Source organism: Citrobacter sp. CK202 (assembly GCF_030333225.1).
Lineage (GTDB): Bacteria > Pseudomonadota > Gammaproteobacteria > Enterobacterales > Enterobacteriaceae > Citrobacter_B > Citrobacter_B koseri.
On record NZ_JAOWGI010000025.1, the window covers coordinates 1 to 51,228 of the forward strand.

At 53.4% G+C, this 51,228-nt stretch carries 77 protein-coding genes, 1 tRNA gene and 4 pseudogenes (1 of these 82 only partly in view); 47 read left to right on the plus strand and 35 right to left on the minus strand.

The window, feature by feature from the left end:
- From OGX84_RS09425 to OGX84_RS09535, 24 genes and pseudogenes are all read right to left on the minus strand, one after another.
- A pseudogene (locus OGX84_RS09425) lies at nt 1–83 on the minus strand (lysis protein); the annotation flags it as partial.
- Complete coding sequence (locus OGX84_RS09430; protein ID WP_286457701.1) at nt 80–568, minus strand: lysozyme; 489 nt, start codon at nt 566–568, stop codon at nt 80–82. The gene OGX84_RS09430 and the pseudogene OGX84_RS09425, both read right to left, overlap by 4 nt.
- The gene (locus OGX84_RS09435; RefSeq protein ID WP_048224292.1) at nt 568–840 is read right to left on the minus strand and encodes a phage holin family protein; all 273 of its coding nucleotides are present in this window, start codon (nt 838–840) and stop codon (nt 568–570) included. The genes OGX84_RS09430 and OGX84_RS09435 overlap by 1 nt, the downstream gene beginning before the upstream one ends.
- A gap of 359 nt (nt 841–1,199) precedes the next feature.
- Entirely contained in the window at nt 1,200–1,844 is a 645-nt protein-coding gene (locus OGX84_RS09440) for a DUF1133 family protein (protein WP_286457883.1), read from the minus strand.
- Nucleotides 1,841–1,963, minus strand: a complete 123-nt coding sequence (locus tag OGX84_RS09445; RefSeq protein ID WP_286457886.1) for a PPVAKH motif-containing phage-derived small protein — start codon at nt 1,961–1,963, stop codon at nt 1,841–1,843. The genes OGX84_RS09440 and OGX84_RS09445 overlap by 4 nt, the downstream gene beginning before the upstream one ends.
- A complete protein-coding gene (locus tag OGX84_RS09450) occupies nt 1,960–2,586 on the minus strand; it encodes a recombination protein NinG (protein ID WP_286457888.1) in 627 nt (208 codons plus the stop codon). Before OGX84_RS09450 ends, OGX84_RS09445 begins: the two co-directional genes overlap by 4 nt.
- Complete coding sequence (locus OGX84_RS09455; RefSeq protein ID WP_286452390.1) at nt 2,579–3,016, minus strand: recombination protein NinB; 438 nt, start codon at nt 3,014–3,016, stop codon at nt 2,579–2,581. The genes OGX84_RS09450 and OGX84_RS09455 overlap by 8 nt, the downstream gene beginning before the upstream one ends.
- Nucleotides 3,017–3,200: 184 nt before the next feature.
- Nucleotides 3,201–3,458, minus strand: a complete 258-nt coding sequence (locus OGX84_RS09460) for a DNA polymerase III subunit theta (protein ID WP_286457889.1) — start codon at nt 3,456–3,458, stop codon at nt 3,201–3,203.
- 70 nt (nt 3,459–3,528) lie between these two features.
- Nucleotides 3,529–3,708 (minus strand): hypothetical protein, encoded by a 180-nt coding sequence (locus tag OGX84_RS09465; protein WP_147294125.1) that lies wholly within the window; start codon nt 3,706–3,708, stop codon nt 3,529–3,531.
- 75 nt (nt 3,709–3,783) lie between these two features.
- A complete protein-coding gene (locus OGX84_RS09470) occupies nt 3,784–4,398 on the minus strand; it encodes a DUF551 domain-containing protein (RefSeq protein WP_286457895.1) in 615 nt (204 codons plus the stop codon).
- 14 nt (nt 4,399–4,412) lie between these two features.
- Nucleotides 4,413–4,568 (minus strand): annotated as a pseudogene (locus OGX84_RS22755) (DUF551 domain-containing protein); the annotation flags it as partial.
- A gap of 134 nt (nt 4,569–4,702) precedes the next feature.
- Entirely contained in the window at nt 4,703–4,933 is a 231-nt protein-coding gene (locus OGX84_RS09480; RefSeq protein WP_198447462.1) for a hypothetical protein, read from the minus strand.
- Entirely contained in the window at nt 4,933–5,247 is a 315-nt protein-coding gene (locus tag OGX84_RS09485) for a hypothetical protein (protein ID WP_286457900.1), read from the minus strand. The genes OGX84_RS09480 and OGX84_RS09485 overlap by 1 nt, the downstream gene beginning before the upstream one ends.
- A 3-nt stretch (nt 5,248–5,250) precedes the next feature.
- On the minus strand, nt 5,251–5,418 hold the full coding sequence (locus OGX84_RS09490) for a hypothetical protein (protein WP_181397018.1): 168 nt from the start codon (nt 5,416–5,418) through the stop codon (nt 5,251–5,253).
- A 3-nt stretch (nt 5,419–5,421) separates the two neighbouring features.
- Complete coding sequence (locus OGX84_RS09495; protein WP_286457902.1) at nt 5,422–6,051, minus strand: ead/Ea22-like family protein; 630 nt, start codon at nt 6,049–6,051, stop codon at nt 5,422–5,424.
- On the minus strand, nt 6,048–6,305 hold the full coding sequence (locus OGX84_RS09500) for a DUF4752 family protein (protein ID WP_286457904.1): 258 nt from the start codon (nt 6,303–6,305) through the stop codon (nt 6,048–6,050). Before OGX84_RS09500 ends, OGX84_RS09495 begins: the two co-directional genes overlap by 4 nt.
- Complete coding sequence (locus tag OGX84_RS09505; protein WP_286457905.1) at nt 6,302–6,751, minus strand: hypothetical protein; 450 nt, start codon at nt 6,749–6,751, stop codon at nt 6,302–6,304. Before OGX84_RS09505 ends, OGX84_RS09500 begins: the two co-directional genes overlap by 4 nt.
- Nucleotides 6,748–7,047 carry a protein ren gene (locus OGX84_RS09510; RefSeq protein WP_286457907.1) on the minus strand — a complete coding sequence of 100 codons (300 nt, stop codon included), beginning with the start codon at nt 7,045–7,047 and terminating at the stop codon, nt 6,748–6,750. Before OGX84_RS09510 ends, OGX84_RS09505 begins: the two co-directional genes overlap by 4 nt.
- Nucleotides 7,044–7,916, minus strand: a complete 873-nt coding sequence (locus OGX84_RS09515) for an ATP-binding protein (RefSeq protein ID WP_286457909.1) — start codon at nt 7,914–7,916, stop codon at nt 7,044–7,046. Before OGX84_RS09515 ends, OGX84_RS09510 begins: the two co-directional genes overlap by 4 nt.
- Entirely contained in the window at nt 7,901–8,755 is an 855-nt protein-coding gene (locus OGX84_RS09520; RefSeq protein ID WP_286457911.1) for a replication protein, read from the minus strand. The genes OGX84_RS09515 and OGX84_RS09520 overlap by 16 nt, the downstream gene beginning before the upstream one ends.
- Entirely contained in the window at nt 8,739–8,933 is a 195-nt protein-coding gene (locus OGX84_RS22760; RefSeq protein ID WP_502873617.1) for a ClpX C4-type zinc finger protein, read from the minus strand. The genes OGX84_RS09520 and OGX84_RS22760 overlap by 17 nt, the downstream gene beginning before the upstream one ends.
- Nucleotides 8,934–9,137: 204 nt before the next feature.
- Nucleotides 9,138–9,272, minus strand: coding sequence for a hypothetical protein (locus OGX84_RS09525; protein ID WP_255354501.1), 135 nt, complete (start codon nt 9,270–9,272; stop codon nt 9,138–9,140).
- Nucleotides 9,273–9,277: 5 nt separating this feature from the next.
- On the minus strand, nt 9,278–9,499 hold the full coding sequence (locus tag OGX84_RS09530) for a CII family transcriptional regulator (protein ID WP_286457915.1): 222 nt from the start codon (nt 9,497–9,499) through the stop codon (nt 9,278–9,280).
- Nucleotides 9,500–9,595: 96 nt separating this feature from the next.
- A complete protein-coding gene (locus OGX84_RS09535) occupies nt 9,596–9,826 on the minus strand; it encodes a transcriptional regulator (RefSeq protein ID WP_115609013.1) in 231 nt (76 codons plus the stop codon).
- A 38-nt stretch (nt 9,827–9,864) separates the two neighbouring features.
- On the opposite strand from OGX84_RS09535, the gene OGX84_RS09540 reads away from it, so the two are divergent.
- The 3 genes from OGX84_RS09540 (at nt 9,865) to OGX84_RS09550 (ending at nt 11,442) form a co-directional block, all read left to right on the plus strand.
- Nucleotides 9,865–10,656, plus strand: a complete 792-nt coding sequence (locus tag OGX84_RS09540) for an XRE family transcriptional regulator (protein ID WP_502873618.1) — start codon at nt 9,865–9,867, stop codon at nt 10,654–10,656.
- A 193-nt stretch (nt 10,657–10,849) separates the two neighbouring features.
- Nucleotides 10,850–11,146 carry a DUF1902 domain-containing protein gene (locus tag OGX84_RS09545; protein ID WP_045265468.1) on the plus strand — a complete coding sequence of 99 codons (297 nt, stop codon included), beginning with the start codon at nt 10,850–10,852 and terminating at the stop codon, nt 11,144–11,146.
- Nucleotides 11,147–11,157: 11 nt separating this feature from the next.
- Nucleotides 11,158–11,442 (plus strand): type II toxin-antitoxin system HicA family toxin, encoded by a 285-nt coding sequence (locus tag OGX84_RS09550; protein ID WP_045265467.1) that lies wholly within the window; start codon nt 11,158–11,160, stop codon nt 11,440–11,442.
- A gap of 32 nt (nt 11,443–11,474) precedes the next feature.
- Here the strand turns inward: OGX84_RS09550 and fumD are convergent, their stop codons facing one another.
- On the minus strand, nt 11,475–11,684 hold the full coding sequence (fumD, locus tag OGX84_RS09555; RefSeq protein ID WP_286457921.1) for a fumarate hydratase FumD: 210 nt from the start codon (nt 11,682–11,684) through the stop codon (nt 11,475–11,477).
- A 394-nt stretch (nt 11,685–12,078) separates the two neighbouring features.
- Here fumD and OGX84_RS09560 point away from each other — a divergent pair.
- The 23 genes and pseudogenes from OGX84_RS09560 to OGX84_RS09670 all read left to right on the plus strand — a co-directional run bounded on the left by OGX84_RS09560 (nt 12,079) and on the right by OGX84_RS09670 (nt 22,218).
- Nucleotides 12,079–12,149: transfer RNA gene (locus tag OGX84_RS09560), tRNA-OTHER, on the plus strand.
- Nucleotides 12,150–12,193: 44 nt separating this feature from the next.
- The gene (locus tag OGX84_RS09565) at nt 12,194–12,457 is read left to right on the plus strand and encodes a hypothetical protein (RefSeq protein ID WP_275183641.1); all 264 of its coding nucleotides are present in this window, start codon (nt 12,194–12,196) and stop codon (nt 12,455–12,457) included.
- 58 nt (nt 12,458–12,515) lie between these two features.
- Complete coding sequence (locus OGX84_RS09570) at nt 12,516–12,716, plus strand: hypothetical protein (RefSeq protein WP_286457930.1); 201 nt, start codon at nt 12,516–12,518, stop codon at nt 12,714–12,716.
- Between the two features lie 302 nt (nt 12,717–13,018).
- Entirely contained in the window at nt 13,019–13,267 is a 249-nt protein-coding gene (locus OGX84_RS09575; RefSeq protein WP_286457932.1) for a DUF7446 family protein, read from the plus strand.
- On the plus strand, nt 13,264–13,422 hold the full coding sequence (locus OGX84_RS09580) for a hypothetical protein (RefSeq protein WP_286457938.1): 159 nt from the start codon (nt 13,264–13,266) through the stop codon (nt 13,420–13,422). The genes OGX84_RS09575 and OGX84_RS09580 overlap by 4 nt, the downstream gene beginning before the upstream one ends.
- Nucleotides 13,419–13,595, plus strand: coding sequence for a host cell division inhibitory peptide Kil (locus OGX84_RS09585; RefSeq protein ID WP_286457941.1), 177 nt, complete (start codon nt 13,419–13,421; stop codon nt 13,593–13,595). Before OGX84_RS09580 ends, OGX84_RS09585 begins: the two co-directional genes overlap by 4 nt.
- Nucleotides 13,582–13,902 (plus strand): XkdD/Y8K6 family phage-associated protein, encoded by a 321-nt coding sequence (locus OGX84_RS09590; RefSeq protein ID WP_286457942.1) that lies wholly within the window; start codon nt 13,582–13,584, stop codon nt 13,900–13,902. The genes OGX84_RS09585 and OGX84_RS09590 overlap by 14 nt, the downstream gene beginning before the upstream one ends.
- 71 nt (nt 13,903–13,973) lie before the next feature.
- On the plus strand, nt 13,974–14,258 hold the full coding sequence (gene gamL, locus OGX84_RS09595; protein WP_286457943.1) for a host nuclease inhibitor GamL: 285 nt from the start codon (nt 13,974–13,976) through the stop codon (nt 14,256–14,258).
- Between the two features lie 18 nt (nt 14,259–14,276).
- Nucleotides 14,277–15,122 (plus strand): phage recombination protein Bet, encoded by an 846-nt coding sequence (gene bet / locus OGX84_RS09600; RefSeq protein WP_286457945.1) that lies wholly within the window; start codon nt 14,277–14,279, stop codon nt 15,120–15,122.
- The gene (locus tag OGX84_RS09605; protein WP_270285204.1) at nt 15,119–15,799 is read left to right on the plus strand and encodes a lambda exonuclease family protein; all 681 of its coding nucleotides are present in this window, start codon (nt 15,119–15,121) and stop codon (nt 15,797–15,799) included. The genes bet and OGX84_RS09605 overlap by 4 nt, the downstream gene beginning before the upstream one ends.
- 2 nt (nt 15,800–15,801) lie before the next feature.
- Entirely contained in the window at nt 15,802–16,263 is a 462-nt protein-coding gene (locus OGX84_RS09610; protein WP_286458054.1) for a hypothetical protein, read from the plus strand.
- Nucleotides 16,260–16,919 carry an MT-A70 family methyltransferase gene (locus OGX84_RS09615; RefSeq protein WP_286457951.1) on the plus strand — a complete coding sequence of 220 codons (660 nt, stop codon included), beginning with the start codon at nt 16,260–16,262 and terminating at the stop codon, nt 16,917–16,919. The genes OGX84_RS09610 and OGX84_RS09615 overlap by 4 nt, the downstream gene beginning before the upstream one ends.
- Nucleotides 16,916–17,686, plus strand: a complete 771-nt coding sequence (locus OGX84_RS09620; RefSeq protein WP_286457952.1) for a dcm methylase — start codon at nt 16,916–16,918, stop codon at nt 17,684–17,686. Before OGX84_RS09615 ends, OGX84_RS09620 begins: the two co-directional genes overlap by 4 nt.
- A pseudogene (locus tag OGX84_RS09625) lies at nt 17,683–17,901 on the plus strand (hypothetical protein). Before OGX84_RS09620 ends, OGX84_RS09625 begins: the two are co-directional and overlap by 4 nt.
- On the plus strand, nt 17,898–18,764 hold the full coding sequence (locus OGX84_RS09630) for an MmcB family DNA repair protein (protein WP_174340440.1): 867 nt from the start codon (nt 17,898–17,900) through the stop codon (nt 18,762–18,764). The pseudogene OGX84_RS09625 and the gene OGX84_RS09630 overlap by 4 nt, the downstream one beginning before the upstream one ends.
- On the plus strand, nt 18,761–18,952 hold the full coding sequence (locus OGX84_RS09635; RefSeq protein WP_063840892.1) for a DUF1382 family protein: 192 nt from the start codon (nt 18,761–18,763) through the stop codon (nt 18,950–18,952). The genes OGX84_RS09630 and OGX84_RS09635 overlap by 4 nt, the downstream gene beginning before the upstream one ends.
- A gap of 88 nt (nt 18,953–19,040) precedes the next feature.
- Entirely contained in the window at nt 19,041–19,340 is a 300-nt protein-coding gene (locus tag OGX84_RS09640; protein ID WP_286457954.1) for an XkdD/Y8K6 family phage-associated protein, read from the plus strand.
- Nucleotides 19,341–19,342: 2 nt separating this feature from the next.
- Nucleotides 19,343–19,561, plus strand: a complete 219-nt coding sequence (locus OGX84_RS09645; RefSeq protein WP_286457955.1) for a TraR/DksA family transcriptional regulator — start codon at nt 19,343–19,345, stop codon at nt 19,559–19,561.
- Nucleotides 19,561–19,932 (plus strand): hypothetical protein, encoded by a 372-nt coding sequence (locus OGX84_RS09650; protein ID WP_286457956.1) that lies wholly within the window; start codon nt 19,561–19,563, stop codon nt 19,930–19,932. Before OGX84_RS09645 ends, OGX84_RS09650 begins: the two co-directional genes overlap by 1 nt.
- A 15-nt stretch (nt 19,933–19,947) precedes the next feature.
- On the plus strand, nt 19,948–20,187 hold the full coding sequence (locus OGX84_RS09655) for a DUF4222 domain-containing protein (protein WP_286457957.1): 240 nt from the start codon (nt 19,948–19,950) through the stop codon (nt 20,185–20,187).
- A gap of 57 nt (nt 20,188–20,244) precedes the next feature.
- Nucleotides 20,245–20,517 (plus strand): annotated as a pseudogene (locus OGX84_RS09660) (dATP/dGTP pyrophosphohydrolase domain-containing protein); the annotation flags it as partial.
- Nucleotides 20,518–20,631: 114 nt separating this feature from the next.
- Nucleotides 20,632–20,877 (plus strand): excisionase family protein, encoded by a 246-nt coding sequence (gene xisR, locus OGX84_RS09665; RefSeq protein WP_200100347.1) that lies wholly within the window; start codon nt 20,632–20,634, stop codon nt 20,875–20,877.
- A 45-nt stretch (nt 20,878–20,922) separates the two neighbouring features.
- The gene (locus OGX84_RS09670) at nt 20,923–22,218 is read left to right on the plus strand and encodes a tyrosine-type recombinase/integrase (protein ID WP_286457962.1); all 1,296 of its coding nucleotides are present in this window, start codon (nt 20,923–20,925) and stop codon (nt 22,216–22,218) included.
- Between the two features lie 26 nt (nt 22,219–22,244).
- Here the strand turns inward: OGX84_RS09670 and fliE are convergent, their stop codons facing one another.
- Complete coding sequence (gene fliE / locus OGX84_RS09675) at nt 22,245–22,559, minus strand: flagellar hook-basal body complex protein FliE (protein WP_012131910.1); 315 nt, start codon at nt 22,557–22,559, stop codon at nt 22,245–22,247.
- Nucleotides 22,560–22,775: 216 nt separating this feature from the next.
- Here fliE and fliF point away from each other — a divergent pair, with 216 nt between their 5' ends.
- From fliF to rcsA, 14 genes are all read left to right on the plus strand, one after another.
- Nucleotides 22,776–24,452, plus strand: coding sequence for a flagellar basal-body MS-ring/collar protein FliF (gene fliF, locus OGX84_RS09680; RefSeq protein ID WP_286457963.1), 1,677 nt, complete (start codon nt 22,776–22,778; stop codon nt 24,450–24,452).
- Nucleotides 24,442–25,440, plus strand: a complete 999-nt coding sequence (gene fliG, locus OGX84_RS09685) for a flagellar motor switch protein FliG (RefSeq protein ID WP_012131907.1) — start codon at nt 24,442–24,444, stop codon at nt 25,438–25,440. Before fliF ends, fliG begins: the two co-directional genes overlap by 11 nt.
- Nucleotides 25,433–26,137, plus strand: coding sequence for a flagellar assembly protein FliH (gene fliH, locus OGX84_RS09690; protein WP_047462909.1), 705 nt, complete (start codon nt 25,433–25,435; stop codon nt 26,135–26,137). Before fliG ends, fliH begins: the two co-directional genes overlap by 8 nt.
- Nucleotides 26,137–27,507, plus strand: coding sequence for a flagellar protein export ATPase FliI (gene fliI, locus OGX84_RS09695; RefSeq protein ID WP_012131905.1), 1,371 nt, complete (start codon nt 26,137–26,139; stop codon nt 27,505–27,507). Before fliH ends, fliI begins: the two co-directional genes overlap by 1 nt.
- Nucleotides 27,508–27,528: 21 nt before the next feature.
- The gene (gene fliJ / locus OGX84_RS09700) at nt 27,529–27,972 is read left to right on the plus strand and encodes a flagellar export protein FliJ (RefSeq protein ID WP_012131904.1); all 444 of its coding nucleotides are present in this window, start codon (nt 27,529–27,531) and stop codon (nt 27,970–27,972) included.
- On the plus strand, nt 27,969–29,183 hold the full coding sequence (gene fliK, locus OGX84_RS09705) for a flagellar hook length control protein FliK (RefSeq protein ID WP_286457964.1): 1,215 nt from the start codon (nt 27,969–27,971) through the stop codon (nt 29,181–29,183). The genes fliJ and fliK overlap by 4 nt, the downstream gene beginning before the upstream one ends.
- A gap of 104 nt (nt 29,184–29,287) precedes the next feature.
- A complete protein-coding gene (gene fliL / locus OGX84_RS09710; RefSeq protein WP_012131902.1) occupies nt 29,288–29,755 on the plus strand; it encodes a flagellar basal body-associated protein FliL in 468 nt (155 codons plus the stop codon).
- A gap of 4 nt (nt 29,756–29,759) precedes the next feature.
- Nucleotides 29,760–30,764: a flagellar motor switch protein FliM gene (fliM, locus tag OGX84_RS09715; protein WP_112001982.1), complete on the plus strand. Its 1,005-nt coding sequence runs from the start codon at nt 29,760–29,762 to the stop codon at nt 30,762–30,764.
- Nucleotides 30,761–31,174, plus strand: coding sequence for a flagellar motor switch protein FliN (gene fliN, locus OGX84_RS09720; RefSeq protein ID WP_012131900.1), 414 nt, complete (start codon nt 30,761–30,763; stop codon nt 31,172–31,174). Before fliM ends, fliN begins: the two co-directional genes overlap by 4 nt.
- Nucleotides 31,175–31,176: 2 nt before the next feature.
- On the plus strand, nt 31,177–31,551 hold the full coding sequence (fliO, locus tag OGX84_RS09725) for a flagellar biosynthetic protein FliO (RefSeq protein ID WP_112001981.1): 375 nt from the start codon (nt 31,177–31,179) through the stop codon (nt 31,549–31,551).
- Nucleotides 31,551–32,288: a flagellar type III secretion system pore protein FliP gene (gene fliP / locus OGX84_RS09730; RefSeq protein WP_012131898.1), complete on the plus strand. Its 738-nt coding sequence runs from the start codon at nt 31,551–31,553 to the stop codon at nt 32,286–32,288. The genes fliO and fliP overlap by 1 nt, the downstream gene beginning before the upstream one ends.
- Nucleotides 32,289–32,297: 9 nt before the next feature.
- The gene (gene fliQ / locus OGX84_RS09735) at nt 32,298–32,567 is read left to right on the plus strand and encodes a flagellar biosynthesis protein FliQ (protein ID WP_012131897.1); all 270 of its coding nucleotides are present in this window, start codon (nt 32,298–32,300) and stop codon (nt 32,565–32,567) included.
- 6 nt (nt 32,568–32,573) lie between these two features.
- A complete protein-coding gene (gene fliR / locus OGX84_RS09740; RefSeq protein WP_112001980.1) occupies nt 32,574–33,368 on the plus strand; it encodes a flagellar biosynthetic protein FliR in 795 nt (264 codons plus the stop codon).
- Nucleotides 33,369–33,648: 280 nt separating this feature from the next.
- On the plus strand, nt 33,649–34,272 hold the full coding sequence (gene rcsA / locus OGX84_RS09745) for a transcriptional regulator RcsA (RefSeq protein ID WP_047462896.1): 624 nt from the start codon (nt 33,649–33,651) through the stop codon (nt 34,270–34,272).
- A 54-nt stretch (nt 34,273–34,326) separates the two neighbouring features.
- On the opposite strand, the gene dsrB is transcribed toward rcsA, so the two are convergent.
- Nucleotides 34,327–34,515 carry a protein DsrB gene (gene dsrB / locus OGX84_RS09750; RefSeq protein WP_012131894.1) on the minus strand — a complete coding sequence of 63 codons (189 nt, stop codon included), beginning with the start codon at nt 34,513–34,515 and terminating at the stop codon, nt 34,327–34,329.
- A 130-nt stretch (nt 34,516–34,645) separates the two neighbouring features.
- Between dsrB and yodD the strand changes: the two genes are divergently transcribed.
- Complete coding sequence (gene yodD / locus OGX84_RS09755; RefSeq protein WP_024130232.1) at nt 34,646–34,873, plus strand: YodD family peroxide/acid resistance protein; 228 nt, start codon at nt 34,646–34,648, stop codon at nt 34,871–34,873.
- A gap of 170 nt (nt 34,874–35,043) precedes the next feature.
- On the opposite strand, the gene dgcQ is transcribed toward yodD, so the two are convergent.
- From dgcQ to OGX84_RS09770, 3 genes are all read right to left on the minus strand, one after another.
- The gene (dgcQ, locus tag OGX84_RS09760) at nt 35,044–36,759 is read right to left on the minus strand and encodes a cellulose biosynthesis regulator diguanylate cyclase DgcQ (RefSeq protein WP_110494109.1); all 1,716 of its coding nucleotides are present in this window, start codon (nt 36,757–36,759) and stop codon (nt 35,044–35,046) included.
- Nucleotides 36,760–36,857: 98 nt separating this feature from the next.
- Complete coding sequence (locus tag OGX84_RS09765; RefSeq protein WP_024130230.1) at nt 36,858–37,040, minus strand: YodC family protein; 183 nt, start codon at nt 37,038–37,040, stop codon at nt 36,858–36,860.
- Nucleotides 37,041–37,118: 78 nt separating this feature from the next.
- The gene (locus OGX84_RS09770) at nt 37,119–38,030 is read right to left on the minus strand and encodes a DUF808 domain-containing protein (RefSeq protein ID WP_112002100.1); all 912 of its coding nucleotides are present in this window, start codon (nt 38,028–38,030) and stop codon (nt 37,119–37,121) included.
- 177 nt (nt 38,031–38,207) lie between these two features.
- Between OGX84_RS09770 and yedA the strand changes: the two genes are divergently transcribed.
- On the plus strand, nt 38,208–39,128 hold the full coding sequence (gene yedA / locus OGX84_RS09775; RefSeq protein WP_115614226.1) for a drug/metabolite exporter YedA: 921 nt from the start codon (nt 38,208–38,210) through the stop codon (nt 39,126–39,128).
- Here the strand turns inward: yedA and OGX84_RS09780 are convergent.
- The 3 genes from OGX84_RS09780 to OGX84_RS09790 form a co-directional block, all read right to left on the minus strand.
- Entirely contained in the window at nt 39,117–39,587 is a 471-nt protein-coding gene (locus OGX84_RS09780; RefSeq protein ID WP_012131886.1) for a very short patch repair endonuclease, read from the minus strand. The genes yedA and OGX84_RS09780 overlap by 12 nt on opposite strands.
- Nucleotides 39,568–41,001: a DNA cytosine methyltransferase gene (locus OGX84_RS09785; protein WP_115625668.1), complete on the minus strand. Its 1,434-nt coding sequence runs from the start codon at nt 40,999–41,001 to the stop codon at nt 39,568–39,570. Before OGX84_RS09785 ends, OGX84_RS09780 begins: the two co-directional genes overlap by 20 nt.
- Before the next feature lie 72 nt (nt 41,002–41,073).
- Entirely contained in the window at nt 41,074–41,769 is a 696-nt protein-coding gene (locus tag OGX84_RS09790) for a phosphohydrolase (RefSeq protein WP_049010001.1), read from the minus strand.
- A 408-nt stretch (nt 41,770–42,177) separates the two neighbouring features.
- On the opposite strand from OGX84_RS09790, the gene ompC reads away from it, so the two are divergent.
- The gene (gene ompC, locus OGX84_RS09795; RefSeq protein WP_012131883.1) at nt 42,178–43,359 is read left to right on the plus strand and encodes a porin OmpC; all 1,182 of its coding nucleotides are present in this window, start codon (nt 42,178–42,180) and stop codon (nt 43,357–43,359) included.
- 64 nt (nt 43,360–43,423) lie between these two features.
- Here ompC and OGX84_RS09800 read toward each other — a convergent pair whose 3' ends face one another.
- Nucleotides 43,424–44,320 (minus strand): siderophore-interacting protein, encoded by an 897-nt coding sequence (locus tag OGX84_RS09800; RefSeq protein ID WP_219936893.1) that lies wholly within the window; start codon nt 44,318–44,320, stop codon nt 43,424–43,426.
- Between the two features lie 15 nt (nt 44,321–44,335).
- Complete coding sequence (locus OGX84_RS09805; protein WP_110494104.1) at nt 44,336–45,547, minus strand: MFS transporter; 1,212 nt, start codon at nt 45,545–45,547, stop codon at nt 44,336–44,338.
- A 132-nt stretch (nt 45,548–45,679) separates the two neighbouring features.
- Here OGX84_RS09805 and iucA point away from each other — a divergent pair, with 132 nt between their 5' ends.
- The 4 genes in view from iucA to iucD are tightly spaced (at most 3 nt apart) and all read left to right on the plus strand, a layout consistent with a single transcriptional unit that may run on beyond the window.
- The gene (iucA, locus tag OGX84_RS09810; protein ID WP_058669303.1) at nt 45,680–47,404 is read left to right on the plus strand and encodes an aerobactin synthase IucA; all 1,725 of its coding nucleotides are present in this window, start codon (nt 45,680–45,682) and stop codon (nt 47,402–47,404) included.
- Entirely contained in the window at nt 47,405–48,352 is a 948-nt protein-coding gene (iucB, locus tag OGX84_RS09815; protein ID WP_112001977.1) for a N(6)-hydroxylysine O-acetyltransferase IucB, read from the plus strand.
- Nucleotides 48,352–50,085, plus strand: coding sequence for an NIS family aerobactin synthetase IucC (iucC, locus tag OGX84_RS09820; RefSeq protein ID WP_071258801.1), 1,734 nt, complete (start codon nt 48,352–48,354; stop codon nt 50,083–50,085). The genes iucB and iucC overlap by 1 nt, the downstream gene beginning before the upstream one ends.
- A gap of 3 nt (nt 50,086–50,088) precedes the next feature.
- Nucleotides 50,089–51,228, plus strand: the 5' portion of a protein-coding gene (gene iucD / locus OGX84_RS09825; RefSeq protein WP_012131874.1) for an NADPH-dependent L-lysine N(6)-monooxygenase. The gene runs 195 nt beyond the window's last position; the window shows 1,140 of its 1,335 coding nt (coding positions 1–1,140); it begins with the start codon at nt 50,089–50,091; the stop codon falls past the right edge of the window.

Genomic DNA, 51,228 nt, shown 5'->3' on the forward strand with positions numbered 1-51,228 from the left:
TCGCGGTAGTGGTTAACAGCCCAGCCAAGAGATACGATGATGCAGACGACAAAAGCGATGATGATTGCGGTTAACCTGCTCATTTCTGGCTCCAGGTACAAACCTCATACTCAACATCTCGACGATTCATCAGGCCTTTCCACTTCTTACCACCGGCATACACCCAACGCTTTAATTCTTCGCATGCCGCTGCGTATTCTTTGGCATTGAGTTTTTTCAGCAGTGTTGAGTTGATGGCCGCAGAAGCGCCAACGTTGTACGCGAAAGAGTAAATCGCTGCTCGTTGAGTTTCAGTAGTCGGCACTTTGATATGTGGATCAACCTGCGCGGCAATTCGCGTTAAATCTTTCCGGGTTAGAGCATCGCATTCCTTATCGGTATACCGCTTTCCGGGGATTATGTCGGATCCGGTGCTACCATCGCAGACAGTCAGCACTCCGACAACATCTCGGTAGGCCACATATTCTCGACCTTCAAGACCATCCTTACCTGACAGCATGACTGTTGCGATCGCAATCGCACCGCCACCGATGGAGGCAGCAATTTTATTTCGCAGGGTGCTGTTCATCAGATTTCCTTCGGTGCTTTCTGTCCGAGATCGGCGAGAACTTTGGCTGTAGCAGATGGGTTGCTTGAATCAGTCTTGTTCAGAATGTCCTGCAGTATCTTCGTGCGCTTCATTTGCTCACGCTTATTGAGCCTGTATGTCAGGACGCCGAGGATGATGCTGAAAGCGACGCCAATGATGAAGCCCCAGTCCTGCAATGACAGGCTGGCAAAGAAAGCCGCAAGACCAGCGCTGCCGTATGTCGCGTTGCTGTATCTTTCGTCCATCTTCATAGTCTCTCTCCTCGCGGTAAATGCGGGAGCTGTGTGTTGTAGGGTCAGGCCCTCGGGCTGGATTTAACAACGAGGCATGTCGATGATGATTCCCGGGGCCTGAAATAAAAAACCCGCTCGCGGCGGGAATGTGAGGGTGTGGCAATGTCAGCTCTGCGGCTGAAGATACCCTGGCTGGGTTTTGGTGGGCCGTGAAGGATTCGAACCTGTCTACCCTTCCCTTATGAGGGGATCGCTCATACCAAATGAGCTTCCGGCCCAGATACGAAAAAGCCCAAGGCGTTAACCTCGGGCTTGAATTCTGTTGGTGTTTTTATATCACCTCGCTCTTTAGCCTTCGACGTCCGAGCATATACGAATTATGCATCTTCAAAACTTGTTTTCAAGTCTTTTTTGCAATTTTCTTTATTTTCGATGCCAAGTTCTGCAATTAACGTGAAGAAGACAGCAGAATTGAACAACTCAATGCACCAACGAACGCGATCTATACATTGCTTTTCAGTCAGAAAGGGAGCGTGATGGTACTGCATCCAACGAGCCATATCGTTAATGGTCTTGCGCCAGGTGTAATAATCCTTTCCGATCTCGTAGACGATGCTGTTTTTGGCGAAGGATTTTAGGATTACCCGCTCCATGAACTCAGCCTCTTCCTCATCACTGGCTTTCTCCATTAGGTCAGAAAGTGACTTCTTAGGCCAAATGATAGCTTTTGCCTGAGTGATGAGTTGGTCACCGGAATATCCCATCTTGCGCAGTCCTGCCAGCACCGTAGTGATCCGCTCCTGCTGCTCGCCAGTCCAGCCGGTAAGAATCATCGACCACATTCCAGCACTGTCAGTAAGATGTTCCGTTCCGCTTCCGCCAAACTCTCGTCCCCACATGCCAAGCAGTGAGCGAACCCAGCGGTTTTGCGCAGGAGTGAGACGGCGGTATTTCCCAAGGTACGAACGGCGAGGAACCTTAGCTAATTCTGACCATGCAATATTTTGGTCTGCGCGTTTCATGCGGCTTCTCCTGCGGTATGTTTTGTTTTTTGCTGTTGCTGGCTGTGCTTTGCTACTGGCGGCAACATGGCGCGCTTAACGCTTTCGGCCTGGTATCGGAGGAAGTCGGCGTAGTTCATGCGGCCTCCTGACGACGAACTCGGCGCTTCTCTAGTTGACGTGCTTTACGAGTGAAGATGGATTTGATGCGCTGAAGGTATGGGATATCGAACCGGCGCGGCTCGTTATCTGCTTCCAGTCGCTCGACGCGTTCCAGACCAATACGCTCAATAAGGCGGATTCGGTATTCAACAGCGTTTCCACTCAACTGTCGGTTACAGCGAGTACAGGCCGAGTGGACGTTAAAAACGTTGAATTTGAGATGCGATGCCGCGCCGCGCGAACGGTAGTGACTCGCATCTATGGCGCTCCCGGTCAGGTAGTTACTTTTGCCTGTTAGCGGGCTTCCGCAGCTGACGCAGGGCTTTCCTTCATCACGGATTCGGATGTAACGGTTAAACGCCGCTTGAGCTTCTTTATCCCACTGTGATTTAGACTTGAGAGCATCCTTTCTGACCTTGAGAGAGCGCCGTTCCTGTTGAGTTTCCTGCTTGCGTTTGCGCTCTGCTGCCAGTTTCTTCTTAGCCAACAGCAACTGGCTGTACTCGAAGCCGTGCTCAGGACAGCACCACCAGACGTTATCGTAGGTGGCGGTGAATTTGGTTTTGCAGATTTTACAGGTGCGACGGGTTGGCTTACGCATGGGAACCTCCGAAGCGGGAAGCCCATTCCATAGCCAAGCGGGATTCATCGCCCCATTTGACGTTGCGCTCTGCACCAAACGCATGAATGAGTTCGATAAGGTCGCGCATTTGGCTGACGGTCATCTTGCTTGTTGACTGGCCCAGAACCACGAAGCCATCACCAGCCAGATTAGGCACCACTTCCTGCTTAACCATCGCGGCGGTGAAGATATGTTTCCACGATTCAGATGATAGTTTGCGACCATGCCATTCAACCTGGCGGCTGACGTCGCTCAGGCAACACCAAAGCTTCGCGTTCTGGTCGATGGAGCGCGTCATCTCTTTTATCTCGATGACGACCGGACGCTTTTCGTCGAGCTGCAACTGATGAATCGCATTGATGACATTGGCGCGGATGCTGGGGTTACGGAGGAGATATTGCTGCTTCATACGCCACCTCCGCAGAGGTAAAACGCAGAATGCAGGAAAACGCAGGTGCCGATAAGCATCTGTGACGGGTGAAGAGTTTCAGATTGTGGTCGCATTTAAGTCCCCTTAAATGCGCAGAAGTCCGTCAGGGTTGTTCAGGCCGCTGACGGATTAATTATGGCTGGTTGATAACAGAAAATCAAAACTACTTTTTGGCGTTCTGATCAGCCATTTCGATGTAGCGTGGGTCACTGGCGCGCGGTAGCTGAATGCTTTGCTCACGGTAGTAACGTACTCGCTCCATAAAATACTCGCGCAGGTGTTCCGGCTGCTCTCGCGCTACCTGCTCAGCGATAACCGGCATGTTCAGGCGCTCTTTGTACGCCACGCCGCTGGCCGCTAAATCCACGTTGATTTTGTCCTGCTCGTCTTTCGGTTTTGCTGCGATGTTCCAGTCTGACATAAAAATCCCCCTCGATGCTTTGAGAGGGATTATACATCACAGTAGGGCTGCTTTGCGCTCTGCTGCGGATTTAGCCATTTTCTTCCTCACTTACAAACTTACGAGATTCAACCCATGCAATTGCTGTTGCTACCAGTACAGGATGATTACTTGGGATTTCATCTTCTGGTCCATAACCGAAGTAACGCTCAAACCAATTCAGGAAATTTTTATCGCTATAGGCTTCGACTATCATTTCATCTCTTGACATCACCTCACCCCCATATAACCATTGCGGCCACAGCAAACGCCACACCAACAATCATGAACGCAGTAGGCCAGTCCATCACTTCACCCTGAATCGTTGTTTAGTTAGTCTGCTTCCCATATCCATTTCTTCTCGAAAATCCACTTTCTTTTCCTCAATACGGTTCCGCATCCCCTCTTGCGGTGCTGCTGACAGCGGAGGTAACGGCATCCATAGATACACTTCATCAACGCTTAATGATGTTCCATCATGCAGATCGAGCCAACTATCGCTAACTTGTCCCGCCACGTACTCACCATGCCGTGATACCGCTGAAATGTAAGCGCCTTCCTCCGGCATCCGTTCGCTTACCGGAATCCATTTATCCGGCGTTGTAGTGAGTTCGCTGACTGGTGGCTGTGGAGCTGCCGCAATCATGAGTTCATAAATCTCACCAACACTGCCAGTTTTATTGTCACTCATTGCTGAGCTAATCATTTCCGTTGTCGGCTCAACCGGAACAGCCACCCAACCAGTTGGCAACTTGTAAGGCTGGCTTACAGGTTCATCGTTCTGAGCATCACGCAGAGCGTAAAAGACTTTATTACGCAATTCGTTGAACTCGTCGGAGCGAATATCTTCAGCGCGGTACGGCGGTGCCATTAAGCTATAAACTATCGACAACTCACGTTCAGATAACTGGATAGTTTTCAAGATTTACCTCCGTTGAGCATGGCGGCGCGACAGGCGTTCCACGAGTCAGCCGCAGCATTACGTTCATCTTCATCCCATTGGAAAGATACGGATGAATCAACGCGAGCGCTTGCCAGTATCTCGATATTGTCTGGAGTGGCTTCCTCTGGCACTACCGGCGCTGGCGGTGCGGTGTAGAGCTTATCGCCAATCTTCAGACCAGATTCTTTCGGCTGGCGATAATAAACCAGCGTCCACGCTCCATTGATGAAAGCAACCGGCTCCGCCTTTGAGAGAGGGCCGTGCGCCGGGTGGCTGTTGGTTGTCATAATTTACCCCATGATTTCGGTTTTTTATGCCCAGGTGCAAGCGCATGCATCTTGTTGCGACTTAACTTCCAGCCGTGGCTACGGATTAGCGCAGCACATTCTGCGTAAGACTCTCCGGTTGCGCTGGTCATTTCTTGACGGCACCAACGACCAACTGGATCGATGTTATTTACGCATTGTTCGCAGTCGCAATAGGCGTCAATGGAATATCCTGATGCAATAGCCATCACGCCCCCTCAACCTTTGCATAAACGATAACGCCATCGTCTGGACGCTGGCGCGGCAAATAGATACCAGGACGAGGCCACAACGCAATAAAACGTGACTCGCTGCGCTCAAGCCTATGAAAGGCTGACTCGCTCATAACCCCTACAGGGCGTAGTTTTATTTCATCGTCAAGCGATGCCAGCGCGATACGCGCCAGATCAACCATATGCTCAGGCGTAACGGCAATGAGCTTCCCTTTGTCGAAATCGCATATTTGCGTCATTTCCGCCGCGCTCAGATAACGCTCGATCTCTTCTCTGGTAATAGTGGTCATGGGTTAGTCCTTTGGCGTACATGCGCCACGAAGAGGTATTTCACCGTCGTTTATCTTTTTAACTTCAGCAAAGGCTGCGCGACACGCTGATTCTGAGTTAAATTCCTGAGCGGCGATTGAGGGGCTATTCCAGTTGTAACCGCCAAGCATCCAGATAATTAATACCCACATAACTCACTCCCCCTTACCGATGCCAGCGGCGCGGTCGATTACTGCCTGTGCATCAGAGATTTCACGGTTGTAGCCTTCAGTATCATCAGCAATGCCATATGCCCACCCGGTTTTCAGACCGCTCAGGAAACATTTGTCGCGGGCAATTTCCAGTTCTGCTATGCGCTTACTCCCGTCAGCAATTACACCCTCGTAATACTCACGCTGCTCAGCAATCCGCTTCTCTGCGGCTTCCAGTTGCGATTTATGCAGCAGCGACTGATGTTTCAGTGCGTCCTGCGCCCTCTGAAATTTCATGCCGTAATCGGTGGCTATCTCTTCCAGCTCTGCAACACGTTTCACTAATCCCTCTACGGGCTCGCCGTTTCTTTCAGTCAGCGCCTTCGCCAGGCGCTCGTTTTCTGATTGTAAGGCTTCCACCTCATCCAGCAGCGCCAGTACGGTGGCGGGGTTGGCTGCGGCGATGAAAACTGAATCAACCTTGAGGCAATGTTGCGCTACAGCTTTCACGCCAACCTTCACCTCATAGCCGCGAGCACCTTTGTGTGGCTTGTAAGACTCCCAATATCCCCATGATGCTGCGTTTGCCGCATTGGCTGCTTCACGTAATGCCCGTTTGTCGATGTTGCTCATTGGGCGGTCTCCTGGCGAAACATCATGATTGTCAGATCGCCTTTAGTAGCCAGGCGAACTGTTGTTCCCTGTTCGATACTTGACAGGTCAAACGCATCGTAAAATTCGTTTACTGCTTTTTGACGACGAGATTGCTTTCTGCGTTTATCCCATTGTTTTAACGCAATGGAGATAAACCACTGGCCTGTTTTGAACATGATGAACAACCACCCCATCAAGGCCAAGCCTGTATTTAGAACGTCCAGAATGCTCATTGGGCTGCTCCTTTGCGAAGCTGGGCTGCGAACTCGTTGGCTACCGCTGAATATGGATGCTCATTCCCACCAACAACCTTCAGACTGGCAGCAAACATCTCCACGCCCTGCGCCCGCACTTCAGCCAGGAAAGCGTCGGTTGTCGGAGTTGCGTTGATGGCGTCATACACCTCTTGCAAGGATTGTTCGTCAACAAGGTCGCCATCCGGCAATTGTGTTTTGTTATAAGCTCGGTACACTTCGCTCGCTTCATGAAGTAAACATTCAGAACTACTAATCAGCCCCGCATTCTCCGCAGCCAGCGCATTGCTACGCACCAGTTGCACTTCCAGTTGAGTAGCCAGATCGCTCACCAGCGCGGCAGACTCAGCACAATGCAGTTCTTTCGCCAACTCATGTCCTGACTTCACTAACTCAATGATTTTTATTTCTACCGTTGATTTCATGCTGATGCCCTCCCCCAAACCATCAAAACCCGCTTCATCGCCGCGCTGTTGCGGCACTCCTGAAATATCCCGTTGGTGCAGCTGCGCGCCGTACCATCCTGCTCTTCCGGTGTCGCCAGGCGATAAGTCACCGTTCTCCAGACTTTGCTAAGCCGGATGACTACCCTCTTCTTCTCAAGCTCAAGAGCGTTTTTTGTTATGCAGCTCAGAGATATTCCGTATTCGCTTGCAACATCCTTCGCAGTGAAGGTGCGGTGCGTTTCGAGATAACGCATGATTGCCTGTTTGCCTTTCATGAAGCCCCCTTGGAACGGTATGAATCCCAGGTGAATGACAGAGTGCACCCGCCGCCGTCGCTCATGCGGTCAATAACGCGTTCACTCACGAAAGCCGCCAACTCTTCTTTGGTCTGGTTGCTGATCAGGATGGTCGGCTTCATCCGCTCATAGCGGGTGTTGATGATTTCGAACATGATCAGTTTCTCGGCATCACTTCCGAACTGCACGCCGACCTCGTCGATAATCAACAGGTCAGGCTTGGTGAAGTAGCGAATCACATCGTCTTCCGTGTTTTCAGCCCCCTTCGACCAGGTTGATTTGTAAGCGCGGGCAATTCTCAGCGCCGTAGTAAACACTGCTGAACTTTGGTATTCGGTGATTGCATGCCTGGCAATTGCCAACGCAAGGTGGTTCTTGCCTGTGCCTGGCTTGCCGCACATGACCAACCCGCCCCCCTTCTTCAAACGCTCAGGCCAACGACTGGCGTATGCCTGGCAAACCTTCAGCACACGTTTCGCGTCGTCGTTCACCGGTTCGTAGTTTTGCAGGGTGCATGATTCGAACCGGGAGGGAATATCTAAGCGATCCAGCAAGAGGCTGATATTCCGCTGTCGAGCCGCATCGTCCTGGCGAATTTTCTCTGCCTGAAGTTTTATAAGCTCATCACGGAGACAGTCAGGACAGCGGCTTGGTCGTGGCGGTATTTTTATGGACGTGCCGGTGTAAATTCTGGTTCGGCATTCAAATTCCCCATGTTTTTCGCAGGTTTCTGTACTGATTGAAATTTCAGTATCATCAATCGCAACTGGCGGCTTATTCAGGCTGTCAATGTGCTTCTCAAGTTCAGTGATTTTTTCATCAAGAGTCATGATTAATCCCTCGCCCATGACGGAATTTCAGTCTGGCCATAGTCCTTGCCAGCGAAGTTCTCAGCTACGCGGGACGGAGAGCGTGCAGGCTGTTTGGCCCCCTTCGGTTCAAACAAACCCTGCCAGCCGTTTGCAATGCTCTGGTTGATGATTTCTTCAGGCTGATATCCTCTGCACTTGCAACGCTCGAGCAGGTTGATGGCCTGTGTAACAGTCTGCTGAGACTTGATCGGTTTCTTCAGGTCACGACGATACTCAACCCATGACTTCCAGACTGAAACTGAAAGCCATTCAGGAAGCTCAACACCAGCCGGATCGAAGGAAGCCGTTTTGGGGGATTTAGGGGGTTTATTAATATTGTCTTTATTGTCTTTTGTATGTTTGTCTTTTGTGTTTACCTGATTTGGGTAATCGTCGTTACCTGATTCGGGTAAACTTTTCTTACCTGATTCAGGTAATGTTACCTCTTTCAGGTAAACTTTATTTTTATTACCTGATTTGGGTAATTTCACCCATTCACTTACTGCTTTGTTAATTCCTACAGTTCTCCCGATTTGGGTAAATATCCCACGCTTAACTAACGCGCTTTTCGCTGCGGAGCATTTGTGCGGAAAGATACCGGTAAGAGCAGATAATTGATCGTTACTGACCCAGTCTACCTTTTTGTTAAAACCATATGTTTTGCGCATTACAGCCATGAAGACCAGCAACTGATGCTGAGACAATCCAGCCAGCATGACAGCCTCCAGTAGTTCATTGGCGATGCGCGTATAGCCATCATCAAGATCTGCCACGCGCGGCTCCACGACCTGCAAATCAGGCCTGATTGGTGAGATGTTGTTAATTGCCAGGTTCATCTGCAACCTCCCCGCGTTTCTTGAAAATGATCTCTACACAAAGCAAAACACAGTTATCGCAGATGGCTACACCTGGACCTGCGACTATGGCTTTAACGTCGCTATCAATATTGCTTCTGTCGCAGAAAGAGCATTTATGGGTTGCATGCAGATTTGCCTTTTCGTTTATTGCTGGCATACTTACCTCGTTAGTGTTGTTGACATAACACAGTGTTTTGAGAGCCGTAGCTGCTACCAACAGCGCGGCTTTCGCCTTTATCAGAACAATCCAGCTTGAGGCTGGTTTTTCTTTCCGCGTTTCTTTTCAAACTTGTCAGACGGTAATTGCTGCTTCTCCGCCCAAAGCTTCGCGTGTCGTAACACGTCATCGAAAATCCTCCCCTTACGACTGGCCTGTGACATGCGCTTGTACATATCGACGGCCTGAAATGCCCCCCCCCTGAGCCACCGCTACGGTGAATCCCTGTTTAATCAGTTCATCGCGCACATGCTTCTCGATAAATTCGATGTGGTTCATGGCTGCTACGCCTCCATTTGCCCTTCAGTTGAGTCCCGGTTAGAAATCAGGATCGCCAGCAGTAGAGACATGTTCGGCAGCAGATTTTCCCGCCACCGACTCACTGTTGATTTGTTGACGCCAGCTACCTGGGCAATTGTCGTTGTGCCCATCTCGGCGATCTGGCGATGTAGCCAGCTCTCTATCCTCCGGGCCTCCACGTTGTTGCGTGTGGTTGAATTTTCCATTTGTGATAATTCCATTGTTAAAAAGGTTTATTGGCTGATTTCTCAGCCAGTTAAATTGGGTTCCAGATTGTTAAAGAGCGTGTAGATGCCGCGTGGTTAGGCGGCTGACTGTTCTACGTTAGGGAACAGTTTTGGTAGATCTGGGCGAATCTGGTGAGCTTTAACAGCTTCACCAGTTGCGCTAACAATGCTGTCAACATGCTCTGGCGATACCTTTGCTTTGTTGTGAAGCCACTTGTAAACGGCCTGCTGCGAAACGCCGCATGCATCGCCCAGTTTTTTTTGAGAACCGACGAGATCTATCGCGGTTTTAATTACTGGGTTCATAACAACCTCCGTGGTTAACATAAACAAAGAATAAAACTATGGTTGTATTTAGTCAACAACCATTTTCGTTTGATGTAATAAAACCTTGGTTGTACATTTCGCATATGAAAACGACACTCGCAGAAAGATTAAAAGAAGCTCGATTATCTCGAGGCCTTACTCAAAAGGGTCTCGCGGATCTGGTCGGTATTAGCCAGGCGGCTATTCAGAAAATTGAAGGTGGAAAAGCCCACCAAACTACGAAGATTTTGGAAATAGCTAAGGCATTAGGCGTTAGTCCAGAATGGTTAAACTCAGGAAAAACTCCTGCAAAAATTAACCGTGGCGACCAGTCCATACCGCCAGAATCAGAATGGGGAACTATCGAGGTGTGGGACAGCAATACACCTCTAAGTGATGATGAGGTTGAAGTACCGTTTTTGAAGGATATTGAGTTTGCCTGTGGCGACGGGAGAATCCATAGCGAAGATCACAACGGATTCAAGCTGCGCTTTTCAAAGGCCACACTTCGACGCATTGGTGCCAACAGTGATGGGTCTGGCGTTCTGTGCTTCCCTGCAACCGGAGACAGTATGGAGCCGGTTATTCCTGACGGGACTACGGTTGCGGTAGATACGAATAACAAGCGCGTTGTTGACGGTAAGCTCTATGCCATTGGTCAGGCAGATGGCGGCAATAGCCAGCTAAAACGCATCAAACAGCTTTACAGGAAGCCTGGTGGCAAGCTAATCATCCGTAGCTACAACCACGACGCCTACCCGGATGAAGAAGCTGACATTGACGATGTGGAGATAATAGGCCGCCTTTTCTGGTATTCAGTTTTGCTGTAACAGTGGCCGGAAGAGACGTTTGGTTAAGGATGGCGAATTTTTCATACAAAACAATTACACTGTATAAAAATTCAGATTAATAAACCCCACTCCTTGACATTTACATTTTTATCTATTTTTTGAGTTGCCTAAAATCACCTATAGGGTAAACTTCACTTAAGCTCCTATATGAGAGCTTCTGAGGAGATACAAAATGAAAACCTTACGTTGCATGGCCTACCAGCAGAACGGCGTTTACGTAGCTGCGTGTTTAGACCTGTCATTGGCAGCGCAAGCAGATACCATGCAGGACGCCGTAAAAAAACTGGACGAACAGATTAAAGACTTTTTCACTGAAGCACTATCAGAACCGGAATATGCAAAACAATTACTTAGCCGTAAAGCACCGCTATCTATGTGGCTAAAGTATTGGGTGATCGCCTTTCAGGTCTTTGTCAGAAAACGAGGTGAAGCAAAGCTCTTTGCTGAACCTTGTGATGCTCATGCTTAGGACTGCATTACATGTTCTTGAAAAAGCTTACCCCTTTGAAATACGACGAGGTAATCAGAGGGCTTAAGAAAATGGGGTTTGAAATGAAACCCAAAACAGGAACCTCTCACGAACAATGGGTTCTCAAGAACAGCAAAGGGAAATGGGTGGTTACAGTTGATAAGCATCACGCCCCATTTTCCAGAGATTTGATAAAATCCATGGCTAAACAAGCCGGGCTGAAAGATCGCCACTTTCACGCATTATGCAGAGGTGACGCTACGCTTGAAGATATAGGATTTCAAATCACCAGCTAAAACCCGGCCACAGTGCCGGGTTTTTTATTGCCCTACTCTTCCAGTAACTTCACTGCCAGATCCATTACCTGAATCTGGTCAGCATCCCACTTATCAAGCCCCTTCGATATCTCCGTTCGTATCACGTCAGCTATAGCCACTCTTTTGGTTTCATGCCCTTCAGCCACCATAGCAAACACAACATCACCCACAATACGGCACATTTCCTGATAGCTCAGGTGCGCCAGTTCTTCGTAATCCATCACTAAACCCTCGGCAATTGATGTTTTTGTGAGCATATCACGCATCTTTTACAAAAATAAATTCCTTTTAAATACAACCAAATAAAACCATAACAACCATAATTACAACTATTGTTGTTGACGATAAAACAACTATGGTTTTTAATAACCCCATCGAAACGAAACATCGACAGCTGAGCGAAGTTAGCCAGCGGCGGATAGCAACTCGCCTGCTTTTTAACAACATGCAGATTTACAGCGTCAATGACCTGTTAAGACCCCTACACGTAAACGTGCTGTATCACCGGGTGCGATCCGGTCGGTGAGAGAGTATCCCCGCGCGAGAGCGAGAACGGCGTGAGAACGGGCAACACTGGCAGGGAGTTGGCGCTGACCAATACAGGGAATGTTTTGGGGTGTGGTAGCGCAGTGGCAGACGCGGGCATGACGGCCGTACATCTGGTTCGATTCCAGACCACACCACCAAAGCATTTCTCCCGCATCAGCGGGTAACTACAGAGGATGAGGCAATGGAGATTAAAGATTTACTCAAAGAGATTGATGAACTGGAAACGAATATCAGAAGCACTGACCACCTTTTAGATCTTACCGAAAAGCACGGGCTTCATTTAATTGTCGCTGCTTCTAACAACTCCACATACCGAGGCGTAGCAGACCAAGAGTTTTTAATCGAGGCACTCAAATCGAAAAGAAATGAGATGCATGAAAGACTGGTGAAGCTTGTCGATGCAGTCGGGGTAATTGAAAAGGTTATTGATGGATTGGTCGCTTAGGCGGCCTTTTTACACCCGTTAGCGGGTAACGACAGAGGGTAAGAGGATGATCTGTTTTGTGGAAGCGTCAGAAAAGGTAATCAGTGAAAACGCAAGTTATGGGTATGTGGCCGGCAAGCTTGAAATTGCTAATGACATCTGGGTCAACCATATGAACCCAACCGAAAGACTGGAAATAATGAATATCACCAAACTGGACGGCTTAAATGAACTGGGGAAATTAAGAGAATGTGTGAAAACAATCGCCAGCATGTTCTGAGGTATAGAGCCGTCATGGCTTCCCTGAGAGCTTCAAACGTTGATTACAGGGATAAAGAAGCCTCTATAAATTGCCTTAAGGAAACAGTTCAGGCAAAGAAAAACATTGAAATATACGAAAAATTCGTCACCAACAATCATTAAAGAGCCGCCTAACCAGCGGCTTTTTTCATACCTCACCGTTCTCGATGAGTGCGGTTAGTTATGACAACCGGCGGCCATCCACCGCCAGCATATTTTTCGCACAAGCGCTGAAGTCTTGTATTAACCGTTCCGTTCGCCGCGATAAGGCCAAGAGGATTTATGAGCAATCCAATCACAGTAGGTTTTTCTGGCCTGACGAAGCGAATTTTCGCGGGTCGATCAAAGCCAAGCAAATTGGCGCCCGGCGTTCGTGAGTTCACCGGTGAGAAATTTGATGTCACAGACGAGGCGCTATTTGCAGTGGCCCATCTTCTCGCGGTTCGTGATGACATCCTGGTATTCCCGGCAGCTGATGGGAAAGAGATTCACCTCCGCGCCGACATCAAAGAAAAGCGGGAGGCATCATGACAGTCACCCACAACGGCAAGCAGTACACCGCATCGAAGTTAAGCGATAACGAGTGGAAGCTCTCATCGGTCGATAAGCCGCGCGAGTCACTCACCATGAACCGTCAGCAGATGGCGTATGCCGGGTTGCTTGAGCAGGTGGAGAAACAATCATGACCATCAATCACCAGTTACTCCGTATGGCCCAGCAGAAAGCCCGTGACGCCATTGCACAAAGCAACGGCACCAAGTGGATGGAAGCCAACGAAGAGATGAAGAGAGCCGCTGGCATGCCGTGGTATCGCGGTAATTCGAATCAGTCTGTAGGAGATAGCAATGGAAGAGTTTAAAGGTACGCCGGGTGTGTGGGGGGTTTCTCACGGATCGGCAAGTGATAGCAGCACAGCATGCATAGAAATCACATCAACCGAATCCCTGCATGAAGTTGCTTACTTGCAAAGCACCCCGTCAAACATTGGTAGTTATGAGCCGACGTCATTCGAGCGGACGATTGCAAACGCACACCTAATCGCCGCAGCTCCTGATTTACTGGAGGCACTGCACAATATGGTGGAAGCATATCAGCACGAAGCATCCATTGATAATCCGGCGCTGTTAGAAGCCCGCGCAGCCATCGCCAAAGCCCTCGGCAAGTAATCCCCACCCAATTTCACATCTGGCAGCCAATCGGTGCCGGGTGACGCACAAGCAGATTTCAGGAGTAACCCATGGCCGCATATCGCGCATACGACCACATAGAGGATCGCCGCTGGGTCGAACAGCAGTTAACCGACGAGAAAGAGAAGTGGATCGACGATCGGGCGCAGCAAATCATCGACATGATGCCGAAAGAACCGTCCGGCCTCTTCCACTTTTCCGTACCGATAGACTCCAGCCCATACGAAGGACTTCGCAGTGATAAAGCTGGCGAGGCATACAACGACTTCGTTTCGGCAGTGGCTTACGCCCAGGCGGAACACGACTGGGACCACCGTACCGGCTGCCCGTTTTAATTTTTGAGGGGATTAACGATGGCAAACGAATTAACAATCACAGCGAAGTCACTTCAGGAGATAGGCGTCGACGTATCCACCTGGAGCGCGCTGAAGAACAGCATCTACCCTGGCGCCAAAGACGAATCGGTAATGATGGCGCTTGACTACTGCCGCGCCCGCCAGCTGGATCCGTTGCTCAAACCTGTTCACCTCGTTCCGATGTACGTCAAAGACTCGAAAACAGGAAAAGGCGACTGGCGCGACGTAGTTATGCCGGGCATCGGGCTTTACCGCATTCAGGCAGACCGTTCTGGCGATTATGCCGGGGCCCGCGAGCCTGAGTTCGGACCCGACGTAACTCAGACGCTAACTGGCGTCGAGGTGACCTTCCCTCAGTGGTGCAAATACACCGTCTACAAGCGCATGCCCAGCGGCGAGATCGTCGAGTTCAGCGCCAAAGAATACTGGATTGAAAACTACGCCACCGGCGGCCGCGACACCACGGCGCCGAACGCGATGTGGAAAAAGCGCCCGTATGGACAACTGGCGAAATGCGCGGAAGCTCAGGCGTTGCGTAAGGCATGGCCTGAGATTGGACAGCAGCCCACGGCCGAAGAAATGGAAGGCAAATCGCTGGACGTTGATATCCGTGACGTCACGCCGCGCAGCACCACAGAATTACTTCCACCAGCAGCAAGCGAAGAAACGCTGCAGGCGATAACCGATCTCTTAACGACCCTGGATAAAGACTGGGAGAAAGACTTCCTCCCACTGTGCAGCGACATCTTCAAACGGCCAATTCTTGAGGCGTCAGACCTCACTGAAGAAGAGGCACAGAAAGGGTTTGGCTTCCTTCAGAAAAGGGCTAAGGCGGCAGCATGACACCAGAAATTATCCTGTCCAGGACCGGTATTGACGTAACAACTATCCAACAGGGCGATGAGGCGTGGCACCGGCTGCGCCTCGGCGTCATAACCGCCTCTGAAGTGCACAACGTCATTTCCAAGCCGCGCTCTGGCACCAAATGGACGGGCATGAAGATGTCCTACTTCCACACCCTGCTCGCCGAGGTATGCACTGGCGTAGCGCCAGAGGTTAACGCCAAGGCGCTGGCCTGGGGGAAGCAGTATGAGGAAGACGCCCGCACTCTCTTCGAGTTCACCACCGACGTGAAAGTCACGGAGTCTCCGATCCTGTTCCGTGACGAGAGCATGCGCACCGCGTGCTCCCCTGACGGCCTTTGCAGTAACAATTTTGGCCTCGAGCTTAAATGCCCGTTCACCTCCCGAGATTTCATGAAATTCCGTCTCGGCGGTTTTGAGGCCATTAAGTCCGAGTACATGGCCCAGGTGCAGTACAGCATGTGGGTGACCGGAAAAGACGCCTGGTTCTTTGCCAACTACGACCCGCGCATGAAGCGCGAAGGTATTCACCACGTCGTAGTTGAGCGGGATCCGCAGTACATGACCGATTTCAACGAAATGGTTCCGGAGTTCATTGAGAAGATGGATGAGGCGCTGGAGGAGATCGGATTCACGTTCGGTGAGCAATGGAGGTAGCGATGGGCGAACTTTGGCAACCCTTTGAAAACCTGTTCCTGCATGAGGTTGGGGCAAAGATGCCCCGCTCAGAAATAGCAGAAAAGCTTGAGCGCTCCGAATCGGCAATAACTCGCCAGGCATCACGCATCGGCGCACCACTTATCAGCAGGATGACCGGCAGACGCTGGACCAAAGCCGAGTTATTCCTTCTCAACCGTTTCACACCTGAAGAAGTCGCCGCGGCAACCGGGCGCTCCATCTACTCCGTACGCAGCAAATTACAGTCTCTGACCAGAACGTCAGGAGGAAAAGTCATGCCTGAATGGACAAGCGAAGAGCTGGCGCTGCTGCGGCGCCACACAAACGCAGAAGTCGCAGAGATGACAGGTCGGAGTATCGAAGAGGTCGGTGATAAGCGGCTGCAAACGAATATTGAGCGTAATGGCTGGGATGTTAACGATCCAGAGCGGGAGGATGCATGACAGCGAGATACTCACTTCTGTATGTCGATCCGCCCTGGTCTTACGGCAACACCATCAGCAACGGAGCCGCCGCAGACCACTATTCCACCATGAAGCTAATCGACCTCAAGCGCTTGCCGGTATGGGAATTAGCCGCCGAAAACGCGGTGCTGGCGATGTGGTACACCGGCACGCATAACCAGGAGGCTATCGAGCTGGCCGAGGCCTGGGGTTTTACCGTTCGCACGATGAAAGGGTTTACCTGGGTGAAGCTGAATCAGAATGCCGAACTGCGCATCAACAAGGCGCTGTCCGAGGGTGAAGTCACCGACTTCTACGACTTTCTCGATCTGCTTAACGCCGAGACACGCATGAATGGCGGCAACCACACCCGTGCAAATACCGAAGACCTGTTGATTGCTACCCGCGGCGCCGGGCTGGAACGAAAGCACGCCGGGATTAAGCAGGTGGTCTACAGCCCGCTCGGCGCGCACAGCGAAAAGCCGTGGGAAGTGCGCCATCGGCTGGAACTGCTTTACGGCGATGTGCCGCGCATTGAGCTGTTTAGCCGCTGCGCGGCGCCGGGCTGGGATCATTGGGGAAATCAGTGCGACACCGCCGCGGTAGAACTGCTGACCGGCTGCGCCATTGATGTTGTGAAAACGGAGGCCGCATGAGCAAAGGTACCATTATCTGTCTGTGCGATATCACTGGCGTCATGGCTGAGCCATGGGTTGAAGCTGGTTACCGTGCGGTATTGGTTGACCCGCAGCATCCAGATACTTCGATTAATGGTCCGATTGAACGCATTTCGGCAACCATAATTGAGGCTATGCCGCGGCTGTCCCAGATCATTCTTACCGAGAACGTGGTTATGGTTATCGGCTTCCCTCCTTGCACTGACGTTGCAGTATCAGGATCCCGCTGGTTCGAATCAAAACGAGCCAAAGACCCACATTTTCAGGCTAAAGCTGCGCTGGTTGCCGAGCAATGCCGCATGGTAGGAATGGCGGCCGGTTGCCCATGGGCATTCGAAAACCCGGTGAGCGTGTTCAGTAGCATCTTCGGTTCGGCCGATTATACGTTTCATCCGTACCAGTTCACTGGGCTGTGCGCGGATGATAACTACACGAAGCAGACCTGCCTCTGGACGGGTAACGGCTTCAAGGCGCCGGAAGAGAATATGCACCCGATGGTGGAAGCGGCTATCGACGCTGTGAAGCTGGCCTGCGGCCGGATGGTGCCGAAGAAGAAGGTAATCGAGGCCATCTCAGGAACATCTTTCGCCGGATTGGTGACTGACTGGTATCCGGACAACCGCATTCACGAATGCCCTCCCAGTGACGAGCGTGCCAACATTCGAAGCGCAACTCCTCTGGGCTTTGCGAAAGCAGTTTTTCTTTCGAATGCCCCTCATCTCAAAAATAAACTGGAGGCCGCATGACGCCAGAAACAGATAACGCCATCCGCGCCGCCTGCCGCCGCTGCACCGAGGAAATCTAGCAGGTCATGCGCAAGAAGCCAAAGCCTAACTGGAACGAAACGGTGCCACCCATCATCAACAAGCATCACAAGAAAATTGAAGCTCTGGGAGTTAGCCTCCTTGAGTTCGTCGTAAAAACTGGCCGCCTTAACGGGCGGTTTGGAGCTGAACAATGACAACAAAAAAATGGGGTCATAACGAGCTTGCTCATGACCTTGCAGAGCATTTGCGCCAGAACACAGCGCGCATCTGCTGGGAGGACATGCAACTAGGGCCCGCCGGTACGTGTCGACCGGATGTCTACTCTATTGCTCACAGCTACAGCAAGTTCTGCCCTGTCGTCTATGAGGTAAAAGTCAGCGTAAGTGATTTCCGGGCTGACGTTACAGCAGGCAAATACACCAAATACTTCAACTACGCAGGCGGCGTTGTTTTTGCTGTTCCTGAAGGCATGCTCAAGAAAAGCGACATTCCAGATGGTTGTGGCTTGATGATCCGGAAGGAATCTGGATGGCATACCCTCAAGGGGCCGACCATGCGCCAGATTGATACCCTTCCTCGCGATGCCTGGATGAAGCTGCTTATGGACGGCATGACCCGGCAGGCAGAGAGAACCCAAATAAAAAGCCGCGTAATCAACACCTACCTCAGCGACCAAAAACTAATGAAGCGACATGGCAACGAAATCGCCGATCTTGTTTGTCGAGCACATCGATCAAAGGAGCGCCTTGAGCAGCACATTAGGGATAACGATGAAAGGCTGAAGAACCTGCGCCAGGAAAGTGAAGAGGAGTTGCAACGCCGACGTAAGCGCCGGGAGGAATCTGAGGAAAGGTTAACCGACGCTCAGCAAGATCTGGCGAAAGCGCTTGGCCTCGACCCGAATGTCCCTATCTATGTACTGACAAGGACGCTATGGGAAGCAACGCGCCGACTGACAGAGGATGAAGAGGTAAAGAGGTTGCGAGGAATATTGTCCAACCTTGAGCGCACGCTGAATGATGGTCTGAAACCATTACCCGGGGAGAAAGCCGCATGAACAAAGCCTCTCCAGTTGATCTGAGGAAGAGCCTCGAAATCGCCAACCACCTCGCACACATCGGGATTCGCTTCGTGCCGATTCCGGTGGCGACCGAGGAAGAATTCCAGACGCTGGCCGCCGAGCTATCGCGACGGCTTGAGCAGATGGCGGTCGAAGCCGAAAAGAATGAAGGCGGCGCAGCATGAAAGCACTAATCACCCGGGAGCTTATGGCTCCCTTTTTATTGATGGCGTTCACCTTCAACCGAATTAACCGACAGTTCGCGGAGTGAGTATGGAAGAGTTTAAAGGCACTAAAGGTAATTGGTCATATAGCAAAGAGACCGGAACAATTCGCGGTGATAGTGGCCTTCTCGCTGAGTTACTGATTAATGGTTCCGAAGACCATAACGGCACGCTTATGGCTGCCGCTCCTGAATTGCTGGAAGCACTGCAATTATCACTTAACGCCATGAATGAAATGGGTGACATCCTAAACTTTCACGACATGGCAGACGCAGAAACAGTTGAGAGGCTCACACCCGCATTTGAAATGGCTCGTTCGTCTATCAGCAAAGCACTCGGTAAGGAGTGACCATGGCCGACATCATCGATATCGCAGCAGAGACTGAAGAGCTTCAGCGTAACGCTGCCCTTTCCGCTCACCGCATCGACCGCAACGCCGTATCAGCTGAGCGTTGTGAAGAATGCGACGAACCAATTCCCGATCCGCGACGAGCTGCCGTTCCCGGCTGCTCAACGTGCGCCAGTTGCCAGGAAGAGATCGAATTGAAAAATAAGCAGAGGGGGATGTGATGCTGACTCTACAACACTTTCTCGATAAACCGACATGGGCTGCGGCTGACGGCTACAACTTCAATTATTTCGACTGCATGGCGTATACGGCAGCGCAATATGACTGCGTGTTTCTGGCGGTTCGCCGCGTGGCGGAGAACTTTTTAGACACAGAGCTGCGTGAGCTGCCATTCGTGCTTTTAGTTCTATTTGTCGCACTCATTGGAGTAATCGTCTGGCCTCTTACGTTTTGGCTTACGGCCATATGGATATGGTTACGATGTAAGCACCATCGCCAAAAGTACCAGCACGGAAACGGCATGACGGATATTGCCCGCAGTAATCTCGATAATTGGAAGCGGAGGTTCGAGCGCGAACGAAAGGTTAAGTGATGCGGAGGTTATCCAATGTTCCAGCTAATTCAACGGGGTCAGATTTACGCTGATCATTCAGGCTGGCCCGTCATCATACACAGTTGCACATCACAGGTAGTCCGCTACTGGCGACAGGGCCGGATCAACACCGCTTCAATCGACCGTTTTAACAATGATTTTGAGCACCTCGATCACCGTGAGGCGGCACAGATACGCGCCGAACTGGAGACGAGCGAGCACATTAAATCGCTGCGTGCACAGCGTGCGGCATGAGGAGAGAGCGTGAAACCTTACGAATCGAAGAAATCACAGTTCACCAGAAACCTGATCCGGCGGCGCCACGCTGAATGGTCAGAAAAGACCTTCGGCAATGTCGGCCCCATCGGACCGCTGAAGCATCTTTCGAAAGAGGCGCTGGAAGCTGCCGCCGATCCTGCCGACCTAAGCGAATGGGCTGATATGCAGTTCCTGCTATGGGACGCGCAGCGGCGCGCCGGTATCACCGATGAGCAAATCACCGAGGCGCTGAAAGAAAAGCTGAAGGTGAACATGGCTCGCCACTGGCCGGAGCCGAAAGACGGCGAGCCTCGTCTTCACATCAAGTAATGACGCAACTGATAGCCAGTTATGAGCTGGCTATTGGGTGCGAAAGCACTGCAACGTTATCCCCCATTTTGCCCGGTTCCGCGCCGGGCTTCTTTTTGCCTGGAGATACCCATGAGCGAAATGACCTTAATCGTGCCCAACGACTGGGTGACTGAGAAAAAACTGATCGAGATTACTGGCTTACGCCCGGGAACGATAGAAGCTGCCAGAAGAAACTCGTGGTTGGTAGGCCGCGAATATGTCCACGTTGCACCAGATGGAAACCCTAAAGAAAACAGCGAATGCATGTACAACCGTAAGGCTATAGACCTGTGGGTTGAGAGCCTCAAAAAGAAACAGCCGGGTGCGCGCCAATGAAGATCCGTTTATGCTTAGTGAGCTCTTGGACGTCAGGAGGGAATAATGGCTAAGTCAGCATACCCAACCGGCGTTGAGAACCACGGCGGTACGCTCCGCATATGGTTCATCTATAAAGGCAGTCGGGTACGTGAAAGCCTCGGCGTGCCGGATACACTAAAAAACAGAAAGGTCGCTGGCGAGCTGCGCGCGTCAGTGTGCTTTTCGATTAAAACAGGAAACTTCAACTATGCCGCTCAGTTCCCGGACTCACCAAACCTGAAGAAATTCGGAGTTGAGAGTAAGGAAATCACCGTGCTCGAACTGGCGAACAAGTGGCTAGAACTTAAACGCATGGAGATCAGCACCAACGCGATGTCACGCTATTCATCTATAGCGCGCAACATGGTGCCCAGGATTGGCGGGGACAGGCTGATTTCTTCAGTTACACAGGAAGACCTGTTATTTATCAGGAAGGAGTTGCTAACCGGTTATCACGTATTGAAGACAGGACAGAAGACACCAGTAAAAGGCCGGTCTGTCAGAACTGTCAACAATTACATGAGAACCATGTCAGGCATGTTTAACTTCGCAGCGGACAGTGGTTATGTGAAGGCGAACCCGTTTAACGGTATTTCCATGCTCAAACGATCACGTACTGAACCAGATCCACTTACGCGTGAGGAATTCGTCAGACTGATTAATGCGTGTACCCACCAGCAACTGAAAAACATGTGGTCTCTGGCTGTGTACACCGGAGTGCGCCACGGTGAACTGGTGTCGCTGGCATGGGAAGATATCGACCTGAAAGCGGGAACGATGATGATCCGTCGCAACCACACTTTAACGAAGGAGTTCACCCTTCCAAAAACTGAGGCCGGAACGGACCGCATCATTAATCTTATTCAGCCAGCCATTGATGTGTTGAAGAACCAAGCTGAAATGACCAGGCTGGGCAAGCAATATCAGGTTGAGGTGAAGTTGCGTGAATATGGTCGTACTGATGTGCATCCATGCACGTTCGTGTTCAACCCGCAGATCGTATCGCGTAATGGCCGTGCAGGGCATCATTACGCTGTGGGGTCGATCAACCAGTCATGGGAGGCGGCAATGCGGCGCGCCAGGATTCGCTATCGCAAAGCATATCAGTCCCGACACACGTATGCATGCTGGTCGTTAGCTGCCGGCGCCAACCCGAACTTCATCGCGAAGCAAATGGGCCACACCGACGCGCAAATGGTTTATCGGGTGTACGGTTCCTGGATGTCAGAAAACAACCATGACCAGGTAATCATCCTCAACCAGAAATTGAGTGAATTTGCCCCATCCATGCCCCACGCAGTAGGATCGGATGGGTATTAACTATAAATATCATTAGGTTATGTAACCTAAACTTGCATGGACATCACTTCCTGGTACGCCGACATCAGTTTGTTGCGTACCTGAATACCCATCTGCATTGAGACAGACGCTTTTTGCATATCGGTCATCACATCATTAAGCGCAATGCCTGGCTCACCCAGAGTAAATTTTTCTGCCTGTACGCGCGCGGTGGTTTGCGTGTCACTGATGCGATTCAGTGCCGCATGCAGTTGACCGGCAAAACTTACGGTTGGTTGCGGCAGCGCGTCTTGCGCCCGTGCGGACATCGCCGTTGCCTGTAGCTGGCTGATGACCCCTTCAATCCCCTGTATTGCTGACATGCTAATCCCCTGGATGATTTTTTACACAGCAGAGATTACCAGCTTGTCAATAAGATAAAGGCGCTAAATAGCGATAAAAAACCTCGGTTTTTGGCGCATAGAAAAATTCGAAACCGCAAATAATGAGACCGTCAATTTTTCGAGTTTGCTGACCCGGGAGTGAGTCTTGTTCCACTTTGCAAAAAACGCCGTCCACGATCAGTCACGAGGTGCGAGATGAGTGCGACTGCATCGACTGCAACCCAACCTAAACCTCTCGAGTGGCTTAATCGCCTGCGCGCGAATCCCAGAATTCCTCTGATTGTGGCGGGATCAGCCGCCGTTGCCATCATCGTTGCTATGGTTTTGTGGGCGAAAGCGCCAGATTATCGCACGCTGTTCAGCAACCTTTCCGATCAGGATGGCGGGGCCATTGTCACGCAGCTGACCCAGATGAACATCCCTTACCGCTTCATCGAAGGAAGCGGTGCGATTGAAGTGCCTGCCGATAAAGTGCATGAGCTTCGCTTGCGCCTGGCGCAACAGGGATTGCCAAAAGGCGGCGCTGTCGGCTTCGAGCTGTTAGACCAGGAAAAATTCGGCATCAGCCAGTTCAGCGAGCAGGTCAATTATCAGCGCGCGCTGGAAGGCGAACTGGCCCGCACTATCGAAACCCTGGGGCCGGTAAAACGCGCCCGTGTCCACCTGGCGATGCCGAAACCTTCTCTGTTCGTGCGCGAGCAGAAATCCCCTTCCGCTTCCGTGACGGTCAATCTTGAACCAGGCCGCGCGCTGGATGAAGGGCAAATCAGCGCGGTGGTGCATCTGGTATCCAGCGCCGTTGCAGGTCTGCCGCCAGGTAACGTCACGCTGGTCGATCAGGGCGGTCATCTGTTGACTCAGTCCAATACCAGCAGCCGCGATCTGAACGACGCGCAGTTGAAATACGCCAGCGATGTGGAAGGACGCATTCAGCGCCGTATCGAATCGATTCTTTCGCCAATCGTCGGCAACGGCAACGTCCATGCTCAGGTTACTGCGCAGCTGGATTTTGCCAACAAAGAGCAAACGGAAGAGCAATACCGTCCGAACGGCGACGCATCGCAGGCCGTGCTGCGCTCACGCCAGCTTAATGAAAGCGAGCAAATCGGCTCCGGCTATCCGGGCGGCGTACCGGGTGCGCTGTCGAATCAGCCTGCGCCGGCGAATGCTGCGCCGATCAGCACACCGCCTGCTAATCAGCAAAACGCGCAGAACACGCAGACGACCAACAATGCGAACAGCAATGTGCCGCGCAATACGCAGCGCAACGAAACCAGTAACTATGAAGTGGATCGCACCATTCGCCACACCAAACTGAACGTGGGCGATGTGCAGCGACTCTCCGTGGCGGTCGTGGTGAACTACCGCGCCCTGCCGGACGGCAAACCGCTGCCGTTAACCACGGAACAGATGAAGCAGATCGAAGATCTGACCCGCGAAGCAATGGGCTTCTCCGACAAACGCGGCGATACCCTTAACGTGGTGAATTCACCGTTTACCGCAACGGACGACCTGGGCGGCGAGCTGCCATTCTGGAAACAGCAAGCCTTTATTGAGCAGTTGATCTCCGCAGGTCGCTGGCTCCTGGTTCTGCTGGTTGCCTGGATTCTGTGGCGCAAAGCGGTTCGACCGCAGCTTGCTCGCCGCGCTGAAGAGACGAAAGTCGCGCAGGAACAGGCGCAGGTTCGTCAGGAAACCGAAGAAGCGGTAGAAGTTCGCCTCAGCAAAGACGAACAGACCCAGCAGCGCCGGGCGAACCAGCGTCTGGGCGCAGAAGTGATGAGCCAGCGTATTCGCGAAATGTCAGATAACGATCCGCGCGTCGTGGCGCTGGTCATTCGCCAGTGGATGAATAACGATCATGAGCAATAAACTTACCGGCACCGATAAAAGCGTCATCCTGCTGATGACCATTGGCGAAGACCGTGCGGCAGAGGTTTTTAAGCACCTCTCCACGCGCGAAGTGCAAACCCTGAGTTCGGCAATGGCGAACGTGCGCCAGATTTCCAACAAACAGCTGACCGATGTGCTGGCGGAATTTGAGCAAGAAGCCGAACAGTTTGCCGCACTCAACATCAACGCCAACGAATACCTGCGTTCCGTGCTGGTTAAAGCGCTGGGTGAAGAGCGTGCCGCCAGCCTGCTGGAAGATATCCTCGAAACGCGGGATACCGCCAGCGGTATTGAAACGCTCAACTTTATGGAGCCGCAAAGCGCCGCCGACCTTATCCGCGACGAACACCCGCAGATTATCGCCACCATCCTGGTGCATCTCAAACGCGGCCAGGCCGCCGATATTCTGGCGCTGTTCGACGAACGTCTGCGCCACGATGTCATGCTGCGTATCGCGACCTTCGGCGGCGTACAGCCAGCCGCACTGGCGGAACTGACCGAAGTGCTGAATGGCCTGCTCGACGGTCAGAACCTCAAGCGCAGCAAAATGGGCGGCGTGAGAACCGCGGCAGAAATCATCAACCTGATGAAAACCCAGCAGGAAGAAGCGGTTATCAGCGCCGTACGCGAATTCGATGGCGAACTGGCGCAGAAAATTATCGACGAAATGTTCCTGTTCGAAAATCTGGTGGAAGTCGACGATCGCAGCATCCAGCGTCTGTTGCAGGAAGTGGATTCCGAGTCGTTGCTGATCGCCCTGAAAGGCGCCGAGCCGCCGCTACGCGAGAAATTCCTGCGCAACATGTCGCAGCGTGCTGCCGATATTCTGCGCGACGACCTCGCCAACCGTGGCCCGGTACGTCTTTCTCAGGTGGAGAACGAACAGAAAGCCATTCTGCTTATTGTGCGTCGTCTGGCGGAAACCGGCGAAATGGTAATCGGCAGCGGCGAGGATACCTATGTCTAACGAATTGCCGTGGCAGGTCTGGACACCGGACGATCTCGTCCCTCCCCTGGCCGAGTTTGTGCCAATGGAGCACCGCGACGAACCGATAGCCATCGATGACGAACCGGAGCTGAGTGCCGAACAGCAGCTTGAGCAGCAACTGGCGCAGCTGAAAATGCAGGCGCACGAGCAAGGGTATAACGCGGGCCTCGCCGAAGGCCGCCAGAAAGGCCACGAACAGGGCTATCAGGAAGGATTAGCGCAAGGGTTGGAGCAAGGCCAGACGCAGGCGCGCGCTCAACAGGCGCCGCTGAATGCCCGAATGCAGCAACTGGTCAGCGAGTTTCAGAATACGCTGGACGCGCTGGACAGCGTGATTGCCTCGCGCCTGATGCAAATGGCGCTGGAAGCCGCTCGCCAGGTGATCGGCCAGACGCCAGCGGTGGACAACTCCGCGCTCATTAAACAGATCCAGCAATTGTTGCAACAGGAACCGCTGTTCAGCGGGAAACCGCAATTACGCGTTCACCCAGATGATTTGCAGCGCGTCGAAGAGATGCTCGGGGCCACGCTCAGCCTGCACGGCTGGCGTTTGCGCGGCGATCCCACGCTGCATCATGGCGGCTGTAAAGTGTCCGCCGATGAAGGCGATCTGGACGCCAGCGTCGCCACGCGTTGGCAAGAACTCTGCCGCCTGGCGGCTCCCGGAGTCGTCTGATGACTACGCGCCTGACCCGCTGGCTGAATACGCTGGATAACTTCGAAGCCAAAATGGCGCAGCTCCCGGCGGTGCGTCGCTACGGGCGGCTGACCCGCGCCACCGGTCTGGTGCTGGAAGCCACCGGTTTGCAGCTGCCGCTCGGCGCGACCTGCGTCATTGAACGGCAGGACGGGACGGAAACACGCGAAGTGGAAAGCGAAGTCGTCGGCTTTAATGGCCAGCGGCTGTTTTTAATGCCGCTGGAAGAGGTCGAAGGCATTCTTCCCGGCGCACGCGTTTACGCAAAAAATATTGCCGGGGAAGGTCTGCAAAGCGGAAAACAGCTGCCGCTCGGCCCTGCCCTGCTGGGGCGCGTGCTGGACGGCGGCGGCAAGCCGCTGGATGGTCTTCCCGCGCCAGACACCACGGAAACCGGCGCGTTAATCACTCAGCCATTCAACCCCTTGCAGCGAACGCCCATTGAGCATGTGCTGGATACCGGCGTCCGCCCCATCAACGCGCTGCTCACCGTCGGACGCGGACAGCGTATGGGGCTGTTTGCCGGTTCCGGCGTGGGTAAAAGCGTTCTGCTCGGCATGATGGCGCGCTATACCCGCGCGGACGTTATCGTCGTCGGGCTGATTGGCGAACGTGGCCGCGAAGTTAAAGATTTTATCGAAAACATTCTGGGCGCTGACGGGCGCGCGCGTTCGGTGGTGATTGCCGCGCCTGCGGACGTCTCGCCACTGCTGCGAATGCAGGGAGCGGCCTATGCCACGCGTATTGCCGAGGATTTCCGCGATCGCGGGCAGCATGTACTGCTGATCATGGACTCCCTGACCCGCTACGCGATGGCGCAGCGTGAGATTGCGCTGGCGATCGGCGAACCGCCTGCGACCAAGGGGTATCCGCCTTCGGTCTTCGCAAAATTACCTGCGCTGGTGGAACGTGCGGGGAATGGCATTCACGGCGGCGGCTCCATCACCGCGTTTTACACGGTATTGACCGAAGGCGACGATCAGCAGGACCCGATCGCCGACTCGGCGCGTGCGATCCTGGATGGACACATTGTGTTATCCCGTCGTCTGGCCGAAGCCGGTCACTACCCGGCCATTGATATTGAAGCGTCGATCAGCCGTGCAATGACGTCGCTGATCACCGAGCAACACTATGCACGCGTACGGAATTTCAAACAGTTGCTATCCAGTTTCCAGCGTAACCGCGATTTGGTGAGCGTCGGCGCGTATGCCAAAGGCAGCGATCCCATGCTGGATAAAGCCATCGCGCTGTGGCCGCAGCTGGAGGCGTTTTTGCAACAAGGTATTTTCGAACGAGCCGACTGGGAAGATTCTCTCCAGGCGCTGGAACTGATTTTCCCGACGGTGTGATGAAGCAGGAGGGCATAGGTCATGGCACAACATGGTGCGCTGGCGACATTAAAAGATCTGGCCGAGAAAGAAGTGGATGATGCCGCTCTCTTATTAGGGGAAATGCGACGCGGATTCCAGCAGGCGGAAGAACAACTGAAAATGCTGATCGATTATCAGCATGAGTATCGCAACAATCTCAATGCCGATATGGGCCAGGGGATTGCCAGCAACCGCTGGATTAACTATCAGCAATTTATTCAGACGCTGGAGAAGGCCATTGAGCAGCATCGCCAGCAGCTGACGCAGTGGACACAAAAAGTGGACGTGGCGCTGAACAGCTGGCGTGAAAAGAAACAACGGCTTCAGGCCTGGCAGACCTTACAGGACAGACAAAGTGCGGCAGCGTTATTGGCTGAAAACCGCCTGGATCAGAAAAAAATGGATGAATTTGCTCAGCGTGCTGCAATGAGGAAAACCGAATGATCACCTTGCCCCAACTGATCACGACCGACACAGACGTAACGACAGGCCTTCAGGCCGGTAAAACAGCCGATTCAGCCCAGGATTTTCTGGCGCTGTTAGCCGGTGCTTTGGGCGCAGGCGACGCGCAGGGTAAAGATGCCCCGCTTTCGCTTGCCGATCTCCAGGCGGCAGGCGGCAAACTGCAAAAAGGATTGCTGCAAAAAAATGCCGATACGCCACAGACGACAGCGCTGGCCGATCTTCTGGCGCGCCAGGATCTGCTGACGGATGACGCCACAGCAGACCTGACCGAGGCACAGCAGTTGCTGTCCACGCTGACGCCTTCGCTGAAAAGCAACGCCCTGAACGCGTTAAGTAAGACTGCCCGGCAGGACGACAACGCACCGGCGCTGAGCGATGAAGACCTCGCGAATCTGAGCGCGCTCTTCGCCATGTTACCGGGCCAGCCGGCGCTGACGCCAACCACGCGAACCGCGTCGGCTGAAGGCGCACTCTCCGCCCCGGCATCGCTGCGTGGCGATACGCGCGCCGCTATGCAGGATGTGGTTGCCGGGCTGACGACTGGCGAGCTGAGAAAAGGGAAAGTCGATGCCGCGCCTGACGTCACCGCAAACTCAGCAAGCAACCAGCCGGTAACGCCGCTGGTCGCCGCCGCTACCGCTAAAGCCGACATGGAAAGCACGCCTTCTCCGGTCACGACCATTGGCGCCATGACCACGCCTGGCGGTATGACGACGCAGACGCAACCCGCGCCTGTCGCAGCCGCCCCGGTACTCAGCGCGCCGCTGGGCAGCCATGAGTGGCAGCAGTCATTAAGCCAGCATGTGACGCTGTTTACCCGCCAGGGGCAACAGAGCGCGGAACTGCGTCTGCACCCGGAGGAACTGGGGCAGATTCAAATCTCCCTCAAAATGGATGATAACCAGGCGCAACTGCAAATGGTGTCAGCGCATAGCCACGTTCGCGCCGCGCTGGAAGCCGCGTTACCCGTACTGCGTACCCAACTGGCGGAAAACGGCATCCAGCTGGGACAAAGCAGTATCAGCAGTGAAAGTTTCGCCGGACAGCAGCAGTCGTCATCCCAGCAGCAGCACGCTTCCCGCGCGCAGGGACAAGAGGCTTTTGCCGCCGAAGATGACATCGCACTGACGACGCCGGGCTCGCTCCAGGCTGCCGCTCGCGGCGATGGCGCGGTGGATATCTTCGCCTAACGCCAGAGGTAGCATGATTATCCGCGTCTTTTCCACGCTTTGCCGTGGACAGGACACGGGATAATCAGCCAATAAGCTGTACCGAAACAGGAAGCCCGTATCTGATGACTGACTCCGCGATTAACAGAAAGAGCAAACGCTCAATTTGGATCCCTTTGCTGGTGTTGATTACTCTTGCCGCCTGCGCAACCGCTGGCTATAGCTACTGGCGGATGCAGGAGCACCCGACCGCCAGCGCTACCGCGGCCCCGCCACCGCCGCCAGCGCCCGTATTTTTCGCGCTGGATACGTTTACCGTCAATCTGGGCGATGCCGATCGCGTGCTGTATATCGGGATTACGCTGCGCCTGAAGGACGAAGTGACGCGCGCGCGTCTGAGCGAATATCTGCCAGAAGTGCGCAGCCGTCTGTTGCTGCTGTTTTCGCGTCAGGATGCCACTGCGCTTTCGACGGAAGCCGGGAAGCAGACGCTGATCGCGGCAATCAAAGAAACGCTCTCTACTCCGCTCGTTGCTGGACAACCGAAACAGGAAGTCACCGACGTTCTTTATACAGCTTTCATTCTGCGGTAAAGACATGGGCGATAGTATTCTTTCTCAGGCTGAAATCGATGCGCTGCTCAACGGCGACAGCGAGGCCAAAGACGAGCCCACCCCTGGCGGCGTGGGCGACAATGATATTCGTCCTTATGATCCCAATACACAGCGTCGCGTGGTGCGCGAGCGCCTACAGGCGCTGGAGATCATTAACGAACGTTTCGCGCGTCAATTCCGTATGGGACTGTTTAACCTGCTGCGTCGCAGCCCGGATATTACCGTGGGCGCGATCCGCATTCAGCCATATCACGAATTTGCGCGTAATTTACCCGTACCGACCAACCTGAACCTGATCCATCTGAAGCCGCTGCGCGGTACGGGTCTGGTGGTGTTCTCGCCGAGTCTGGTGTTTATCGCCGTGGATAACCTGTTTGGCGGCGACGGGCGTTTTCCGACCAAAGTGGAAGGTCGTGAGTTTACGCATACCGAACAGCGCGTTATCAACCGCATGCTGAAGCTGGCGCTTGAAGGCTACAGCGACGCGTGGAAAGCGATCAACCCGCTGGAAGTGGAGTACGTTCGTTCTGAGATGCAGGTGAAATTCACCAATATCACCACCTCTCCGAACGACATTGTGGTGAACACGCCGTTCCACGTCGAAATTGGCAACCTGACAGGCGAGTTCAACATCTGCCTGCCTTTCAGCATGATTGAGCCGCTGCGAGAGCTGTTGGTGAACCCGCCGCTGGAAAACTCGCGTCATGAAGATCAGAACTGGCGCGACAATCTGGTGCGTCAGGTTCAGCATTCAGAGCTGGAGCTGGTGGCGAACTTTGCGGACATCCCGCTGCGCCTTTCCCAGATATTAAAGCTGAAACCCGGCGACGTGCTGCCGATTGAAAAACCCGACCGCATTATTGCTCATGTGGACGGCGTACCTGTACTGACCAGCCAGTATGGCACCGTGAACGGTCAGTATGCGTTGCGCGTAGAGCATTTGATCAACCCGATTTTGAATTCGCTGAATGAGGAACAGCCCAAATGAGTGACATGAATAATCCGTCCGATGAGAATACCGGCGCATTGGACGATCTGTGGGCTGACGCGTTAAACGAGCAAAAAACAACGACCAGCAAAAGCGCGGCCGATGCCGTCTTCCAGCAGTTGGGCGGCGGCGACGTCAGTGGAAACCTACAGGATATCGATTTAATCATGGATATTCCGGTCAAGCTGACCGTGGAGCTGGGTCGCACGCGCATGACCATCAAAGAGCTGCTGCGCCTGACGCAGGGTTCAGTGGTCGCGCTGGACGGACTGGCAGGCGAGCCGTTGGATATTCTGATTAACGGCTACCTGATTGCCCAGGGTGAAGTCGTGGTGGTCGCCGATAAATACGGCGTGCGCATCACGGATATCATCACGCCGTCTGAACGTATGCGTCGTCTGAGCCGTTAAGCATGAAAACCCAGGCTACCGTTTCACAGCCCTCTGCCGTATCAGGCTCGCCGTTAGTTCAGGTGAGCGGCGCGCTGTTTGGGATCATCGTGTTGATTCTGGTCGCAGCCTGGGTCATTAAACGCCTGGGGTTTGCGTCCAAAGGCGCCGGTACGCGAGGGTTGAAAGTGTCAGCCAGCACCTCGCTGGGCCCGCGTGAGCGCGTGGTCATTGTCGATGTTGAAGACGCTCGGCTGGTACTGGGCGTCACGGCCACGCAAGTCAATGTGCTGCATACCCTCCCCCCTGCGCCTGTCGTTGCAGAAGAAAAACCGGCCGCCCCTGCGGATTTCCAGGCCATGATGAAGAGTTTGTTGAAGCGTTCCGGGAGATCCTGATGCGCCGTTTGTTATCCCTCACGCTGATGGCTTTGTGGTTTATCAGCCCTGCCGCGTTCGCACAATTACCCGGACTGGTCAGCCAACCGCTACCCGGCGGCGGGCAAAGCTGGTCCCTGCCGGTACAGACGCTGGTCTTTATTACGTCACTGACGTTCCTGCCCGCCATTTTGCTGATGATGACCAGCTTTACCCGCATCATTATCGTCTTCGGCTTGCTGCGAAACGCGCTGGGAACGCCCTCTGCGCCGCCAAACCAGGTGCTTCTCGGGCTGGCGCTGTTCTTGACGTTTTTTATTATGTCGCCGGTTATCGACAAAATTTACGTGGATGCCTGGCAGCCTTTCAGCGAAGAGAAGATTTCCATGCAGGAAGCGCTGGAAAAAGGCGCTCAGCCGCTGCGGGAGTTTATGCTGCGGCAGACCCGTGAGGCTGACCTGGGCCTGTTCGCGCGTCTGGCAAACAGCGGCCCGCTACAGGGGCCGGAAGCCGTGCCGATGCGAATTTTGCTCCCGGCCTACGTCACCAGCGAGTTAAAAACCGCTTTTCAGATCGGTTTTACGATTTTCATCCCCTTCCTGATTATCGATCTGGTTATCGCCAGCGTGTTGATGGCGCTCGGGATGATGATGGTGCCGCCGGCCACCATTGCGCTGCCGTTTAAGCTTATGCTTTTTGTCCTGGTCGACGGCTGGCAGTTGCTCGTTGGCTCTCTTGCCCAAAGTTTTTACAGTTAGAGGCGCGAAATGACACCCGAATCGGTCATGATGATAGGCACGGAGGCAATGAAGGTCGCGCTTGCGCTTGCCGCGCCTCTTCTGCTGGTTGCGCTGTTTACCGGCCTTATCATCAGTATTTTACAGGCCGCCACCCAGATCAACGAAATGACGCTGTCATTTATCCCGAAAATTGTGGCGGTATTTACGGCGATTATTGTGGCGGGCCCCTGGATGCTTAACCTGCTGCTGGATTACGTGCGTACGCTGTTCAGTAACTTGCCGTATATCATCGGATAAGACGCGATGTTGCAGGTCACAAGCGATCAATGGTTATACTGGCTTAACCTCTACTTCTGGCCGCTGTTACGTGTACTGGCGCTGATCTCTACCGCACCGATCCTCAGTGAACGCACGGTTCCCAAACGGGTAAAGCTGGGGCTGGGGTTTATGATCACTCTCATTATCGCCCCTTCACTCCCGGCGAATAATGTGCCTGTTTTTTCCACCGAAGCCTTATGGCTCGCCATGCAGCAAATCATGATCGGCATTGCGCTAGGGTTTACCATGCAGTTTGCCTTTGCTGCGGTGCGTACGGCGGGGGAATTCATCGGTCTGCAAATGGGTCTCTCTTTCGCCACGTTTGTTGACCCGGGCAGCCGCCTCAATATGCCGGTACTCGCCAGAATCCTCGACATGCTCGCCATGCTGCTGTTTCTTACGTTTAACGGCCATCTGTGGCTGATTTCGCTGCTGGTAGACACCTTCCATACGCTGCCTATCGGCGGCGACCCGGTCAACAGCAATGCGTTTCTGGCGCTCGCCCGGGCAGGTGGGCTGATCTTCCTCAACGGACTCATGTTAGCCTTGCCGGTCATTACGTTACTGCTCACCCTCAACCTGTCGCTCGGGCTATTAAACCGTATGGCTCCGCAGTTATCCGTATTTGTTATTGGCTTCCCGTTAACCTTATCCGTCGGCATTTTGTTAATCGCCGCGCTCATGCCATTAATTGCCCCTTTCTGTGAACACTTATTCGGTGAAATTTTCAATTTGCTTGCTGATATCGTTAGCGAAATGCCGACAACCAATAACCCATAATTTTTATCCTGTCTTACTAAGGATTTTCCTAAATTTAAAATCTAAAAACATCTACCAGGATATATCTGCTGCGCTTTATTTGTTTTTACCTTACTCACATAACATAACATTTACTTTACTTTGAGAAGATTCCTGGCAAATTATACGTAACTTTACGGGATAGTAAGTTCGCCTGAAAACAGCGAAAGCGTCATCTTAGGTCACTATTATTGTTCCGTTGGGTTGTGATGAGATATTCAGGTAAGGGGAATTATCGTTACGCATTGAGTGAGGGTATGCCATGTCAACGATTATTATGGATTTATGCAGTTACACCCGGCTAGGTTTGACCGGGTATCTGGTAAGCAGAGGGGTGAAAAAAAGGGAAATCAACGACATTGAGACCGTTGACGAACTCGCCATCGCTTGTGACTCACAGCAGCCTTCTGTGGTGTTTATTAATGAGGACTGTTTCATCCATGATCCATCTAACAGTCAGCAAATAAAGCAGATCATTAATCAGCATCCCAACACGTTATTTATTGTTTTTATGGCAATTGCTAATGTGCATTTTGATGAATACTTATTAGTAAGAAAAAACTTATTGATTAGTTCAAAATCAATTAAGCCCGATTCTCTGGATGATATTCTTGGCGATATTCTGAAAAAAGAGACGGATATTGTAGGAGTAGTAAATTTACCTACGTTATCTTTAAGCCGTACTGAATCCAGTATGCTGCGAATGTGGATGGATGGACAGGGAACAATACAGATTTCAGATCAAATGAATATCAAGGCAAAGACGGTGTCATCCCACAAAGGGAATATTAAACGGAAGATAAAAACGCATAATAAACAGGTTATCTATCATGTCGTGCGGCTGACGGATAACGTGACAAACGGAATTTTTGTTAACATGCGATGAGGCCCCCTGACTGGTGGATATTCCACCAGTCAGGGTAAAAGCGACAAAATCACATTACTCTGTTTTTTCCACAAAGATCCCATCCTGATGGCCTGACTCATTGAAGAACCAGATACCGAGCGGGTAGTCTTCCAGCGAAACCAGGTACATCGTGCCTTCACTAAACTCTTCAACCGCCAATACCACGCCTGGCCGACGAGGGCCGCCGTCTGTTTTGACTGTTACCCGATCATTCACCTTCATCAATTATCCTCCTGTGGCTTTGTGCCAGTGTAGAACAAATTCCTTTTTCTGGCAGCGTCTGCCGCGCGTGATTGCTGGTTTTCTCAACGGTCTATACTTACAGATGCCACGGTTAAATGAGGTACTGAAGATGAAAACCGCGAAAGAGTACAGCGAAACGGCCAAGCGCGAAGTCAGCGTTGATGTTGACGCCCTGCTCGCGGCGATCAATGAAATCAGCGAGAGCGAAATTCATCGCAGCGCTGATGATCCTGAGAAGGTCAGTGTGGATGGCCGCGATTATCATACATGGCATGAATTAGCGGATGCGTTTGAACTCGATATTCATGATTTTAGCGTCACGGAAATCAATCGCTGATCTGGGGTGAAAAAAATCCCGGCTCGCAGAGCCGGGATCAAACTTGCTTATGCAAGAAGCACTTGAAAATTCGTTACACCAGAAAATCTGATGTGCGTTTTACCTTATCTGCAATTTTTTTGTATGACAAGCAAATATTTCTCGCAGAAATGATTAATACAGCTAATGGTTCAGCGTGTATCAGGCGACGGCGCGGGATGGTCGTCACGGACACAAACCTGATTGCGCCCGGCCTGTTTTGCCAGATACAACCGGCGATCCGCCAGCGACTGCAACTGTTCAAAATCGTAGTCTCCGTTCTCCTGCGCCCCGCTTACGCCCAGCGATGCACTAATGCGCAGGGTCGTGCCTTTTGCGATCAGGATTTCTTTGTCGTTCACGCGCTGGCGTATCCGCTCTGCGATCTGTGCTGCCTGCACCAGCGTCGTCCCCGGTAAGACAATACAGAACTCTTCGCCGCCTACGCGCCCGGCAAGGTCATGCGAACGTATTGTGCCGCTAATAAGCCCGGCGGCATGGGAGAGCACCCGGTCTCCCGCCTGATGGCCGAAACGGTCATTGACGCTCTTAAAGTGATCCAAATCGATCTGAATAACGGAAAACGGCTGTCGCTGCTCATGGCAGCGCTGTATCAGTACGCGCGCCCTCTCAAACAATGCGCCACGGTTATACAGCCGCGTCAAAGGATCGTGCCAGGCCTGCCATTGCAGGGAACTTTGCAGCACAAACATATTGCTGACCATCTTGCGGATAACAACCCATGAGATGAGCAACATCATCGTGAAAAGCGCCCACAGGAGACCAAGCGCAATACTGATACTGCCAAAAGCCCCCTGCACGCCTTCTCTCAGGGTATGAACACGCAAAAGCACGCCATCGAAATGATCCAGCCTTTCCCAACTGATATAGCGGCTGCCCATACGGATACCACCATGCGTATCATGTTCGATGTCATTCGCGAGCAACGCCAGTTCAAGGTCATCAAAGGTATTAACCTGACGCTTTTCCGGCGTTGAGGTCGCCAGTAGCCTGAGCTGATAGTCGTAGAGCTGGTACTCCCCTTCGGAATCTTTTTCGACCGCATCCTCCAGGAAACGCTTCATGGATGACACGGGAATATCCATTGCCAGCACGCCATACCAGTGTCTTTCGTTATCCAGCGACAGGCTCACGGTGACTTTTTGTTGCACTTCACCGCCCGGCACCGGCGAGCTAAACCAGCGCACGCCGCGCGCTGAATTTTGTCGTTGGGATTGCCCGCTGAACCAGGGTTGGATCACATACTGGTAATAGCGGGACATAATGTCGCCGCCATTGGTTGTGGGTTCAGTTGAGACATAAAAGCCTGAACGCGAAACATACATTGTCCGCTGCGCCAGCATGGTAGAAGAATGCGCCAGCCGTAACAAATACCCCAGTTCCAGCGCGGCGCTTAACTCGTTTGCCAGCGCATCGTTATCCCGCGTGAGAAGCGTTGTACGGTTAACAAACGCGTCAGAGACGCCGTTAAGCGGTAACGTTCGCCGTCTGTCTAGCTCCAGTTGCCAGAAACTTTTGCCGCGCAGTTGCGCAAATTGCGCCACCGCATCGTGCAGGTCGGCAAAATCGAGCGGCGTGACCAGCGCTTCATACATACCGTTGCGCAGAAACAAGAGTTTATCCACGCTGAATTGCAGCTGTCTGTCCAGCACATTAGCGACGTTTTCCAGATGGTTACGTTGACTGGCCCGGTATGCCGACTCCAGCACGACCACTTCACGCCAGGTCAGCAATGTTGAACAAATCATCACAACCAGAAAACAGATATTTACGACATGGCCTGGCCCAAAGCGTCGTGCTAACGTTCTCAGCCAGCTCCAGTTTCCTGGCGTTGTTTCATGCGGCACCTGACGGCTCCCTACTTTTATTCCTGAACTATGTGTCGCGACTCAACGGCTATTTTCTGGGGTAACAAAACGCCCGGCATTAACCGGGCGTTCCTTTATCAGACATCTTCCCGCAACCGCCTGCCATCACCGGGCATAAGTTCATTCTCGTGGAATGCTTCCCGTTTGACGCCAAAACCGTCATACCAACGGCACTCCACCATGCCGCTGGAATAACCGGTTACGATCATGCGTGGACCACCTTCTTTTGCGATAACTTCCTCACTGACAAAAAAGACCATACCTGCCTCCTGTATCCAGTGAAACTTTTTCACCTTAGACGACGATGGCCTTTTTTGCATAATCCGGCGAGGCATAAATTAGTGCGAACCACCGCGAACGTTGGCAACAGTTTTTACCAGCCCTACCACCACGCTGCCGATGATGAAACCGAGCACCAGATTAATCAACATGGGAAGCGTGAGCGCAATAAGACCATTCTGCTGCTGAGCAAAATGGTCGATCGCGTGGTGTAATGGCGCGATGCCGTGCACCACGATCCCGCCCCCCACCAGGAACATCGCGAGTGTGCCGACAATGGACAGCGCCTTCATAAGCCAGGGCGCCGTAACCAGTAGCCCTTTGCCCACCGCCTGAGCCAGTACGCTGCGTTTTTCCGCCAGCCAGTACCCCATGTCGTCCAGTTTTACGATAAGTCCCACCAGACCATAAACGCCAATCGTCACCACCAGCGAGATACCGGACAACACCAGAACCTGATTGAGCAACGGCGCATCCGCGACAATTCCCAGCGTAATCGCGACGATCTCCGCAGAAAGGATAAAGTCGGTGCGCACGGCCCCTTTCACTTTCTCCTTCTCAAACGTGAGAGGATCTTGTGCGGCGATCGCGGCCAGACGCTGCTGACGCGCCTCCGGGCTCTCTTTGTGCTTTCGGGCCTCAAGCGTGTGTAAAACTTTCTCTACGCCTTCAAAACAGAGAAAAGCGCCCCCAATCATCAACAACGGTGTAATCGCCCACGGGATAAAAGCGCTGATCAGCAGCGCCAGAGGCACCAGGATGACCTTGTTGATCAACGACCCTTTCGCCACGCTCCAGACGACCGGCAGTTCGCGGTTCGCCCGCACGCCCGTCACCTGCTGCGCGTTTAGCGACAGATCATCACCCAATACGCCTGCCGTTTTTTTCGCGGCCAGTTTTCCCATCATCGAGATATCATCCAACAGCGTGGCGATATCATCGAGCAACGTCAGCAAACTACTTCCTGCCAAAATAAATCCCTCAATATTTTTCTTTTGAAGAGGTAAGTATGAAGTAAAAAACGTAATGCCGAAACGGGTAGCAATCGTCAACAAAAATTTAACAAAAGAGTGCAATTATAACGCTCGCCAGCGCGATAGTTTTGACGTTTACTATGTTGCACCTTTTTATTTCCGCCGTGAGGGATTATGCGTTTCAGGCAGTTACTACCACTTTTTAGCGCACTCTTCGCGCTGTATATCATTTGGGGTTCCACGTACTTCGTTATTCGTATTGGCGTTGAGAGTTGGCCGCCGCTGATGATGGCGGGCGTCCGTTTTCTGTCTGCGGGGATTTTGTTAACAACATTCTTACTTCTTCGTGGGCATAAACTGCCCCCTTTGCGTCAATTACTCAATGCCGCGCTGATTGGCATTCTGCTGCTGGCGGTGGGGAACGGTCTGGTTACCGTAGCGGAACATCAGGATGTACCGTCCGGCATCGCCGCCGTGGTGGTCGCGACGGTCCCACTCTTCACGCTGTGCTTCAGCCATTTCTTTGGCATTAAAACGCGAAAACTGGAGTGGACAGGCATCGCCATCGGCCTGGCGGGGATCATCATGCTCAATAGCGGCGGAAATTTGAGCGGCAACCCCTGGGGCGCGCTGTTGATCCTGATTGGCTCGATGAGCTGGGCATTCGGCTCCGTGTTCGGCGCCCGCATCGCGTTGCCGACAGGCATGATGGCCGGAGCGATTGAAATGCTGGCTGCCGGTGTTGTGCTGATGTTCGCTTCCTTTATCGCCGGGGAAAAGCTGACGACGATGCCGACGCTCTCCGGCTTCATGGCGGTAGGTTATCTGGCGCTATTCGGTTCCATTATCGCCATTAATGCCTATATGTATTTGATCCGTAATGTCAGCCCGGCGCTGGCGACCAGTTACGCCTACGTCAACCCGGTAGTGGCGGTGTTGCTGGGAACAGGTCTGGGGGGAGAAAGCCTTTCTTCCGTCGAGTGGCTGGCATTAGGGGTAATTGTTTTCGCTGTCGTCCTGGTGACGCTGGGGAAATATTTGTTTCCCGCCAGACCCGCGACCGCAGCGAGCGAATCGGAAAAATCACTCCAGTAAATGAATACCCTGCGTGTCGATCTGCGCGGTGGGGCCACCGCCGCAGATCCACTCTTCAAGCCGTTCCGCCAGTGCGGCGTCGCTGAGTTTCAACCGGCCACGCAAAGCACACTCCCAGACAATCAGCACACGCCAGCCAAGCTCGCGAAGCCTCAGCATGTCTCGCCGATCGCGCTCCACATTTTTACCGATTTTGTTCAGCCAGAACTCGGTACGCGTGGCGGGAACTTTGAACAGGTGGCAGTCATGATGATGCCAGAAACAGCCGTGCGTGAAGATAACGCAGCGATACTCATCCACGACAAAATCCGGGCGTCCGGGCAACGTGGCGTCCTGCACATGAAACGCCATCCCCTGCTCCTGCAACAGAGCGGCAAGGCGTTTTTCTATCGCCGTATCGCGCGTGGCTATCGCCCGCATATTCTTGCTGCGCGTCGCCTTATCGTGTACGTCCGCCATGCTGGCTCTCTTTCTGGCGCAATGTAACGGCCTGTTTAATTCTCGACTCCAGCAGTTTTGCTACTGCGGCAAATGCCGGAACCACGACGGAGTTACCAAACTGACGGTAGGCCTGGGTGTCTGAAACGGGAATGCGGAACTGATATCCCTGCGGCGATTCAAATCCCATTAACCGCGCGCACTCTCTGGGCGTTAACCGGCGTGGACGGTGCTGCTGATTCACCGGATCATCGAAATTCGCCTCTCCTGCGGCCATATCCCAGCCACGGTCAATCAGTATCTCCGCGCCATCTTTATAGTAACGCGCCGACAATGTGCGCGTTACGCTGCCGGGATTCGCAGGATAGACCATTCCATAGCCAAAACCGTTACCCCGGGCCTGATGCTTTTTCGCGTAGCGGTACAAATACTTCCACAATACCGGCGTCAGCACATATTTCGCTTCAACCGCCGGTTCAAGCAGTTCCGCCAGCGTGATGCGCTGCTGCGGATAGCGGGTGGCAATATCCCGCAGCGTAAAATCGGTTTTCAGATTAAGATCGCGGCGGAACCCCACCAGCACAATCCTCTCCCGATGCTGGGGTAAAAAATGGCGGCCATCAATAATTTTCGGGTCGTCCGGCCCGTTATCCGCAGCATCAGCGACGTCATACCCCAGTTCGTCAAGCGTTTGCATAATGATGCGAAACGTTTTTCCCTGGTCGTGGCTTTTCAGGTTTTTGACGTTTTCGAGCACAAAAATCGCCGGGCGTCGGGCGTCAATAACCCGTACGACATCGAAAAAGAGCGTCCCCTGCGTATCGCAGGCGAAACCATGCGCCCGTCCCATCGCGTTTTTCTTTGATACCCCTGCCAGAGAGAATGGCTGGCAGGGAAAACCGGCCAGTAGAACATCGTGCTCCGGTATGTGCTGGCGAATATGCTCCGCCGCTTCGCTATCGCTCACGCCGTCGCGGTGGCTCAGCGTAATATCGCGAATATCTTCATTGAAATGATGCCGTTGTGGATCGCAGTAATAATTGGCTTTATAGGTGCGTACCGCGTGTTTATTCCATTCGCTGGTAAACACGCACTGCCCGCCTATCGCTTCAAAGCCACGGCGAATTCCGCCGATCCCGGCGAAGAGATCGACAAAACGAAAGGCATAATGCGGATGGTGTGCCGGAGGCGTTGGCAACAATGTCCTGAGGTGCGTATATTCGCTCTCGCTCAGACGATGCCACGCCGTTGCGTTCGCCACGACGCGTTTAAAAATAGCCGGGCTCCAGTGGTTCTCCCCAACGCCATTCAGATACGCCACCAGCGTTTTCACATCATAGATTTCCAGCAGTTTGCCCAGCAGCGCCTGTACGGCAGCCCCGGCATTGTCCGTCATCAGATCCTGGAAACCTGTTACTGAAAGATTTTCCTGCATACATTTAACCGGCGAAATTGATATTCGACAGGTTAACACAAAATGAACGCGTTTACGTTTTGGGTATGGTCGCTACTTATCGCGGCTAAAAGCCTGAATTACCGTCTGATCCAACGTGTCGTACTCCCCCCTTAGCTCCGCGCTTAGCTTCGCCATCCAGGTCACCAGGAAGTCGGCGTTATGCTCTGCCAGCAGCTTTCCCCGCGCGGTTTGCATGGTTTGCGGCAAGGTCAGAAGTTTTGTCTGAAAATGGTCGAGGGCGAATTGCTTATCGTTAAGCGGGCGACGTTGCGCGAAGGGATCTTCAGCATCAAATAGCGAAACGCCCAGCCCGCCGGAAACGGCAAACACGCGCGCCAGACCGATTGCGCCCAGTGCTTCAAGCCGGTCGGCATCCTGCACAATCTTCGCCTCGCTGGTCATTGGCGCAATGTGGGCGCTAAAACTGTGCGCCTCAATCGCATGACTGACTGCCGCTAATTTCTCTTCAGGATACGCAGGGAAATCGTTCATTAATATGCGACGTGCCGCGTCAGCGGCCAGCACGGATGAACGATGGCGATCGGGATGATTTTTCGGCAGGCTGACGATATCGTGGAAATAACACGCGGTCAGCACAACAAGCCAGTCAACATCCTCGTCCGTCGACAGCTTTTGTGCCGTTCCCCAGACGCGACGAAAATGAAAAATGTCATGGGCGCTATCCTGCTCGTGGTGATTTTTGCCCAACCACGCTTCGAACTGCGATTGCCAGTAGTGTAAATCCACGCTGCCTCCTCTGAATCAGAAAGCAACATTAGCAATATTCCACCTTGTCTTCACGCTCAATGATTACGGAAGGAGGTATCAGACAGGTTGACGAAAGCAATAAATGGAATAAAAAGAAAATCAGAACGACGTTAAAATAGCGTTAATTACGATAAAACATTCACAAAATAAATTCCAAAAACGCAAATCATAATTTATTAAAAGAAAAACATAATACAGTTAAATATAAAGCAATAAATACATATTAAATTATTTATAATCACACCCAAGGAAACAATTAGAAATATTTTAAATACATTTGTTACATGTAATATTTAAAAAAGAATGAACTTCCTGGAATAGTATTCAACAGTGATCTTCAGGATTCGATCACTTATTCATATCAATTATTATTATAGGGAATACATAATGAAAAGAAAAGTTCTGGCGATGCTTGTCCCTGCTCTATTAATTGCAGGCGCTGCAAATGCGGCTGAAGTGTATAATAAAGACGGCAATAAACTGGACCTGTACGGTAAAGTTGATGGCCTGCGTTATTTCTCTGACGATGCAGGCAGCGACGGCGACATGTCCTATGCCCGTCTGGGTTTTAAAGGCGAAACGCAAATTGCCGAGCAGTTAACCGGTTACGGTCAGTGGGAATACAACATTCAGGCCAACGGTACTGAAGGTGATAAAGGTGACTCCTGGACTCGTCTCGGCTTCGCCGGTTTAGGTTTTGGTCAAAACGGTACTTTCGATTACGGTCGTAACTACGGCGTGGTTTACGACGTAGAAGCCTGGACCGATATGCTGCCAGAATTCGGCGGCGATACTTACACTCAGACTGACGTTTATATGTTAGGCCGTACTAACGGCGTAGCAACCTACCGTAATAACGGCTTCTTTGGTCTGGTTGATGGTCTGAACTTTGCGCTCCAGTATCAGGGTAATAATGAAGGCACCGGTTTTGGTCAGGAAGGTTCCGGCAATAGCGCAGGTCGCAAGCTGGCCAAAGAAAACGGCGACGGCTTCGGTATGTCCACCTCCTACGACTTCGACTTCGGTTTAAGCCTGGGTGCGGCATACGCCAATTCCGATCGTACCGATGCTCAGGTTGCTCGTGGTTACGGTGACGGCATGAACCAGCGTAATAATTATGCTGGTGGCGATAAAGCTGAAGCCTGGACCGTTGGTGCTAAATACGACGCCTACAATGTTTATCTCGCCGCCATGTACGCTGAAACCCGTAATATGACTTACTATGGCAATGGCGACAGCGAACTTAATGGCGGTATCGCCAACAAAACGCAGAACTTTGAAGTTGTTGCACAGTATCAGTTTGATTTCGGTCTGCGCCCGTCTATTGCCTACCTGCAATCTAAAGGCAAAGATTTAGGTGGTCAGGAAGTAAGACACGGCAACTGGCGTTACACCGATAAAGATCTGGTGAAATATGTTGATGTGGGTATGACCTATTACTTCAACAAAAATATGTCCACCTATGTTGATTATAAAATCAACCTGCTGGATGAAGACGATAGCTTCTACGCAGACAACGGTATCGCAACCGATGATATCGTAGCCGTCGGTCTGGTTTACCAGTTCTAATATTCATTAGATACTGCACTAAGCCCGCATAATGGAATAATTTCATGATGCGGGCTTTTTATTATCACGCGCGCCCTTTAGACCAATATGCCATAAAGTTAATCGCTTTGTGCTCGACGCCACGCTCGCCAATTAAATGGCGGCGCAGCAGTTTGACGACGGTGGACTCTGCGGCCACCCACCCATAAAACGCCGTGCTGCTGGTCGTGGCCTTATCCCAGAGAAGCTCCCCTTCGGCTTCTTCTTTCACCGTATCCACCGTATCGGGATGGCGACTTTCGGGTACTCTGGCATGCGTTTTCACGGCCTGAATCAGGCATTCACCGTGCTTCGCCGCTGCGGGGTTACGCGGCAACCAAAAAATGTCGGCGAACTTAAACTCGCTTAAATTCGCGCAGTCGCCCTGTTCAGGAACTTCAAAGAACGCCTGAACCTGTGGCGGATTGGTCTGTCTCGCCAGCATCTCAAGGATACCGCGCGCGGCGGGGAGCGCCGTCTCATCAGCAATGATTAACGCATTCCGCAGTCCCTGGGGAGGCGTCCATTCATAGCCGCCGCTGTCTTCAGCATACGCCGCGTCAGGCGCCACCATCTGAATGGCGTCGCCGGGTCTGGCGTTAATCGCCCATGCCGAAGCCGGTCCTTCTGTACCATGATTGATAAATTCCACGGTGACCTCCTGGCGAACAGGATCGACATGTCGCAGCGTATAGGTACGGATAACCGGGCGCTTCGCTTTTGGCATCCCCAGTACAAGCTGATACCAGTGCCCTTCGGCAGGCAACGACGGCGGCGTACCGTCTTCAGACGGAAACAACATCTTAATGCGCTGATCCGGCGAGTCGCATTTCATCTGCGCCACCTCCTGCCCGCTGAAAACCAGGCTCAGCAGCGAAGGAGAAACCTCCGTCTTACGCGCCAGTTGAACGTTGAACAGGCGGTAGCCCTGAACTCCAGCCATAACTTTTCCTTACGCTTAAATCGCGGAATGACGTGAACGGTAGCGGCTGCGCCAGATAAAGCCAGACACCACGGTAAATAACACAGCGACGAAAAAAGCCGCCACAATCAGCGCCGCTGCGGCGCCGGTTTTCGACACCAGCGGCACCAGCAATGCGCAAAGCCCATAGCCAAGCGTGTGGCTGGTCGCGATCCAGCCCGCGCCCGCGCCGTCTGTCAGCTTATCATTCAGTAAAAGCTGATAAGCGGGTGTTGCCAGAGCAGCCCCAAACGACAGCACCGCACAGCCGAGGTAAAACAACCATAGCTGTTCAGCGAGCATTATCGCCAGGCCACAAATCATCAGCGCTCCAGCACTCAAAAGCAGCGCCATCGGCGTCAGGCGCTGCGGGCGGAGCACCCCGAACTGTGCGATAAGCGCGGCAACTGCGGCCAGCCCTAACAGCCACGCCACCTGATGGCTAATAGCGGCGGTATCCGTGGCGAACTGGCGAGTAAGGGCGGGCGAAAGACCAAGCTGCATCATGCTCACCGCCGCGGCTAATAACAGCGCGCAAAGCAGATAAGGCAGGCAATCCAGCCTCAGGCTGGCGCTCTTGCGCTCCGCTGCGGGCTGCGGTGGCGTGCCAGGCAACCGCAGCAGCATCACCAGCGCCAGCAATGGCGCTGCCATCAGCAGCCCCATCGGCGCCAGAGGATGAATTACCAGCATCGCCGCCGCGCACAACGGCCCGAATAGTCTGCCGCAGCTCAAGCCGGAGCTAATGGTTGCCAGAGCGACCATGCGATTCCCTTCCCCCGCTCTCTGCAATGCCCAGACCTGACAGGCTGGCACCATCGCCGACACGGTAAGCCCGTAGGCGATCCGCGCGATGATTAATATTCCCAGCCCCACCGCTGTTGTTACGGCACCGGTCGCCATCAGCATGCTTCCCAGCCCAAGCAGAGTAAAGCTTGCGCCGTATCCCCCCAGTGCCCACAGCACCACAGGCTTACTGCCCACACGGGCAATTTGCTTTCCCCACCACGGGGAAGACGGCAGGAACAGCATTGAGCCAAGCATCAGCAAAGCCGCCCAAATCGACAGGCTCAGGTTTGTCTGAATCACCAGTACAGGGATCGCGACCAGCAGGCCGTTTTGCCCGACACCGAGTAACCCCGCGCTGAACGCAAGCGGCCAGCAGGACAATGGTTTTTGCGGCGTTTCCGCGCTCTCAAGAGACGTCACGATGTTGCAATTCCATGTATTAATTGTGTTTATTTGTAAAATTAATTTTACCGATTCTAACAATTGTTATTGATAATGAGAAACCTTATCGGCAAAATTCGCATTATCATAACGAGTGGGATCTGTTTGATTATGACTTTGCCAACTAAAACGTCAGCCCTGGATGTGGCTGCGCAGTGCTTCCTGAATTCCCTGGTTCGTGAAACCAAAGACTGGCGGCTGACGGAATACCAGCCAACCGAATTGATCATCCCGCTGGGCGAACAGCAGGCGCTCCATTTCAGAGTGGCTTATTTTTCCCCAACCCAGCATCACCGCTTTGAATTTCCGGCGCGTCTGGTCACGGCCTCCGGCAGTCACCCCGTCGATTTCGCCACCCTCTCCCGGCTTATTGTTGATAAGCTCCAGCACCAACTCTTGCTGCCCGCGACCAGTTGCGAAACCTTCCACCAGCGCGTGATGGAAAGCCACGCCCATACGCAGCAGGCGATTGATGCCCGCCATGACTGGGCAGCCCTGCGTGAAAAAGCGTTGAACTTTGGCGAGGCGGAGCAGGCTCTGCTGGTCGGGCACGCCTTCCACCCGGCGCCTAAGTCTCATGAACCGTTTAACCAGCAGGAGGCCGAACGCTACCTGCCGGACTTCGCGCCCCACTTCCCGCTGCGGTGGTTTGCGGTGAACAAAACGCAGATCGCCGGTGAAAGCCTGCATCTCAACCTGCAACAACGGTTGACGCGATTTGCCGCAGAGAATGCGCCGCAGTTACTCAATGAATTAAGCGACAATCAATGGCTATTCCCGCTGCACCCGTGGCAGGGGGAGTATCTGTTGCAGCAGGAATGGTGCCAGGAGCTTGTCGCTAAAGGGCTGATTAAAGATTTAGGCGAGGCCGGCGCGCCGTGGCTACCGACCACCTCTTCCCGCTCGCTCTACTGCGCCACCAGCCGCGACATGATCAAATTCTCCCTGAGCGTGCGCCTGACCAACTCCGTCCGTACCCTGTCAGTGAAAGAAGTGAAGCGTGGAATGCGCCTGGCGCGCCTGGCGCAAACCGACGACTGGCAGACGCTACAAGCTCGCTTCCCGACTTTCCGGGTGATGCAGGAAGACGGCTGGGCCGGGCTGCGCGATCTCCACGGCAACATCATGCAGGAAAGCCTGTTTGCCCTGCGTGAAAACCTGCTGGTGGATCAGCCGCAAAGCCAGACTAACGTACTGGTCTCCCTGACCCAGGCCGCGCCGGATGGCGGTGATTCGCTGCTGGTTGCGGCGGTAAAACGTCTGAGCGATCGCCTCGGCATCACTGCGCAACAGGCCGCCCACGCATGGGTCGATGCTTACTGTCAGCAGGTGCTGAAGCCGCTGTTTACGGCTGAAGCGGATTACGGCCTGGTGCTGCTGGCGCATCAGCAAAATATTCTGGTTCAGATGCTTGGGGATCTGCCGGTCGGGCTTATCTACCGTGACTGCCAGGGCAGCGCGTTTATGCCTCACGCGGCAGGCTGGCTCGACACCATTGGCGAGGCGCAGGCGGAAAACGTCTTCACCCGTGAGCAGTTGCTGCGCTACTTCCCTTATTACCTGCTGGTTAACTCCACTTTTGCCGTGACCGCCGCGCTGGGCGCTGCCGGGCTGGACAGTGAAGCGAATCTGATGGCTCGCGTACGAACGTTGCTGGCTGAAGTGCGTGATCAGGTGACTCATAAAACCTGTCTCAACTACGTGCTGGAAAATCCGTACTGGAACGTAAAAGGTAACTTTTTCTGTTATCTGAACGACCACAACGAGAACACCATCGTCGATCCCTCGGTGATCTACTTCGATTTCGCCAACCCGCTGCTGGCTCAGGAGGGCTAAATGTCTAAGACAAACATCGTTCACAGCGGATATGGACTGCGCTGTGAAAAACTCGACAAGCCTCTGAATCTTAGCTGGGGGCTGGACAATAGCGCGATGCTGCGCTGGCCGGGGCCGCTGCCGACAGGGTGGCTGCGCGACGCGCTGGATCAGATATTTATCGCCGCACCGCAACTTTCAGCGGTGGTTCTCCCCTGGGCCGAATGGCGCGAGGAAGCACAGGCGCTGACGCTTTTCGGGCAGGTAAAAAGCGACATCATCCATCGCGCCGCCTTCTGGCAGTTACCGCTATGGCTGAGTTCTCCGGCAAACCGGGCCTCCGGCGAAATGGTTTTTGATGCAGAGCGTGAGATTTATTTCCCGCTGCGCCCGCCCCGTCCGCAGGGCGAGGTTTATCGCCGTTACGATCCACGCGTTCGCAAGACGCTGAGTTTCCGCGTTGCCGATCCCGTTCTTGATGCAGAACGTTTCACCCGCTGGATGAACGATCCGCGCGTTGAATATTTCTGGGAGCAAAGCGGCTCGCTGGAGGTACAGACCGCCTATCTGGAGCGCCAGCTCACCAGTAAACATGCGTTCCCGCTGATCGGCTGCTTCGACGATCGGCCGTTTAGCTATTTCGAAATCTACTGGGCGGCGGAAGACCGCATTGGCCGCCACTATTCGTGGCAACCCTTTGACCGTGGCCTGCATCTGCTGGTTGGTGAACAGCAATGGCGCGGAGCCCACTACGTGCAAAGCTGGCTGCGCGGACTGACGCATTACCTGCTGCTGGATGAGCCCCGCACGCAGCGCACCGTACTTGAGCCACGCGCCGATAACCAGCGCCTGTTCCGCCACCTTGAGCCTGCGGGATACCGGACAATTAAAGAGTTCGACTTCCCACACAAGCGCTCGCGCATGGTGATGGCGGATCGCCATCACTTCTTCACGGAGGTCGGTCTGTAATGAATCACAAGGATTGGGATTTTGTTAACCGCCAGCTGGTGGCAAAAATGCTGGCCGAGCTGGAGTATGAGCAGGTTTTCCACGCGGAATCTCAGGGCGATGGCCGCTACTGCATTAACCTGCCGGGCGCGCAATGGCGCTTCAGCGCTGAACGCGGCATCTGGGGCTGGCTGTGGATTGATGCTCAAACGCTGCGCTGCGCGGACGAACCCGTTCTGGCGCAAACGCTACTGATGCAGCTAAAACCGGTGCTGTCGATGAGCGATGCCACCGTTGCTGAGCATATGCAGGATTTGTATGCCACGCTGCTGGGCGACCTGCAACTGCTGAAGGCACGGCGCGGGCTGAGCGCCAGTGACCTGATTGATCTTGATGCCGACCGCCTGCAATGCCTGCTAAGCGGCCATCCTAAATTCGCTTTTAATAAAGGCCGCCGCGGCTGGGGCAAAGAGGCGCTGGAGCGATATGCGCCAGAGTACGCCAACACCTTCAGACTGCACTGGCTGGCGGTAAAACGTGAGCATATGGTCTGGCGCTGCGACAGCGAGCTGGATATTCAGCAGTTGTTGACGGCCGCGATGGACCCGCAGGAGTTTGCCCGCTTCAATCAGGTCTGGCAGGAAAACGGGCTGGATAACGACTGGCTGCCACTGCCGGTACATCCGTGGCAGTGGCAGCAAAAAATCGCCCTCGACTTCATCGCCGATCTTGCCGAAGGCAGGATGGTTTCTCTCGGCGAGTTTGGCGACTTGTGGCTCGCCCAGCAGTCGCTGCGCACCCTAACCAACGCCAGTCGCCAGGGCGGGCTGGATATCAAGCTGCCGCTGACCATCTACAACACCTCCTGCTACCGGGGGATTCCGGGCAAATACATCGCCGCCGGGCCGCTGGCCTCACGCTGGCTGCAACAGGTTTTTGCGACCGACGCCACGCTTAAGCAAAGCGGCGCGGTGATCCTCGGTGAACCGGCGGCGGGCTATGTGTCCCATGAAGGCTATGCCGCGCTTGCCCAGGCCCCCTACCGCTACCAGGAGATGCTCGGCGTTATCTGGCGTGAGAATCCGTGTCGCTGGCTGAAGCCGGACGAAAGTCCGATTCTGATGGCGACACTGATGGAGTGCGATGAAAACAATCAGCCGCTGATAGGCGCATATATCGACCGCTCCGGGCTGGACGCTGAAACCTGGCTCACGCAGTTGTTCCGGGTGGTAGTGGTTCCGCTGTATCACCTGCTCTGCCGCTACGGCGTCGCGCTTATCGCCCACGGACAAAATATAACGCTTGCCATGAAAGAGGGCGTACCGCAGCGCGTGCTGTTGAAAGATTTCCAGGGCGATATGCGGCTGGTGAAAGATGCGTTCCCGGAGATGGACTCTCTGCCTCAGGAGGTGCGTGACGTCACCGCTCGCCTGAGCGCCGACTACTTAATTCATGATTTGCAGACCGGCCACTTCGTGACGGTTCTGCGCTTTGTTTCGCCGCTGATGGCTCGCCTTGGCGTACCGGAGAGGCGTTTTTATCAACTGCTGGCAGCAGTGTTGAGTGATTACATGCAGGAACATCCACAAATGTCAGCGCGCTTTGCGCTTTTCTCACTCTTCAAGCCACAAATCATTCGCGTAGTGCTGAACCCGGTAAAACTGACCTGGCCCGACCAGGACGGCGGCAGCCGCATGTTGCCGAATTACCTTGAGGATCTGCAAAACCCGCTGTGGCTGGCAACCAGGGACTGAATCATGACAAACACTGTAGATTTTATTGGCGTAGGCATCGGCCCGTTCAACCTGAGCATCGCGGCGCTGTCTCATCAGGCCGAAGGTTTAAGCAGCCGCTTCTTTGACGGCCGCCCGCATTTTGCCTGGCATCCCGGCATGCTGGTGCCGGACTGCCATATGCAGACCATGTTCCTGAAAGATCTGGTTAGCGCTGTGGCTCCCACAAGCCCGTACAGCTTTGTTAACTATCTGGTGAAGCGCAAAAAATTCTACCGCTTCCTGACCACCGAACTGCGTACCGTGTCCCGCGATGAGTTTTCCGACTACCTGCGCTGGGCCGCCGAAGGGATGAACAATCTGCATTTCAATCATACCGTTGAGAGTATTGATTTCGACGAGAGACGCCAGCGGTTTGTGGTGCAGACCAGCCAGGGCGAAAGCGTTGCCCGCAATATCTGCCTTGGCATTGGCAAGCAACCGCACCTGCCGCCTTGCGTAAAAACGGCGACGCAAACCTGCTTCCACGCCAGTGAAATGAGCCTGCGCCAGCCAGACCTCGGCGGCAAGCGAGTCACCGTGGTTGGCGGCGGGCAAAGCGGCGCCGACCTGTTCCTCAATGCGCTGCGCGGAGAATGGGGCGACGTTGCAGAGATCAGTTGGGTCTCGCGCCGTAATAACTTTAACGCGCTGGATGAGGCGGCGTTCGCCAACGAATACTTCACGCCTGAGTACGTTTCAGGCTTCGTCGGTCTGAATGAAAGCGCGCGCCAGAAGATGCTCGACGAGCAGAAAATGACCTCCGACGGCATCACGGCCGACTCGCTACTGACCATCTATCGCGAGTTGTATCACCGCTTCGAGGTACTAAGGCAACCGCGTAACGCCCGTCTGCTGCCAAGCCGCTCGGTCACCGGGCTGGAAAGTCGCGGCCAGAGCTGGCAACTGCTGCTGGAGCATCATCTGGATAACGGCTATGACACTCTGGAAAGCGACGTGGTGATTTTCGCCACCGGCTACCGTCCCGCGCTGCCGCAGATACTTTCACCGCTGATGTCGCGAATCGCCATGCGCGATGAGTGCAATTTCAAAGTACGCGACGACTTCACCCTGGAGTGGAACGGCCCGAAAGAGAACAACATCTTCGCGGTCAACGCCAGTATG

What these genes read in the sequence shown, in the direction of transcription:
- OGX84_RS09495 (WP_286457902.1), bottom strand. Translation starts at nt 6,051, where the DNA reads ATGAGCAACATCGACAAACGGGCATTACGTGAAGCAGCCAATGCGGCA.
- iucC (WP_071258801.1), top strand. Translation starts at nt 48,352, where the DNA reads ATGAATCACAAGGATTGGGATTTTGTTAACCGCCAGCTGGTGGCAAAA.
- OGX84_RS09610 (WP_286458054.1), top strand. Translation starts at nt 15,802, where the DNA reads ATGGGCGAACTTTGGCAACCCTTTGAAAACCTGTTCCTGCATGAGGTT.
- OGX84_RS09605 (WP_270285204.1), top strand. Translation starts at nt 15,119, where the DNA reads ATGACACCAGAAATTATCCTGTCCAGGACCGGTATTGACGTAACAACT.
- fliG (WP_012131907.1), top strand. Translation starts at nt 24,442, where the DNA reads ATGAGCAATAAACTTACCGGCACCGATAAAAGCGTCATCCTGCTGATG.
- iucA (WP_058669303.1), top strand. Translation starts at nt 45,680, where the DNA reads ATGACTTTGCCAACTAAAACGTCAGCCCTGGATGTGGCTGCGCAGTGC.
- OGX84_RS09550 (WP_045265467.1), top strand. Translation starts at nt 11,158, where the DNA reads ATGTTCTTGAAAAAGCTTACCCCTTTGAAATACGACGAGGTAATCAGA.
- OGX84_RS09500 (WP_286457904.1), bottom strand. Translation starts at nt 6,305, where the DNA reads ATGAGCATTCTGGACGTTCTAAATACAGGCTTGGCCTTGATGGGGTGG.
- OGX84_RS09490 (WP_181397018.1), bottom strand. Translation starts at nt 5,418, where the DNA reads ATGTGGGTATTAATTATCTGGATGCTTGGCGGTTACAACTGGAATAGC.
- OGX84_RS09535 (WP_115609013.1), bottom strand. Translation starts at nt 9,826, where the DNA reads ATGAACCCAGTAATTAAAACCGCGATAGATCTCGTCGGTTCTCAAAAA.
- fliQ (WP_012131897.1), top strand. Translation starts at nt 32,298, where the DNA reads ATGACACCCGAATCGGTCATGATGATAGGCACGGAGGCAATGAAGGTC.
- ompC (WP_012131883.1), top strand. Translation starts at nt 42,178, where the DNA reads ATGAAAAGAAAAGTTCTGGCGATGCTTGTCCCTGCTCTATTAATTGCA.
- OGX84_RS09590 (WP_286457942.1), top strand. Translation starts at nt 13,582, where the DNA reads ATGGAAGAGTTTAAAGGTACGCCGGGTGTGTGGGGGGTTTCTCACGGA.
- OGX84_RS09455 (WP_286452390.1), bottom strand. Translation starts at nt 3,016, where the DNA reads ATGAAGCAGCAATATCTCCTCCGTAACCCCAGCATCCGCGCCAATGTC.
- OGX84_RS09520 (WP_286457911.1), bottom strand. Translation starts at nt 8,755, where the DNA reads ATGAACCTGGCAATTAACAACATCTCACCAATCAGGCCTGATTTGCAG.
- OGX84_RS09630 (WP_174340440.1), top strand. Translation starts at nt 17,898, where the DNA reads ATGACAACAAAAAAATGGGGTCATAACGAGCTTGCTCATGACCTTGCA.
- OGX84_RS09765 (WP_024130230.1), bottom strand. Translation starts at nt 37,040, where the DNA reads ATGGTCTTTTTTGTCAGTGAGGAAGTTATCGCAAAAGAAGGTGGTCCA.
- OGX84_RS09800 (WP_219936893.1), bottom strand. Translation starts at nt 44,320, where the DNA reads ATGGCTGGAGTTCAGGGCTACCGCCTGTTCAACGTTCAACTGGCGCGT.
- fliK (WP_286457964.1), top strand. Translation starts at nt 27,969, where the DNA reads ATGATCACCTTGCCCCAACTGATCACGACCGACACAGACGTAACGACA.
- OGX84_RS09615 (WP_286457951.1), top strand. Translation starts at nt 16,260, where the DNA reads ATGACAGCGAGATACTCACTTCTGTATGTCGATCCGCCCTGGTCTTAC.
- fumD (WP_286457921.1), bottom strand. Translation starts at nt 11,684, where the DNA reads ATGGATTACGAAGAACTGGCGCACCTGAGCTATCAGGAAATGTGCCGT.
- OGX84_RS09785 (WP_115625668.1), bottom strand. Translation starts at nt 41,001, where the DNA reads ATGCAGGAAAATCTTTCAGTAACAGGTTTCCAGGATCTGATGACGGAC.
- OGX84_RS09545 (WP_045265468.1), top strand. Translation starts at nt 10,850, where the DNA reads ATGAAAACCTTACGTTGCATGGCCTACCAGCAGAACGGCGTTTACGTA.
- fliI (WP_012131905.1), top strand. Translation starts at nt 26,137, where the DNA reads ATGACTACGCGCCTGACCCGCTGGCTGAATACGCTGGATAACTTCGAA.
- fliR (WP_112001980.1), top strand. Translation starts at nt 32,574, where the DNA reads ATGTTGCAGGTCACAAGCGATCAATGGTTATACTGGCTTAACCTCTAC.
- OGX84_RS09485 (WP_286457900.1), bottom strand. Translation starts at nt 5,247, where the DNA reads ATGACCACTATTACCAGAGAAGAGATCGAGCGTTATCTGAGCGCGGCG.
- gamL (WP_286457943.1), top strand. Translation starts at nt 13,974, where the DNA reads ATGGCCGCATATCGCGCATACGACCACATAGAGGATCGCCGCTGGGTC.
- OGX84_RS09620 (WP_286457952.1), top strand. Translation starts at nt 16,916, where the DNA reads ATGAGCAAAGGTACCATTATCTGTCTGTGCGATATCACTGGCGTCATG.
- OGX84_RS09430 (WP_286457701.1), bottom strand. Translation starts at nt 568, where the DNA reads ATGAACAGCACCCTGCGAAATAAAATTGCTGCCTCCATCGGTGGCGGT.
- fliM (WP_112001982.1), top strand. Translation starts at nt 29,760, where the DNA reads ATGGGCGATAGTATTCTTTCTCAGGCTGAAATCGATGCGCTGCTCAAC.
- OGX84_RS09480 (WP_198447462.1), bottom strand. Translation starts at nt 4,933, where the DNA reads ATGGCTATTGCATCAGGATATTCCATTGACGCCTATTGCGACTGCGAA.
- OGX84_RS09510 (WP_286457907.1), bottom strand. Translation starts at nt 7,047, where the DNA reads ATGAAAGGCAAACAGGCAATCATGCGTTATCTCGAAACGCACCGCACC.
- OGX84_RS09450 (WP_286457888.1), bottom strand. Translation starts at nt 2,586, where the DNA reads ATGCGTAAGCCAACCCGTCGCACCTGTAAAATCTGCAAAACCAAATTC.
- OGX84_RS09575 (WP_286457932.1), top strand. Translation starts at nt 13,019, where the DNA reads ATGAGCAATCCAATCACAGTAGGTTTTTCTGGCCTGACGAAGCGAATT.
- OGX84_RS09565 (WP_275183641.1), top strand. Translation starts at nt 12,194, where the DNA reads ATGGAGATTAAAGATTTACTCAAAGAGATTGATGAACTGGAAACGAAT.
- OGX84_RS09655 (WP_286457957.1), top strand. Translation starts at nt 19,948, where the DNA reads ATGTTCCAGCTAATTCAACGGGGTCAGATTTACGCTGATCATTCAGGC.
- fliO (WP_112001981.1), top strand. Translation starts at nt 31,177, where the DNA reads ATGAAAACCCAGGCTACCGTTTCACAGCCCTCTGCCGTATCAGGCTCG.
- fliN (WP_012131900.1), top strand. Translation starts at nt 30,761, where the DNA reads ATGAGTGACATGAATAATCCGTCCGATGAGAATACCGGCGCATTGGAC.
- OGX84_RS09670 (WP_286457962.1), top strand. Translation starts at nt 20,923, where the DNA reads ATGGCTAAGTCAGCATACCCAACCGGCGTTGAGAACCACGGCGGTACG.
- OGX84_RS09585 (WP_286457941.1), top strand. Translation starts at nt 13,419, where the DNA reads ATGACCATCAATCACCAGTTACTCCGTATGGCCCAGCAGAAAGCCCGT.
- yodD (WP_024130232.1), top strand. Translation starts at nt 34,646, where the DNA reads ATGAAAACCGCGAAAGAGTACAGCGAAACGGCCAAGCGCGAAGTCAGC.
- yedA (WP_115614226.1), top strand. Translation starts at nt 38,208, where the DNA reads ATGCGTTTCAGGCAGTTACTACCACTTTTTAGCGCACTCTTCGCGCTG.
- OGX84_RS09540 (WP_502873618.1), top strand. Translation starts at nt 9,865, where the DNA reads ATGGTTGTATTTAGTCAACAACCATTTTCGTTTGATGTAATAAAACCT.
- OGX84_RS09635 (WP_063840892.1), top strand. Translation starts at nt 18,761, where the DNA reads ATGAACAAAGCCTCTCCAGTTGATCTGAGGAAGAGCCTCGAAATCGCC.
- dsrB (WP_012131894.1), bottom strand. Translation starts at nt 34,515, where the DNA reads ATGAAGGTGAATGATCGGGTAACAGTCAAAACAGACGGCGGCCCTCGT.
- OGX84_RS09645 (WP_286457955.1), top strand. Translation starts at nt 19,343, where the DNA reads ATGGCCGACATCATCGATATCGCAGCAGAGACTGAAGAGCTTCAGCGT.
- OGX84_RS09445 (WP_286457886.1), bottom strand. Translation starts at nt 1,963, where the DNA reads ATGAACTACGCCGACTTCCTCCGATACCAGGCCGAAAGCGTTAAGCGC.
- OGX84_RS09525 (WP_255354501.1), bottom strand. Translation starts at nt 9,272, where the DNA reads ATGAACCACATCGAATTTATCGAGAAGCATGTGCGCGATGAACTGATT.
- OGX84_RS09650 (WP_286457956.1), top strand. Translation starts at nt 19,561, where the DNA reads ATGCTGACTCTACAACACTTTCTCGATAAACCGACATGGGCTGCGGCT.
- fliL (WP_012131902.1), top strand. Translation starts at nt 29,288, where the DNA reads ATGACTGACTCCGCGATTAACAGAAAGAGCAAACGCTCAATTTGGATC.
- OGX84_RS09530 (WP_286457915.1), bottom strand. Translation starts at nt 9,499, where the DNA reads ATGGAAAATTCAACCACACGCAACAACGTGGAGGCCCGGAGGATAGAG.
- fliE (WP_012131910.1), bottom strand. Translation starts at nt 22,559, where the DNA reads ATGTCAGCAATACAGGGGATTGAAGGGGTCATCAGCCAGCTACAGGCA.
- bet (WP_286457945.1), top strand. Translation starts at nt 14,277, where the DNA reads ATGGCAAACGAATTAACAATCACAGCGAAGTCACTTCAGGAGATAGGC.
- OGX84_RS09435 (WP_048224292.1), bottom strand. Translation starts at nt 840, where the DNA reads ATGAAGATGGACGAAAGATACAGCAACGCGACATACGGCAGCGCTGGT.
- OGX84_RS09465 (WP_147294125.1), bottom strand. Translation starts at nt 3,708, where the DNA reads ATGTCAAGAGATGAAATGATAGTCGAAGCCTATAGCGATAAAAATTTC.
- rcsA (WP_047462896.1), top strand. Translation starts at nt 33,649, where the DNA reads ATGTCAACGATTATTATGGATTTATGCAGTTACACCCGGCTAGGTTTG.
- OGX84_RS09580 (WP_286457938.1), top strand. Translation starts at nt 13,264, where the DNA reads ATGACAGTCACCCACAACGGCAAGCAGTACACCGCATCGAAGTTAAGC.
- OGX84_RS22760 (WP_502873617.1), bottom strand. Translation starts at nt 8,933, where the DNA reads ATGCCAGCAATAAACGAAAAGGCAAATCTGCATGCAACCCATAAATGC.
- fliP (WP_012131898.1), top strand. Translation starts at nt 31,551, where the DNA reads ATGCGCCGTTTGTTATCCCTCACGCTGATGGCTTTGTGGTTTATCAGC.
- OGX84_RS09460 (WP_286457889.1), bottom strand. Translation starts at nt 3,458, where the DNA reads ATGTCAGACTGGAACATCGCAGCAAAACCGAAAGACGAGCAGGACAAA.
- OGX84_RS09640 (WP_286457954.1), top strand. Translation starts at nt 19,041, where the DNA reads ATGGAAGAGTTTAAAGGCACTAAAGGTAATTGGTCATATAGCAAAGAG.
- iucB (WP_112001977.1), top strand. Translation starts at nt 47,405, where the DNA reads ATGTCTAAGACAAACATCGTTCACAGCGGATATGGACTGCGCTGTGAA.
- OGX84_RS09440 (WP_286457883.1), bottom strand. Translation starts at nt 1,844, where the DNA reads ATGAAACGCGCAGACCAAAATATTGCATGGTCAGAATTAGCTAAGGTT.
- xisR (WP_200100347.1), top strand. Translation starts at nt 20,632, where the DNA reads ATGAGCGAAATGACCTTAATCGTGCCCAACGACTGGGTGACTGAGAAA.
- fliH (WP_047462909.1), top strand. Translation starts at nt 25,433, where the DNA reads ATGTCTAACGAATTGCCGTGGCAGGTCTGGACACCGGACGATCTCGTC.
- fliJ (WP_012131904.1), top strand. Translation starts at nt 27,529, where the DNA reads ATGGCACAACATGGTGCGCTGGCGACATTAAAAGATCTGGCCGAGAAA.
- OGX84_RS09505 (WP_286457905.1), bottom strand. Translation starts at nt 6,751, where the DNA reads ATGAAATCAACGGTAGAAATAAAAATCATTGAGTTAGTGAAGTCAGGA.
- OGX84_RS09780 (WP_012131886.1), bottom strand. Translation starts at nt 39,587, where the DNA reads ATGGCGGACGTACACGATAAGGCGACGCGCAGCAAGAATATGCGGGCG.
- fliF (WP_286457963.1), top strand. Translation starts at nt 22,776, where the DNA reads ATGAGTGCGACTGCATCGACTGCAACCCAACCTAAACCTCTCGAGTGG.
- OGX84_RS09515 (WP_286457909.1), bottom strand. Translation starts at nt 7,916, where the DNA reads ATGGGCGAGGGATTAATCATGACTCTTGATGAAAAAATCACTGAACTT.